Source organism: Pseudomonas sp. LBUM1651 (assembly GCF_059716135.1).
Window position 1 is genome coordinate 6,133,088 of sequence record NZ_CP166805.1, and the last position, 57,671, is coordinate 6,190,758.

50 protein-coding genes and 2 pseudogenes (2 of these 52 running past the window's edge) are annotated in these 57,671 nt (G+C 59.9%); 28 read left to right on the top strand and 24 right to left on the bottom strand.

All coding sequences use genetic code 11. The features are described from left to right. The 3 genes and pseudogenes from ACA066_RS28775 to ACA066_RS28785 all read left to right on the top strand — a co-directional run. Positions 1-649, top strand: partial view of an AraC family transcriptional regulator gene (locus ACA066_RS28775; RefSeq protein ID WP_497697555.1) — the 3' portion only. Its footprint begins 344 nt before the window's first position; the window shows 649 of its 993 coding nt (coding positions 345-993); its start codon lies off the left edge, out of view; the stop codon is at positions 647-649. Between the two features lie 247 nt (positions 650-896). Then, a complete protein-coding gene (locus tag ACA066_RS28780; protein ID WP_497697556.1) occupies positions 897-1,928 on the top strand; it encodes a histone deacetylase family protein in 1,032 nt (343 codons plus the stop codon). Positions 1,929-1,941: 13 nt separating this feature from the next. Beyond that, positions 1,942-2,103: pseudogene (locus ACA066_RS28785) on the top strand (polyamine ABC transporter substrate-binding protein); the annotation flags it as partial. A gap of 210 nt (positions 2,104-2,313) precedes the next feature. Here ACA066_RS28785 and pdxR read toward each other — a convergent pair. Beyond that, positions 2,314-3,864: a MocR-like pyridoxine biosynthesis transcription factor PdxR gene (pdxR, locus tag ACA066_RS28790; RefSeq protein WP_497697557.1), complete on the bottom strand. Its 1,551-nt coding sequence runs from the start codon at positions 3,862-3,864 to the stop codon at positions 2,314-2,316. A gap of 90 nt (positions 3,865-3,954) precedes the next feature. Here pdxR and ACA066_RS28795 point away from each other — a divergent pair, with 90 nt between their 5' ends. From ACA066_RS28795 to ACA066_RS28805, 3 genes are read left to right on the top strand one after another with little or no spacing between them, the layout of a single operon-like run. After that, positions 3,955-4,578, top strand: coding sequence for an FMN-binding negative transcriptional regulator (locus tag ACA066_RS28795; protein ID WP_497697558.1), 624 nt, complete (start codon positions 3,955-3,957; stop codon positions 4,576-4,578). A gap of 9 nt (positions 4,579-4,587) precedes the next feature. Next, entirely contained in the window at positions 4,588-5,034 is a 447-nt protein-coding gene (locus ACA066_RS28800) for a GNAT family N-acetyltransferase (protein ID WP_497697559.1), read from the top strand. A 17-nt stretch (positions 5,035-5,051) separates the two neighbouring features. Further along, positions 5,052-5,723, top strand: a complete 672-nt coding sequence (locus tag ACA066_RS28805) for a GNAT family N-acetyltransferase (RefSeq protein ID WP_497697560.1) — start codon at positions 5,052-5,054, stop codon at positions 5,721-5,723. A gap of 107 nt (positions 5,724-5,830) precedes the next feature. On the opposite strand, the gene ACA066_RS28810 is transcribed toward ACA066_RS28805, so the two are convergent. Continuing rightward, positions 5,831-6,730, bottom strand: coding sequence for a homocysteine S-methyltransferase family protein (locus tag ACA066_RS28810; protein WP_497697561.1), 900 nt, complete (start codon positions 6,728-6,730; stop codon positions 5,831-5,833). A 113-nt stretch (positions 6,731-6,843) separates the two neighbouring features. Here ACA066_RS28810 and ACA066_RS28815 point away from each other — a divergent pair, with 113 nt between their 5' ends. The 3 genes from ACA066_RS28815 (at position 6,844) to ACA066_RS28825 (ending at position 10,844) form a co-directional block, all read left to right on the top strand. Beyond that, the gene (locus ACA066_RS28815) at positions 6,844-7,665 is read left to right on the top strand and encodes an ABC transporter substrate-binding protein (protein WP_497697562.1); all 822 of its coding nucleotides are present in this window, start codon (positions 6,844-6,846) and stop codon (positions 7,663-7,665) included. Continuing rightward, a complete protein-coding gene (locus ACA066_RS28820; protein ID WP_497697563.1) occupies positions 7,662-8,495 on the top strand; it encodes an amino acid ABC transporter permease in 834 nt (277 codons plus the stop codon). Before ACA066_RS28815 ends, ACA066_RS28820 begins: the two co-directional genes overlap by 4 nt. Positions 8,496-8,795: 300 nt before the next feature. Continuing rightward, a complete protein-coding gene (locus ACA066_RS28825; protein WP_497697564.1) occupies positions 8,796-10,844 on the top strand; it encodes an autotransporter outer membrane beta-barrel domain-containing protein in 2,049 nt (682 codons plus the stop codon). A 77-nt stretch (positions 10,845-10,921) separates the two neighbouring features. Here ACA066_RS28825 and oadA read toward each other — a convergent pair whose 3' ends face one another. Both oadA and ACA066_RS28835 read right to left on the bottom strand, forming a co-directional pair. After that, entirely contained in the window at positions 10,922-12,730 is a 1,809-nt protein-coding gene (gene oadA / locus ACA066_RS28830) for a sodium-extruding oxaloacetate decarboxylase subunit alpha (protein WP_497697565.1), read from the bottom strand. 100 nt (positions 12,731-12,830) lie between these two features. After that, the gene (locus ACA066_RS28835) at positions 12,831-14,246 is read right to left on the bottom strand and encodes an acetyl-CoA carboxylase biotin carboxylase subunit (protein ID WP_447891256.1); all 1,416 of its coding nucleotides are present in this window, start codon (positions 14,244-14,246) and stop codon (positions 12,831-12,833) included. 190 nt (positions 14,247-14,436) lie between these two features. Between ACA066_RS28835 and ACA066_RS28840 the strand changes: the two genes are divergently transcribed. Then, positions 14,437-15,399 (top strand): LysR family transcriptional regulator, encoded by a 963-nt coding sequence (locus ACA066_RS28840; protein WP_497697566.1) that lies wholly within the window; start codon positions 14,437-14,439, stop codon positions 15,397-15,399. Here the strand turns inward: ACA066_RS28840 and ACA066_RS28845 are convergent. Together ACA066_RS28845 and hexR are read right to left on the bottom strand one after the other, a co-directional pair. Beyond that, positions 15,341-15,550, bottom strand: coding sequence for a PA3496 family putative envelope integrity protein (locus ACA066_RS28845; RefSeq protein ID WP_017341588.1), 210 nt, complete (start codon positions 15,548-15,550; stop codon positions 15,341-15,343). The genes ACA066_RS28840 and ACA066_RS28845 overlap by 59 nt on opposite strands. A gap of 199 nt (positions 15,551-15,749) precedes the next feature. Then, positions 15,750-16,616 (bottom strand): transcriptional regulator HexR, encoded by an 867-nt coding sequence (hexR, locus tag ACA066_RS28850; RefSeq protein ID WP_008027445.1) that lies wholly within the window; start codon positions 16,614-16,616, stop codon positions 15,750-15,752. A 352-nt stretch (positions 16,617-16,968) separates the two neighbouring features. Here hexR and ACA066_RS28855 point away from each other — a divergent pair, with 352 nt between their 5' ends. Then, positions 16,969-17,283: a hypothetical protein gene (locus ACA066_RS28855; protein ID WP_497697567.1), complete on the top strand. Its 315-nt coding sequence runs from the start codon at positions 16,969-16,971 to the stop codon at positions 17,281-17,283. A 24-nt stretch (positions 17,284-17,307) separates the two neighbouring features. Here the strand turns inward: ACA066_RS28855 and ACA066_RS28860 are convergent, their stop codons facing one another. Beyond that, positions 17,308-20,202: an EAL domain-containing protein gene (locus tag ACA066_RS28860; protein WP_497697568.1), complete on the bottom strand. Its 2,895-nt coding sequence runs from the start codon at positions 20,200-20,202 to the stop codon at positions 17,308-17,310. A gap of 258 nt (positions 20,203-20,460) precedes the next feature. Between ACA066_RS28860 and uvrD the strand changes: the two genes are divergently transcribed. From uvrD to ACA066_RS28875, 3 genes are all read left to right on the top strand, one after another. Continuing rightward, a complete protein-coding gene (gene uvrD / locus ACA066_RS28865; RefSeq protein ID WP_497697569.1) occupies positions 20,461-22,644 on the top strand; it encodes a DNA helicase II in 2,184 nt (727 codons plus the stop codon). 297 nt (positions 22,645-22,941) lie between these two features. Continuing rightward, positions 22,942-23,814: a Tim44 domain-containing protein gene (locus tag ACA066_RS28870; protein ID WP_497697570.1), complete on the top strand. Its 873-nt coding sequence runs from the start codon at positions 22,942-22,944 to the stop codon at positions 23,812-23,814. 135 nt (positions 23,815-23,949) lie between these two features. After that, positions 23,950-24,357: an SMI1/KNR4 family protein gene (locus tag ACA066_RS28875; RefSeq protein WP_077430996.1), complete on the top strand. Its 408-nt coding sequence runs from the start codon at positions 23,950-23,952 to the stop codon at positions 24,355-24,357. Between the two features lie 21 nt (positions 24,358-24,378). On the opposite strand, the gene ACA066_RS28880 is transcribed toward ACA066_RS28875, so the two are convergent. Further along, positions 24,379-26,142 carry a cation:proton antiporter gene (locus ACA066_RS28880; RefSeq protein ID WP_497697571.1) on the bottom strand — a complete coding sequence of 588 codons (1,764 nt, stop codon included), beginning with the start codon at positions 26,140-26,142 and terminating at the stop codon, positions 24,379-24,381. A gap of 284 nt (positions 26,143-26,426) precedes the next feature. On the opposite strand from ACA066_RS28880, the gene ACA066_RS28885 reads away from it, so the two are divergent. Then, positions 26,427-26,909 carry an acyl-CoA thioesterase gene (locus ACA066_RS28885; RefSeq protein WP_010465381.1) on the top strand — a complete coding sequence of 161 codons (483 nt, stop codon included), beginning with the start codon at positions 26,427-26,429 and terminating at the stop codon, positions 26,907-26,909. A 114-nt stretch (positions 26,910-27,023) separates the two neighbouring features. Here the strand turns inward: ACA066_RS28885 and pdxY are convergent, their stop codons facing one another. Then, positions 27,024-27,896, bottom strand: coding sequence for a pyridoxal kinase PdxY (gene pdxY / locus ACA066_RS28890; RefSeq protein WP_497697572.1), 873 nt, complete (start codon positions 27,894-27,896; stop codon positions 27,024-27,026). Positions 27,897-28,014: 118 nt separating this feature from the next. On the opposite strand from pdxY, the gene ACA066_RS28895 reads away from it, so the two are divergent. Next, positions 28,015-28,428, top strand: coding sequence for a DUF3301 domain-containing protein (locus ACA066_RS28895; RefSeq protein WP_017341595.1), 414 nt, complete (start codon positions 28,015-28,017; stop codon positions 28,426-28,428). A gap of 108 nt (positions 28,429-28,536) precedes the next feature. Here the strand turns inward: ACA066_RS28895 and ACA066_RS28900 are convergent, their stop codons facing one another. After that, positions 28,537-29,511, bottom strand: coding sequence for a CobW family GTP-binding protein (locus ACA066_RS28900; protein ID WP_497697573.1), 975 nt, complete (start codon positions 29,509-29,511; stop codon positions 28,537-28,539). A gap of 27 nt (positions 29,512-29,538) precedes the next feature. Between ACA066_RS28900 and ACA066_RS28905 the strand changes: the two genes are divergently transcribed. Beyond that, positions 29,539-29,895, top strand: a complete 357-nt coding sequence (locus ACA066_RS28905) for an NADH:ubiquinone oxidoreductase (RefSeq protein ID WP_414880347.1) — start codon at positions 29,539-29,541, stop codon at positions 29,893-29,895. A 4-nt stretch (positions 29,896-29,899) separates the two neighbouring features. Here the strand turns inward: ACA066_RS28905 and ACA066_RS28910 are convergent, their stop codons facing one another. Together ACA066_RS28910 and zigA are read right to left on the bottom strand one after the other, a co-directional pair. Continuing rightward, positions 29,900-30,550 (bottom strand): DUF1826 domain-containing protein, encoded by a 651-nt coding sequence (locus ACA066_RS28910; RefSeq protein WP_497697574.1) that lies wholly within the window; start codon positions 30,548-30,550, stop codon positions 29,900-29,902. Then, entirely contained in the window at positions 30,550-31,758 is a 1,209-nt protein-coding gene (zigA, locus tag ACA066_RS28915; RefSeq protein ID WP_497697575.1) for a zinc metallochaperone GTPase ZigA, read from the bottom strand. The genes ACA066_RS28910 and zigA overlap by 1 nt, the downstream gene beginning before the upstream one ends. A gap of 143 nt (positions 31,759-31,901) precedes the next feature. On the opposite strand from zigA, the pseudogene ACA066_RS28920 reads away from it, so the two are divergent. From ACA066_RS28920 to ACA066_RS28955, 8 genes and pseudogenes are all read left to right on the top strand, one after another. Next, a pseudogene (locus tag ACA066_RS28920) lies at positions 31,902-32,141 on the top strand (glutamine synthetase); the annotation flags it as partial. Between the two features lie 88 nt (positions 32,142-32,229). Continuing rightward, positions 32,230-33,126, top strand: coding sequence for a GTP cyclohydrolase FolE2 (gene folE2, locus ACA066_RS28925; RefSeq protein ID WP_497697576.1), 897 nt, complete (start codon positions 32,230-32,232; stop codon positions 33,124-33,126). Then, positions 33,123-33,791, top strand: a complete 669-nt coding sequence (locus tag ACA066_RS28930) for a metal ABC transporter ATP-binding protein (RefSeq protein WP_497697577.1) — start codon at positions 33,123-33,125, stop codon at positions 33,789-33,791. The genes folE2 and ACA066_RS28930 overlap by 4 nt, the downstream gene beginning before the upstream one ends. Next, positions 33,791-34,657: a metal ABC transporter permease gene (locus tag ACA066_RS28935; RefSeq protein ID WP_497697578.1), complete on the top strand. Its 867-nt coding sequence runs from the start codon at positions 33,791-33,793 to the stop codon at positions 34,655-34,657. The genes ACA066_RS28930 and ACA066_RS28935 overlap by 1 nt, the downstream gene beginning before the upstream one ends. An 11-nt stretch (positions 34,658-34,668) precedes the next feature. After that, positions 34,669-35,544 (top strand): metal ABC transporter substrate-binding protein, encoded by an 876-nt coding sequence (locus ACA066_RS28940; RefSeq protein ID WP_497697579.1) that lies wholly within the window; start codon positions 34,669-34,671, stop codon positions 35,542-35,544. Next, positions 35,541-36,101 carry a gamma carbonic anhydrase family protein gene (locus ACA066_RS28945; protein ID WP_497697580.1) on the top strand — a complete coding sequence of 187 codons (561 nt, stop codon included), beginning with the start codon at positions 35,541-35,543 and terminating at the stop codon, positions 36,099-36,101. Before ACA066_RS28940 ends, ACA066_RS28945 begins: the two co-directional genes overlap by 4 nt. A 3-nt stretch (positions 36,102-36,104) precedes the next feature. Then, positions 36,105-37,442, top strand: a complete 1,338-nt coding sequence (locus tag ACA066_RS28950) for a dihydroorotase (RefSeq protein WP_497697581.1) — start codon at positions 36,105-36,107, stop codon at positions 37,440-37,442. A gap of 17 nt (positions 37,443-37,459) precedes the next feature. Then, a complete protein-coding gene (locus ACA066_RS28955; protein ID WP_497697582.1) occupies positions 37,460-38,350 on the top strand; it encodes a His/Gly/Thr/Pro-type tRNA ligase C-terminal domain-containing protein in 891 nt (296 codons plus the stop codon). A 79-nt stretch (positions 38,351-38,429) separates the two neighbouring features. On the opposite strand, the gene ACA066_RS28960 is transcribed toward ACA066_RS28955, so the two are convergent. After that, a complete protein-coding gene (locus ACA066_RS28960) occupies positions 38,430-38,951 on the bottom strand; it encodes a DUF3617 domain-containing protein (RefSeq protein WP_017341609.1) in 522 nt (173 codons plus the stop codon). A 132-nt stretch (positions 38,952-39,083) separates the two neighbouring features. Between ACA066_RS28960 and cls the strand changes: the two genes are divergently transcribed. Then, positions 39,084-40,523: a cardiolipin synthase gene (cls, locus tag ACA066_RS28965; protein WP_497697583.1), complete on the top strand. Its 1,440-nt coding sequence runs from the start codon at positions 39,084-39,086 to the stop codon at positions 40,521-40,523. Here cls and cfaB read toward each other — a convergent pair. The 5 genes from cfaB to hflK (ACA066_RS28990) form a co-directional block, all read right to left on the bottom strand. Then, on the bottom strand, positions 40,520-41,704 hold the full coding sequence (cfaB, locus tag ACA066_RS28970) for a C17 cyclopropane fatty acid synthase CfaB (protein ID WP_497697584.1): 1,185 nt from the start codon (positions 41,702-41,704) through the stop codon (positions 40,520-40,522). The genes cls and cfaB overlap by 4 nt on opposite strands. Positions 41,705-41,895: 191 nt before the next feature. Then, positions 41,896-43,806 carry a cation-translocating P-type ATPase gene (locus tag ACA066_RS28975; RefSeq protein ID WP_497697585.1) on the bottom strand — a complete coding sequence of 637 codons (1,911 nt, stop codon included), beginning with the start codon at positions 43,804-43,806 and terminating at the stop codon, positions 41,896-41,898. Then, positions 43,803-44,861 carry a protease modulator HflK gene (hflK, locus tag ACA066_RS28980; protein WP_497697586.1) on the bottom strand — a complete coding sequence of 353 codons (1,059 nt, stop codon included), beginning with the start codon at positions 44,859-44,861 and terminating at the stop codon, positions 43,803-43,805. The genes ACA066_RS28975 and hflK (ACA066_RS28980) overlap by 4 nt, the downstream gene beginning before the upstream one ends. After that, positions 44,858-45,898: a protease modulator HflC gene (gene hflC / locus ACA066_RS28985; RefSeq protein WP_145319132.1), complete on the bottom strand. Its 1,041-nt coding sequence runs from the start codon at positions 45,896-45,898 to the stop codon at positions 44,858-44,860. The genes hflK (ACA066_RS28980) and hflC overlap by 4 nt, the downstream gene beginning before the upstream one ends. Then, complete coding sequence (hflK, locus tag ACA066_RS28990; protein ID WP_497699977.1) at positions 45,895-47,853, bottom strand: protease modulator HflK; 1,959 nt, start codon at positions 47,851-47,853, stop codon at positions 45,895-45,897. The genes hflC and hflK (ACA066_RS28990) overlap by 4 nt, the downstream gene beginning before the upstream one ends. 217 nt (positions 47,854-48,070) lie before the next feature. Between hflK (ACA066_RS28990) and lpdA the strand changes: the two genes are divergently transcribed. Further along, positions 48,071-49,471, top strand: a complete 1,401-nt coding sequence (gene lpdA / locus ACA066_RS28995) for a dihydrolipoyl dehydrogenase (protein ID WP_497697587.1) — start codon at positions 48,071-48,073, stop codon at positions 49,469-49,471. Positions 49,472-49,590: 119 nt separating this feature from the next. Here lpdA and ACA066_RS29000 read toward each other — a convergent pair whose 3' ends face one another. Further along, on the bottom strand, positions 49,591-50,064 hold the full coding sequence (locus tag ACA066_RS29000) for an Lrp/AsnC family transcriptional regulator (protein ID WP_038980472.1): 474 nt from the start codon (positions 50,062-50,064) through the stop codon (positions 49,591-49,593). Between the two features lie 144 nt (positions 50,065-50,208). Between ACA066_RS29000 and ACA066_RS29005 the strand changes: the two genes are divergently transcribed. Further along, entirely contained in the window at positions 50,209-50,838 is a 630-nt protein-coding gene (locus ACA066_RS29005) for a LysE family translocator (protein WP_497697588.1), read from the top strand. Here ACA066_RS29005 and ACA066_RS29010 read toward each other — a convergent pair whose 3' ends face one another. The 5 genes from ACA066_RS29010 to ACA066_RS29030 all read right to left on the bottom strand — a co-directional run. Continuing rightward, the gene (locus tag ACA066_RS29010; protein WP_497697589.1) at positions 50,839-52,962 is read right to left on the bottom strand and encodes a hypothetical protein; all 2,124 of its coding nucleotides are present in this window, start codon (positions 52,960-52,962) and stop codon (positions 50,839-50,841) included. Then, complete coding sequence (locus ACA066_RS29015) at positions 52,949-54,145, bottom strand: DUF3142 domain-containing protein (RefSeq protein ID WP_497697590.1); 1,197 nt, start codon at positions 54,143-54,145, stop codon at positions 52,949-52,951. The genes ACA066_RS29010 and ACA066_RS29015 overlap by 14 nt, the downstream gene beginning before the upstream one ends. A gap of 53 nt (positions 54,146-54,198) precedes the next feature. Next, positions 54,199-56,229, bottom strand: a complete 2,031-nt coding sequence (locus tag ACA066_RS29020) for a pyridoxamine 5'-phosphate oxidase family protein (protein ID WP_497697591.1) — start codon at positions 56,227-56,229, stop codon at positions 54,199-54,201. Positions 56,230-56,291: 62 nt separating this feature from the next. Continuing rightward, on the bottom strand, positions 56,292-56,918 hold the full coding sequence (locus ACA066_RS29025; protein WP_497697592.1) for a glutathione S-transferase family protein: 627 nt from the start codon (positions 56,916-56,918) through the stop codon (positions 56,292-56,294). Positions 56,919-57,048: 130 nt separating this feature from the next. Then, positions 57,049-57,671: the 3' portion of a LysR family transcriptional regulator gene (locus ACA066_RS29030; RefSeq protein WP_497697593.1), read on the bottom strand. The gene runs 280 nt beyond the window's last position; the window shows 623 of its 903 coding nt (coding positions 281-903); its start codon lies beyond the right edge, outside the window; the stop codon is at positions 57,049-57,051.

Sequence of the window (57,671 nt, forward strand, 5' to 3'; positions counted from 1 at the left end):
GGACGACGGCGAACGCATCTGGTTCGTCGCCGCCGACTACCGGGAGAGCCCGGCGATGGCGGTGTTCAATGCCGAATTCTGCCTGGTGTCGTTGAAAGTCATCTGCGACGACCTGCTCGGTCACTCGCTGCCGTTGATCGCCGCGCGCTTCGAACATACTGCGCCGGACTATCAAGCGACCTACGCCGAACACTTCAACTGCCCGCTGCACTTCGAAGCGCGGGACAACGCCTTCGCCTTCGACAAGCGCTGGCTCGACCAACCCCTGCCGCTTGCGGATGTCATCACCCATCAGGCCATGGCCGAACGCTGCCGCAAGCAGAACCTCGAGTTCACCGGACGCCAGGCGTGGCTGGGGCGGATTCGCCAGTTGCTCAGTGCTCAACTCAACGCGGCGCCGGGCCTCGAAGGCCTGGCCGAGCAGATGAATTGCTCGGCGCGGACCCTGCGCCGGCACCTCAAGGATCTGGGGTGCAGTTATCAGGAATTGCTGGATGAGCTGCGGTTCGAGCAGGCCAAGCACATGCTCTGCGAAGACCAGATGCCGATTTACCGGATCGCTGAAGCGCTCGGTTTCAGCGAGACCGCAAGTTTTCGCCATGCGTTTGTGCGCTGGAGTGGTGTGGCGCCGAGCCAGTTCCGCCCTTGAATACGCCCCATCCCCTGTTGGAGCAAAGCTTGCTCGCGATGGCATCACCGCGATTTAACAGATACATCGTGGTGTTCGCATCGCGAGCAAGCTTTGCTCCTACAGAGGGCGAGGTGCATTAATGAGGGGCGAATTTCGGTCAACTATTTTGGCCATATCGATCCCCTTTTGGCCTTTCCTGCCGTTCTCCGAATAGCCGTCCGCCGCAAGACTGTAGCCAACCGAATCAGCCTGCGGAGAACAAGAAATGCTGACGATCTACTCGGACGATCACCACCTGCACCACGGCCGTTGTGAATTGATAGACGGGCAACTCAAGCCCTGCTTTGAAATGCCTTCGCGTGCCGACCACGTGCTGGCGCGGGTGCAAAACCAGAACCTCGGCCCCGTTGAAGTGCCGAAGGATTTCGGCCTCGACCCGATCGCGCGCATCCACAGTCGCGACTACCTCGACTTCTTCAAAGGCGCCTGGTCCCGCTGGACCGAATTCAACACCGACGGCGACTTGCTGCCCTACACCTGGCCGGCCCGCACCTTGCGTGCCATCAAGCCCACCAGCCTGCACGGCCAGCTCGGCTATTACAGCTTCGACGGCGGCGCGCCAATTACCGCCGGCACCTGGCAAGCGGCATACAGCGCAGCACAAGTTGCGCTCACCGCCCAGGCAGAAATCCAGCGCGGCGCACGCAGCGCCTTCGCCTTGTGCCGCCCACCGGGACACCATGCCGCCAGCGATTTGATGGGCGGTTATTGCTACCTCAACAACGCCGCCATCGCCGCTCAAGCCTTCCTCGATCAGGGCCACAAGAAAGTCGCGATCCTCGACGTCGATTACCACCACGGCAACGGCACTCAATCGATTTTCTACGAGCGCAGCGACGTGCTCTTCACCTCGATCCACGGCCATCCGGAAGCCGAATTCCCGTTCTTCCTCGGTTATGAAGACGAGCTGGGCGAAGGCGCGGGCGAAGGCTTCAACTTCAACTACCCTTTGCCCGCCGGCAGCGGTTGGGACACCTGGAGCGCAGCGCTGGAACACGCCTGCAAAGAGATCGAAAAATACGGCGCCGACATCGTTGTCGTGTCCCTGGGCGTCGATACGTTCAAGGACGATCCGATCTCCCAATTCAAACTCGACAGCCCGGATTACCTGGCGATGGGCGAGCGCATTGCGAAGCTCGGCGTACCGACGCTGTTCGTGATGGAAGGCGGTTACGCGGTCGAAGAAATCGGCATCAACGCCGTGAACGTGCTTGAAGGTTTTGAAAGCGCTCAATGAGGAAACAACAATAATGAACAGACTCAAGCGTCTTATCGTCCCCGCCCTGTGCGCCACGGTGCTCAGCGGGGCCGCTCACGCCGAAGAGCGAACGTTGCGCGTCTACAACTGGTTCGACTACATCACCCCCAAAGCGCTGGAAGACTTCAAGGCGCAGAACACCCAGACCAAACTGCACAAACCTTCACCGCGACGCATCTGAAAACTGTGCAGCAACGGCTACTGGGCGACGCGTTCGAAGCTCGCAGTGCGAATGACGATCTCCATGCGATCTCGATCTATCACAGCGAAATCAGCCCACAACTGGCAACAACACTGTTCTTCGCAAAGGTGCCGCCATCAGCCTCAAAATCGTAAGACTTGCGTCGTGTTGAACCGTAACCGCTTAACGGCGCCAGACCTTTTCCAGTCGCCCGAGTGCGGTACTGATGGCCGCCTCGGGCACGGCCGCGAAACCCAGGACCAGCCCGGCACGCTGGTCCACCGGTTGTTGCGAATCCGGCAGCCAATAGCTGCTCAGCGCATTGATTTCGACATCGACACTGGCGGCTTTTTCCACCAGTTCGTACTCGCGGGCCTGTGAGTCGACAGGCACCGTCATATGCAACCCTGCCGCAACACTCGGCAGGCTGCCAATGCCGGGGATGTTCTGCGGCCAGCCGGCCAACAATGTATTGCGTCGACTCAGGGCCGCACGGCGCATGCGGCGGATGTGCCGCTGGAAATGCCCGGCGGCCATGAACTCGGCCATCACCGCTTGGGTGCTGACTTCGGAATGCCGAACGTCCACCGCTCGACGTTGAGAAAACGCCTGCACCAGTGCGGGCGGCAACACCAGATAACCCAGGCGCAACGCCGGGAACGCGACTTTGCCAAAGGTCCCGACGTACAAAACCCGTCCCTGTCGGTCCAGCGCTGCCAACGGCGCCAGCGGTGCGCCGCTGTAACGGTACTCGCCGTCGTAGTCGTCCTCGACGATCCAGCCTTGGTTGCGCTCTGCCCAAGCGAGTAATTCAAGGCGTCGCGCCAGACTCATCACCACCCCGGTCGGGTACTGATGCGAAGGCGTGACATAGGCCAGCCGACAATCACTGAGCCGGGCCAATTCAGTACAGTCGATGCCCTCACTGTCCACCGCCACCCCATGCAATTTCGCACCGGCCACGGCGAACGCATGACCCGCCGCCCGATACCCCGGATTTTCAATCGCCACCCCATCGCCCGGCTCCACCAGCAGCTGTGCACAAAGGCTAATCCCCTGCTGCGCGCCACTGGTGATCACTATTTGCTCAGCCGAGCACTGCATGCCCCGAGAACTGCGCAAATAAGCAGCAATCATTCCGCGCAAGCGCGCATCCCCCGCCGGATCGCCGTAACACAACTGCTGCAAATCCGGTTTACGCCAGAAAGCCGCATTCAGCTTGGCCCACACCTCGAAAGGAAACAGATCAAACGCTGGAACGCCGACCCGAAAAGCGCGGGGCGGACCACTCGGTGGCAGGGCTAAATGGTTCTTTTCAACGCGCCCCAGCGCACCGCTGTGGATAACTTTACTGGATGGAATCACAGGTAAATCCAGCCAATTTGTGGATAAGGCTGTGGGTAACCCTGTTGACAACCCTGTGGATACTTTTGTGGATAGTTTTTTTGCCGGCAGTGCGGTTTGCGGCAATTGTGCGACGTAAGTGCCGTCACCGACTCGCCCTTCGATAAACCCCTCGGCATAGAGCTGATCGTAGGCCCGGACCACGCTGTTGCGGGAAATCGCCAGCGCCGCCGCCAGGTCTCGACTGGCCGGCAATCGCGTGCCACTGGCCAGTCGGCCGTCGAGCACCCGCAGGCGCAATGCCTGGTAGAGCTGCCGACTCAAGCCCTGGCGACGATCGAGGTCGATACCGGCGGGGTTGAACGACAGGGAAAGCGGTGCTTCGCTCATGACAATGGACCTATGAAATTGGTCGTTAATGGCTCTTACAACAGACCAATAGCCTGCCTAGGATGAAGGCATTCGCCAAGGAGTTTTTCCATGTACAACCCCAGCGGCTTCGCCATCAAAGATTTGCACGATCTGCAGCAGCAGATACTCGGCACCCGCCTCGCCATGGTCGTTACCCACGGCGAGCAAGGCCTGCAAGCGAGTCATCTGCCGCTGCTGTTCAGCCCTGACCAGGGCCCGAATGGCACCCTCTACGGTCACTTCGCCCGGGCCAACCCCCAGTGGAAGGAACTGCAAAATGGCGCCGAAGCGCTGGTGATTTTTGCCGGTGCCGACGCTTACGTCAGCCCGGGGTTTTATCCGAGCAAAGCCGAGCACGGCAAAGTGGTGCCAACCTGGAACTACGTCGCCGTCCACGCTTACGGTACGGCTGAAGTATTCACCGACGCCGAGCGCCTGCTCAATCTGGTCAGCGCACTGACCGATCGTCACGAAGCCGGTCGCGCCCAACCATGGAAAGTCGCCGACGCTCCCGCCGACTACATCGACGGCATGCTCAAAGCGATCGTCGGGTTCGCTCTGCCGATCCAGCGCCTGGAAGGCAAACGCAAACTCAGCCAGAACCGCAGCGCCGCAGACATCGCCGGTGTGCGCGAAGGGCTCGCCGCCAGCCCCGATGAGCACGACCAGGCCCTCGCCCACTTGATGCGTTAAGGAATAAACATGAGTCAGATTGAAATCCGCCAGGTCACCGCCGACGATCACGCCGCGTGGCTGCCGTTGTGGCAAGCCTACCTGCGCTTTTACAACACCGAACTGCCCGAGGCGGTCACCGACAGCACCTGGCAGCGCATGCTCGACCCGAGCGAACCGACTCATTCGGCGCTGGCCTGGGCCGATGGCAAAGCAGTTGGCATGGTGAACTTCATCTACCATCGCTCGAACTGGAGCATCGAAAACTCCTGCTACCTGCAAGACTTGCTGGTGACGCCCGAAACCCGTGGCACTGGCGTCGGTCGCCAGTTGATCGAATTCGTTTACGCCACCGCCAAAAATGACGGCTGCTGCAAGGTCCATTGGTTGACCCACGAAACCAACGCCACCGCGATCCAGCTCTACGAGCGCATCGCCGAACGCCCTGGTTTCATCCAGTTTCGCAAAGCCATTTAAGGTTCAAGGAGAACAGCATGTCGACTTCACTCGCCGACTGGAAAGGTGTCCCGGCACCCACTGTGCAAACCCTCGAAGGGCGTTTCATCCGCCTGGAAAAACTCGACCCGGCGCGTCACGCCGACGGCTTGTGGAAAGCCCTGCAAGGCCCCGGCTCCGACCCGAAGCTTTGGGATTACTTGCCTTACGGTCCATTCCCGGAGCGCAGCGCATTCAACGACTGGCTGAACAACCACGCGGCCAACAGCGACCCGTATTTCTTCAGCGTGATCGACCGGGCCAGCGGCGACGTGCAAGGCATTCTCAGTCTGATGTCGATCGTTCCGTCTCAGGGCCGCATCGAGATCGGCCACGTGACCTTCGGTGCGCCGATGCAGCGTTCGCCGAAAAGTACTGAAGCGGTTTATCTGCTGGCCAAGGAATCCTTTGCACTGGGTTATCGACGCCTGGAGTGGAAATGCAATAACGGCAACGCCCGCTCCAAGTACGCGGCGGAGCGTTTGGGGTTCAGTTTTGAAGGGGTGTTCCGCCAGCACATGGTGGTCAAGGGTCAGAACCGGGATACCGCGTGGTATTCGATTCTGGATTCGGAGTGGCCAGCCATTGGCCCGGGGTTCGAGCGGTGGTTGAGCGATGAAAACCAGACCGGGTCGGGGCAGTTGAAAACCCTGGTGGAGTGCCGCGGGTAATCTTCAGCGCCTGGATGGACGCCTTCGCGAGCAGGCTCGCTCCCACATTCGATCAGGTTTGTGGCCAACCCGAAACCCTGTGGGAGCGAGCCTGCTCGCGAAGGGCATCACCCCAATTGCCGGGCGAGCACCGCAATGTGCTCCGGCCCGATCCCGCAGCAACCACCCAAATGGCTCGCCCCACGCTTCTGCCAATCAGCCGCCCAATGCAGATAACCCGGCGGATCAAGGTCCTCGCGCAACGGGTCCAGACCGTCATTGGCCGTCGCCTCTTTCGGTTGCGGCGGGAAGGCATTGGCGTATGCGCCGATGTGAATCTTCACACCCAATCGCTCGAACGTTTCCCGTGCCGCATCAATAGCAGCCCCGATCACTTCCGGCTGACTGCAGTTGAACAGCAACGTCTCGACGCCCAGCTCGGCCGCTACCGCAGCGGCTTCAGCCACAGGTTCACCGGAGCGTAAACGCGGCACTTCGTCCGTGTCCTCATCCTTCAAGGTAAACGACAGCCAGAACGGCTTGCCGTCCTTCGGCAGACCGGCGTGAATCGCTCGCGCCTCAACGATCGAGCTTTGGGTTTCCGCCAGCCACAGGTCGACATACGGCGCCAGACCCGCGACCAGCGGCGTGAGCAGTTCGGTCACCCGGGTCGCGTCGAACAAATCCGGACGATAGGAACCGAACAACGGCGGCAGTGAACCAGCCACACGAACCGGTTTGCCCGCAGCCTCAACTGCACGCCGGGCCAACTCCCCAGCCACCGCCGCGAGGGCCTGGCCTTCGGCAGCAAAGCGCTCCTCGCCAATGTGAAAGGGCACCACCGCGTAACTGTTGCTGGTGATCACGTTCGCGCCGCTCTGGATATAAGCCGCGTGCACCGCTTCCACAGCTTGTGGCGCTTCGCTCAAGGCCAGCGCCGACCATTCGGGCTGTCTGAACGGCGCACCCCGGCGCTGCAACTCCCGACCCATGCCGCCATCCAGAATCACTGTGCTTCCTGCGCCCATATGCTTTTCACTCATATGCTTATGAAAATAACTCACTACCGGAGTCGTTCTTATAACTATTTAATACGCACCATCCGGTTAATAACAACCATTTTTTTATCAGGGACCGAACTGTGAAATTTCAACCGCTATTGGCCTTGGGCCTGACGATTCTGGCCGCCTCCACCCAGGCTTTTGCTGGCGCCACGCTGGACCGCATCGAGCAAAAGAAAGAACTGGTCGGCGTGTTGATGGAAAGCTATCCACCCTTCTCGTTCCTCAATGACCAGAACCAGCTCGACGGTTTCGATGTTGATGTGGCCAAAGCCGTGGCGGACAAACTCGGCGTCAAGTTGCGCCTCGAAACCCCGTCCTGGGACGTGATCGCCGCCGGCCACTGGAGCGGGCGCTACGATATTTGCATTTGCTCCATGACCCCGAGCAAGGCCCGCGCCGAAGTCTTCGACTTCCCGGTCGAGTACTACGCCTCGCCAGCGGTGATCGTGGTCAACGCCAAGGACGACAGCATCCACAGCGCCAAGGACCTGAGCGGCAAGAAAGTCGGCCTTACCAGTGCTTCCAGCTACGAAAGCTACCTGAACAAAAACCTGGTGATCGAAGGCGCCGAAGACACGCAGTTGCAGTACCCGTTTGAAAACGTGCAGATCGCCCCGTACGACACCGACAACGTGGCGTTTCAGGACCTGGGACTGGGCGCGGGCGTGCGACTGGATGCGGTCCTCACCAACCTCGTCACCGCGCAGCCGCGCCTGACTGAAGACAAACGCTTCAAGCTCGCCGGCGAACCGCTGTACTCGGAACCGAACTCGGTGGCCATTGAAAAAGGCGATGCGCAGTGGGACGCCAAGGTGCGCAACGTGTTCGCTCAACTGAAACAGGACGGCACCCTGAGCAAGCTTTCGCAAAAATGGATCGGCGCCGACATCAGCAAATGACCTCTTTCCCGACACCTCCCCAGCCACCGCAGGTGGCTGAGTCCCGACTGCAACGGATCTTCGGTTTTCGCACGCGGCTGTACCTGACCTGGGCATCGATGCTGGTTTTGTTCGCCAGTTTCTTCCTGAGCTTCGACCTGAAGTTCTCGATCATCCTCGACAAACTGCCCAACCTGATCGGCCTGCATCTGGCGCCAAACGGCTTTTTGCAAGGCGCGGCACTGACGCTGTTTTTGTGCCTGTGCTCCATCGTCGCGTCGTCGCTGCTGGGTTTCGTCACCGCCATCGCGCGGCTGTCGAATAGCGCCGTGGCCTTCGGAATTGCGAGTTTCTATGCGTCGTTCTTTCGCGGTACGCCGCTGCTGATCCAGATTTTGCTGATCTACCTCGGCCTGCCACAACTCGGCATCGTGCCCGGCGCCGTTGCTGCCGGCATCATCGCTCTGTCGCTGAACTACGGCGCCTACCTGAGCGAAATCTTCCGCGCCGGCATCCTCGGCGTGCCTCACGGCCAACGCGAAGCCTCGCTGGCGCTGGGCATGCGCGAAACCGTGATCTTCTGGCGCGTCACCCTGCCGCAAGCCATGCGCACCATCATCCCGCCAACGACCAATCAATTCATCTCGATGCTCAAAGACTCATCACTGATCTCGGTGATGGGGGTGTGGGAAGTGATGTTTCTGGCGCAGTCGTATGGGCGGTCGAGCTATCGCTATATCGAAATGCTGACGACCGCTGCGGTGATTTATTGGGTGATGTCGATAGGGTTGGAGCTGATTCAGGCGCGGATGGAGCGGCATTATGGGAAGGCGTATTTGAGTCGGAGCTAGGGAAGGATTGCAGCTTTCGAACATACGCAACCCTTGTAGGAGCCGGCTTGCTGGCGATGGCGATCTCAAGGACGCCATCGCCGGCAAGCCGGACTCCTACATGAGCTCTCTAACATTCACTGCGAATTTCTGTAAGAAAAAGCGCCTCAGCAAAACCGATAAATACAGCCTCCCCCATTCAGCTGTTCTTTTTCCGTGCAACCATCCGACGCCGCCTGCATAGCTGCCGGAAGCAGCCGACATCGGCACTTGTACCCTCCCTTTTAGAGTTTGGTCTCCTGTCAACAGAGGCCAAAATCAATGCCCGTTCAACACAAATACCGACCAAAACATCTCGCCTTAGCCATAGCGCTGGGCTTGGGTTGCGCTGAATTTTCGATTGCCGACGACAGCACTGCCGATGCATCTGCAGCACTGGTAGAAACGCCGGAAGAACTGATTGCCACCCTCGACGCTTTCATTAGCGCTACCGACACTCACCCGTCCTCGATCAAGAAAGTATCTGAATGGAACGACCTGAGCCTGGACGAGCGCAACGATTTGGTCTCGGTACTGACTAGAGGAGCTTTCAGAAAGCCAGTGGATGGAGGCGCGGGCGAAAACGTCCTGCAACTCAATGCAGCAAAAGGCGGCTCAGTGAGCGAAACCCGAAATTTCAAGGGGCTGGAAGTCAAACAGGGTGACTGGACTGTCAGTGGTTCGGGCGACTTCGACATCGGCGCGCTGGTACGTCCCGGTGCAGCACTCATCAACACCGGACATATAAAGGGCCTCGCAATCACACAAGGTACTTTGGTCAACAGCGGCTCGATTGGCGGCGGGGTTGAGGTAGAAACCCTGGGCACCTTCAGCGGCAACGGTCGCGTGGGTGCATTGAACGTACGCGGTGAACTGAACGTCAATCGCCTGCAAGGCGCCCCTGTCGTTGCAGGGAATATGACCCTGTCCAACTCGGCAGTACTGGCCTATGAGGTCAACGCCGACGGTCGCGGCGAAACGATCAAGGTCGATGGCACTGCCAGCCTTGGCGATTCAACCTTGAGAATCGCTGCGGTTGGGGATTTCACGCAAACCAACCAGTACACGGTCATTGAGGCCGGCAAAGTCGAAGGCCGCTTCGGCCAAATCGAAAACAACCTCACATTCATGACCCCTACTTTGCAGTACGACGAAAAGACAGTCGGCCTGACCTATGCTCGTAACGACGTGTCCATCGAGGAGGTCGCGCTCGACGAAAACGGTCGTGAACTCGCTCGCAGTATTGAAAGAATCGCCGCCAGCACTACGGCACGAACACCCTTCACTACTGGAAATGCTGCAATCGATGCCTTGCTCGGTACCGACTTGGAAACAGCCGAAATCGCCATCGAACAATTAACCGGCTACAGCATCGCCAATCTCGCCAAACTAACCCTGAACAGCGACGCTCCGGTCAGCGCCAGTATGCTTTCCGCCATGCGTCAACTGGACAGCGCTTACGGAAAATCCGGCAAGCGAAACAATTCACCTCGCCTGGCTGCCGGCAACGAAGACCACGGCAGGGTCTGGTTGCAAGCACTGGGGCACGGCGGAAAACTGGATCGCGACTTTGACGTCCTGCAGCATTCCACCACTGGCCTGTTAATGGGAGCTGACTGGGGAATCGATGAGGAATGGCGCTTGGGTGTAATGGGCGGTAAATCCCTTACGCGAATGGATGGCAGACTGCTTGACGGTGCTCTCGACAGTTGGCACTTGGGCGCCTATGCCCTGCGTCAAAACGGCCCCATGTCACTTCGCCTGGGCGCAACTCACAGCAGCCACGACGGCAGCACCAAACGTCAGATAGCCTTCAACGGTTTCAGCGATCGCCCCAAAGGCCGGTACGACGCCAATACGCAGCAAGTCTTCGCAGAAGTGGGTTACAACCTGGGCCGTGACGTCTACAGCATCGAACCGTTCGCCAGCCTCGGCTATCAGCGCTACCAGCGTGGCAGCTACACGGAAAAAGGCGGGGATGCATCGCTGCAAGTCCAGGGACAAACCCGGAGCAACCTCAACAGCACGTTCGGTCTGCGCATGGCGAAGCTCAATACACTGAATAACGGCATGCAATTGACCCCACGTTTCAGCGCTGGCTGGAAGCACACTTACGGTGAGCTCGACAGCTTCACTCGCCAGAACCTGGCAACCGAGGACAATCTTTATACCGTTGAAGGTGCCGCGCTGGATCGTAACAGTGTGACGCTGGACGCGGGACTCGATCTGTCTCTATCGAAGCGACAGACACTGGGCGTGGGCCTCACCGGTGAAATGGGCACCGATAGCCGCCATCACGGCATAACAGGCCAGTGGCGAATGACCTTCTAACCTCAAAAACCTCGGGCGAAAAAAAAGGGGAGCACATGCCCCCCCGAGGTTTAAAGCGGTATATCGAGGCTGTTAACTCAGCCTTCGATCTCGATCAGGATTTCGCCCGGGTTCACCCGGTCGCCCTTGGCTACATGGATGGCGGTGACCTTGCCGGCGATCGCGGCCTGGACTTCGGTTTCCATCTTCATCGCTTCGGTGATCAGCACGGCCTGGCCAGCTTTGACGGTGTCGCCTTCCTTGACCAACACCTCGACGATGTTGCCCGGCATGGTGGTGCTGACGTGGCCCGGTGCAGTGGCTTGCTTGCGCTTGCTGCTGCCGCCGCTAACGAATTCGTTGAGCGGTTCGAACACCACTTCTTCCGGCATGCCGTCGATGGACAGGTAGAAGTGACGCTTGCCTTCAGCCTTGACGCCGACACCGGTGATGTCGACGCGGTAGGTTTCACCGTGGACGTCGATGACGAACTCGGTCGGCACGCCTTCGCCGCCGGCCGAGGCCACGCCGCCCGCTTCGGGAATCGGCAACAGCACTTCCGGGGTGAGCGTGCCGGCAGCGCGTTCCTCGAGGAATTTGCGACCGATGTCCGGGAACATGGCGTAGGTCAGCACGTCTTCTTCAGACTTGGCCACGGCACCGATTTCGGCGCGCAGCTTGGTCATTTCCGGCTTGAGCAGGTCGGCAGGACGAACGTCGATCACTTCTTCGCTGCCGATCGCCTGGCGGCGCAATTTCTCGTTCACGGTGCCTGGCGCCTTGCCATAGCCGCCTTGCAGGTAAAGCTTCACTTCGTTGGTGATGGTCTTGTAGCGCTCGCCGGCCAGCACGTTGAAGAACGCCTGGGTGCCGACGATCTGCGAGGTCGGGGTCACCAGCGGCGGGAAGCCGAGGTCTTCACGAACGCGCGGGATTTCCGCCAGCACTTCGCCCATGCGGTTCAGCGCGCCCTGCTCTTTCAGCTGGTTGGCCAGGTTGGAAATCATCCCGCCCGGCACCTGATTGACTTGCACACGGGTATCGACGGCGGTGAATTCGCTTTCGAACTGGTGGTACTTCTTGCGCACGGCGTAGAAGTACAGGCCGATCTCTTGCAGCAGTTCCAGGTTCAGGCCGGTGTCGAATTCGCTGCCTTTAAGGGCAGCGACCATCGACTCGGTACCAGGGTGGCTGGTGCCCGAGGCGAAGCTGGAGATCGCGGTGTCGATGTGATCGGCGCCGTTTTCGATGGCCTTGAGCTGGCACATGGTCGCCATGCCAGCGGTATCGTGGGAGTGAATGAACACGGGCAGCGACTGCTCGGCTTTCAACGCCTTGACCAATTCGCCGGTGGCGTATGGCGTCAGCAGACCCGCCATGTCCTTGATTGCCACCGAGTCGCAACCCATGGCTTCCATTTGCTTGGCTTGCGCAACGAACGCGTCGATGGTGTGCACCGGGCTGGTGGTGTAAGCGATGGTGCCTTGGGCGTGTTTGCCCGCCGCTTTCACCGCTTCGATGGCCACGCGCAGGTTACGTACGTCGTTCATCGCATCGAAGATACGGAACACGTCGATGCCGTTGACCGCTGCCTTGGCGACGAAGGCTTTGACCACGTCGTCGCTGTAGTGGCGGTAGCCCAGCAGGTTCTGGCCACGCAGGAGCATTTGCAGACGTGTGTTAGGCAGCGCGGCGCGCAGTTGGCGCAGACGCTCCCACGGGTCTTCTTTCAGAAAGCGTACGCAGGCGTCGAAGGTTGCGCCGCCCCAGCATTCCAGCGACCAGTAGCCGACTTTGTCGAGCTTGTCGCAGATCGGCAGCATGTCTTCGGTGCGCATGCGGGTCGCGAGCAGCGATTGGTGGGCGTCGCGCAGGATGGTGTCAGTAACGAAGATCTTCTTGGACATTGGTATCTCCTCATAGCGGCAAGTTTCAAGCTACAAGCTGCAAGAAAAAGCCGATCCGCTTTTACTTGAAGCTTGCCGCTTGCCACTTACAGCTGTTTGTTCATAGGCCTGCGTGGGCGGCGATGGCGGCGGCGATGGCCAGGGCCAGCTCTTCGGGTTTGCGCTTGATCGAGTAGTTGGTCAGTTCAGGGTGGCTTTCAACGAAGCTGGTATTGAACTGGCCGCTACGGAATTCCGGGTTGCGCAGGATTTCCTGGTAGTACGCGGCGGTGGTCTTGACCCCTTGCAGACGCATGTCGTCGAGGGCGCGCAAGCCACGGTCCATCGCCTCTTCCCAGGTCAACGCCCACACCACCAGCTTCAGGCACATGGAGTCGTAGAATGGCGGAATGGTGTAGCCGGTGTAGATCGCTGTGTCGGTGCGCACGCCGGGGCCGCCGGGCGCGTAGTAACGGGTGATCTTGCCGAAGCTCGGCAGGAAGTTGTTTTTCGGGTCTTCGGCGTTGATCCGGAACTGCAGCGCGAAACCGCGGTGCTGGATGTCTTCCTGTTTCACCGAAAGCGGCAGGCCGGACGCGATGCGGATCTGCTCACGCACGATGTCGATGCCGGTGATTTCTTCGGTGATGGTGTGTTCCACCTGCACCCGGGTGTTCATCTCCATGAAGTACACCTCGCCCTCGGCGAGCAGGAACTCCACGGTGCCGGCGTTTTCGTAACCCACCGCCTTGGCCGCACGCACCGACAGGTCGCCGATGTAGGCGCGCTGTTCCGGGGTCAGTTGCGGGCTCGGGGCGATCTCGATGAGTTTCTGGTTGCGGCGCTGGATCGAGCAGTCACGCTCGAACAGGTGCACCACGTTGCCAAAGCTGTCGCCGAGGATCTGCGCTTCGATGTGTTTCGGATTGACGATGCATTTTTCCAGGAACACTTCCGCCGAACCGAACGCCTTGGTGGCTTCGGAGATCACGCGGGGGAACGCCTGCTCGAGTTCTTCGCGGCTGTTGCAGCGACGAATGCCGCGGCCGCCACCACCGGAAGTGGCCTTTAGCATCACCGGGTAACCGATGCGGTCGCCTTCGGTCAGCGCTTCGGCGATGTCCGCGACGTTGCCTTCGGTGCCCGGAGTGACTGGCACGCCGGCCTTGATCATGCTGCGGCGGGCTTCAGTCTTGTCGCCCATGCGGCGAATCACTTCAGCCGATGGACCAATGAATTTGATACCGCGTTCTGCACAAATGTCCGCCAGCTCGGCGTTCTCCGAGAGGAAACCGTAGCCAGGGTGCAACGCATCGCAACCGGTTTCCACGGCCAGGTTCACCAGCTTGCGCGGGTTCAGGTAACCGGCCAGCGGGTCGGCACCGATGCTGTGGGCTTCATCCGCACGCTTCACGTGCAAGGCATGGCGGTCGGCGTCGGAATAGACCGCGACCGAGCGAATGCCCATCTCGGCGCAGGCGCGCACGATTCGTACGGCAATCTCACCACGGTTGGCGATCAGGATCTTTGTTATCACTTGGAATTTCCCTTGAGCCGGTGGTACCCACGACCTGCTAGACCAGGTCGACGCGTGACCAAATGTTTCGATTTAGTCGCAGCCCCACACTAGCCCCCGCAAGGGATTAACAAAAATGATTAATTATTGGGTCAGGCATAAGTAAAGACTTATAGTTGAACCATCAGCCTGGTGCGAGAGTGTGTAGAAAATGCGTAAGTCATTGATGCGTATGACATTGCGTCAATTGCAGATCTTCAATGAAGTCTGTGATTTGCGATCCTACAGCCGCGCAGCGGATGAAATGTCGCTCACACAACCTGCCGTGAGCCTGCAGATTCGTCAACTTGAGGAGCTGATTGGTCAGCCGCTGTTCGATTACGTCGGCAAAAAACTCTACATGACGGAGGCCGCCGAAGCCCTTCAGCGTGCCAGTCGGGACATTTTCGGGCGCCTGGAAAACCTCGACATGCAGCTCTCGGACATGCAGGGATCATTGCAAGGCCAGTTGAAACTGGCGGTGGAATCCAGCGCCAAGTATTTCGTGCCGCACCTGTTTGCCGCGTTCAAACGCCAACATCCTGAGGTAAACCTGCAACTGACCGTGGTCAACCGTGGGCAGGTGATTCGGCGCCTTTCCGACAACCGTGACGACCTGGTCATCATGTCGATGGTGCCGCAGGACATGGGGCTGGAGTTTCTGCCGTTCCTCAACAATCCGATCGTGGCCGTGGCGCCACCGGATCATCCGCTGTGCCACATGGGGCAGCTGCGCTTGCAGGACCTCGAACCCTACACGCTGCTGCTGCGCGAACCCGGTTCGGGAACCCGACTGGCGTGCGAAGAGTATTTCAAGGAAAAACGCGTGCACTTCAACCAGACCCAGGAGGTCGCATCGGCCGAAGCCCAGCGTGAATGTGTGTTGGCGGGTCTGGGCGTCGCGCTGTTAACGCGCCACGCCCTGAACCTGGAGTTGGCGACCGGTGGATTGATCGAGCTACCGGTAGAGGAACTGCCGCTGTTTCGCAGCTGGTGCCTGGTGCAGGCCAAGGCCAAACGGCTGTCGCCGGTGGCCCACGCATTCCTTGCGTTTATCCGCAGCGAACGGTTGCAGATCAGCGCCCTGGTTGAGCGTTTCGACGGGAAGTTGCGGGCGCTGCCTGCCAGTAATTGAGTTCCAGATCAGGAAAATCGCCGATCTCGGCCAGCAACTGGCGGCGCTCGCAGCGATCTTCGATGGCGCGGCGAAATTCCATGCGGCGCTGGTCTTCTTGCTGACGACGGGTTTTGACGGCGCTGTTGCGTTCTTCGTAGGGCTGGGCCATTTCGAGTCTCCCAAGGCGATTACGGGAGTTACAGGATGGGCGCGAGGGATGACGGTTTGGCGGCGGGCGGGTTACAGGCAGATGAAAGTTGTCGTATTTGAGGACGCCATCGCGAGCAGGCTCGCTCCCACAGGGGAACGCGATCAAATGTGGGAGCGAGCCTGCTCGCGATTAAGGTCGGAACGACCTTACGACGACGTCAGTCGTCGAGGGCTTTCACCGACTTGGGCGACAGCCGCAAGCTGCGCAGGCTGCGCTTGACGCTCTTGAGGTGGTTGACCAGGCTCGGCCCGCGCGCCATGGCCACGCCCATCGCCAACACGTCGATCACCACCAGGTGGGCGATGCGCGAGGTCAGCGGTGTATAGATTTCGGTGTCTTCGTGCACGTCGATCGCGAGATTGACGGTCGACAGTTCGGCCAACGGTGTCTGGCTCGGGCACAAGGTGATCAGCGAGGCGCCGCTTTCGCGCACTAGATTCGCGGTGATCAACAAATCCTTGGAACGCCCGGACTGGGAAATGCAGATCGCCACGTCGGTCGGCTTCAACGTGACCGCCGACATCGCCTGCATGTGCGGGTCGGAATACGCCGCGGCCGTCAGCAGCAAACGGAAGAACTTGTGCTGGGCATCGGCCGCCACGGCACCCGAGGCGCCAAAGCCATAAAACTCGACACGCTGAGCCTGGGACATCAGCGACACCGCCCTCTGCAACTCCACCGGGTCGAGCTTCTCGCGAACCTCCATCAGGGTATGCAGGGTCGTGTCGAAAATTTTCAGGCTGTAGTCGGCGACCGAATCGTCTTCATGGATCGCGAACTGGCCGAAACTCGCACCGGCCGCCAGGCTTTGCGCCAGCTTCAGCTTCAGATCCTGAAACCCGGAACAACCGATGGCGCGGCAGAACCGCACGATGGTCGGCTCGCTGATGCCCACGCTGTGGGCCAGGTCGGCCATGGAGCTGTGCATCACCGCCGCTGGATCAAGCAGCACGTGGTCGGCGACCTTCAGCTCCGACTTGCGTAACAGGTGGCGTGACTGGGCGATGTGTTGCAGCAGATTCAAGGGGCTGGACTCTTTGTTATTGGCAGGCGCCGGGGATGTAGCAAGCTTGTAGTTATACTACATGAATTGGCTTTTTGCCTGCTCAATGCGTAACCGAATCCCTCGTTTTCAGGCGTGCGCACCTCATGTAGCACTCATTGTCAGAGCTCCAGCGCAACCGAAGCACACCCTTGAGGCTGACAACCACCCCTGATCGACCTAATCAAAGTTCCAGAGCTTAGTTGTTAAAAGAACAAAAAATGAAACACTCAAACTTACAAATACAACTAAGAAAGCTCTTCCAAAAACAACTCCCACTAGTTACTTTGATCGTGCAGGACGCAATCAAACTTAATTACAGGAGTTACACACTATGAGCATTAAAACCAAAAACTGGACCGCACAAATTGACCGCATGCCTGGCGCAGCTTCTTTCCGCGCCTTCGGCACCATAACCGTTGCACACACAGGCATTACCCCTAAACTGGTGATGACTGCGATGCAGGATAAATCCTTTGATCTGCGACTGGAGTTGCTTCTCGAAAACTCCAACGAAGTTTCTTTGCAAGTTGAAACGGACAAAGTTGTCGAATATAAAGCGCTGGGTAATTCTAATGTTTCCGGCGTCAGCATCTTCTATAAAGGCGAACTAATTCACCATATCGATGATGTTCTGATTACACACTAAGCCTATAAACGCCTTCCCGTCACTTTACGTGGCGGGAAGGTCTGATTGTGCGACGTGGGCGGATTGCGCTCGCAGAAGGTCCGCCAACCCACCCGCTTCTATCGGGCGACTGATCAGATACCCCTGCACTTCATCACAGCGTTCAACCTTCAAAAACTCAAGCTGCTCAGCCCGCTCCACGCCTTCAGCCACCACCTTCAACGATAACCCGTGAGCCATGGCGATGATCGCCCGGGTGATCGCGGCATCCACACTGCCCTCCCCCAGACCGCGGATAAACGCCTGATCGATCTTCACGTAATCCACCGGAATACGCTTGAGGTAGCTCAGGGACGAATACCCGGTGCCAAAATCGTCGATGGCCAGTTTCACCCCAAGATCACGCAACTGCTGGAACGTCGCGATGATGTGTTCGACGCTGTCCAGCAACTGGCTCTCAGTAAGCTCCAGTTCGAGGTAGTGCGGCGCCAGGCCGGTTTCCTCCAACACCTGGCGCACCAGGCTAACCAGCTTGCCCTGCCGCAACTGATGCACCGACAAATTGACCGACACCCGAATCGGTTCCAGCCCCTGACGCTGCCATTCGCAGGCCTGCCAGCACGCCTGACGCAACACGAACTCGCCGATCGGGCCGATCAGTCCGGTTTCCTCGGCCAGGCCGATAAAGTCTCCTGGCGGCACGCTGCCCATGGTCGGATGATCCCAGCGCACCAAAGCCTCGGCGGCATTCAGCCGGCCCGTGGCGAGGCATAGCTTGGGTTGATAAAACACCTTCAGCTGCTTCTCTTCGATGGCTTTACGCAATTGGTTTTCCAGCTGCAAGCGCTCGAGCGTGCTGGCTTGCAGGCTATCGGTGTAGAACTGGAAATTGTTGCCGCCCAGGTGTTTGGCATGTTGCATGGCCATGTTCGACTGACTCACCAGGGCGGAAATTTCCCGGGCGTTATCCGGCAACATGCTGATGCCCATGGAGGCACTGACGACCAGCTCATGCCCTTCGACAGTCACCGGCACACGCAATTTGGTCGATAGGCGTGTCGCCACCCGCGCCAGGCTTGAGAGGCTGCCGTAAGTATCGAACAGCACCGCGAACTCATCGCCGGACAATCGCGCAATGGTGTCCGCTTCCGGCAGCGCATTGACCAGCCGCCGGGCCATCTTTTGCAACAGCTGGTCAGCAATTTCATGGCCAAGGCTGTCGTTGAGTAACTTGAAGCGGTCCAGGTTGATGTGCAACAACGCCAGACTACGCCCGCCCTGGCGCACGCGCTGATGGGCCTCACGCAACCGTTCGCGGAACAACGAACGATTGGCCAGGCCGGTCAGTTCATCGTAGTGCGTCAGGTAACGCATGCGCTCTTCGGATTCGCGCCGTGCCGAGAGATCGGCGAAGAAACCGACGATATGGCTGACATTCCCCCGCACATCGCGCACGGTATTCAGTTGCAGCCATTGCGGATACAGCTCGCCGTTCTTGCGGGTTTCCACCAGTTCGCCCTGCCAGCTGCCGTGTTGCTCCAGCGCCTGATGAATCGTCCCGTAGTGGCGACGGGCGTCGCGACTGCACGGCAACTCCACCACATTGCGTCCGAGCATGTCGTCGATGTCATAGCCGGTTAAGCGGCTGAACGCCTGGTTGACCGCGATGAGTGCGTAATTCGGATCGAAAATCATGATGCCTTCGCTGGCCGCCTCGAACACCGTCGCCGCCAGTTGCTGCTGGGCTTCCAGGCTCTTGCTGGCACTGATGTCGCGCCGGGTGCCGACCATGCGGATCACCCGGCCGCTTTCGCTGCGCTCAACCGCTCGACCGCGGTCCTCGATCCAGACCCAATGGCCATCGCCATGGCGCACGCGGTACTCAATCTGATAGTCCTCGCTGCGCCCCTTCAAATGCTCGACCAGCGCGCGCTTCAGCGACGGTAAATCCTCGGGATGCAGGCGCGGCTTGAGGTGACGCAGCATGGCCGTCACGAACTCCGGCTCCAGGCCGAACAATTCCTGAATATGGGTGTGATGGACTTCGTCGGTTTGCAGGTTCCAGTCCCATAGCCCCAATTCACTGGCCTTCAAGGCCAATGCCAGGCGCGCTTCACTTTTGCTCAAGGCCTGGTTGGCCGCATCCAGCTCCAGGCTGCGCTGGGCGACGCGGCTTTCCAGTCCAATCTGAATTTCTCGCAACTCGTCTTCGGCACGACGGCGCTGATCGATTTCTTTGGCCAGATCGTGGTTCAGCTGGTCGCTACGGCTCTGGGCCTGCTGCAAGTGTTCGATCAGTGCCTGATTCTGGAAACGTCGCAGCAACCCGCGATCAATCAGCCGATTGACCTGCCAGGCGACCACGCTCAAAGCCCCCAGCAAGATCAGCCCGAACCAGCCCCAGCCCTGCTCCTGCTGGTCGCCGCCCCAGAATAAATAGGCGATGGCCGGCAACAGACATGGCAAGGTAAAGGATAGAAAGGCCGGCAGACTGACTGCGTAGGCCACGCTGGCCGAGAGGGCTGCCGCGCCGATCAGGCCGAACACCCAGGCTTGCTGGATGAAATTGTCCGCCGGCACCAGGGCGATGCCGGCACCGGCCAGGGTCAGGCCGGTCATCGCTGAGCCGAGCAAAAACATACGACGCCAGACCGGATGGGCCTGGCGGTTGGGAATGGCCGAATCGAACGCCGCGACCTGAATCACCCGCAATGCCACCAGCGACAGCAGCCATACCAGCCAGACGCTGACCAGGAAGTAGCGCTGCGGACTCCAGAGCAATCCCGCGCACACCAGGCCATTGATCAGCATGAACAGCGTAGGCAGCAGCGAGCCCTGGTAAAGCAGGCGCGTGCGCTCGACCGCCATTTCCATGGCGTACTGTTTGCGGATAACCCGGGGCTCCACAGAGGGGCCCGACAGGTCGGAGCTGAGGGTCATAGGCAATGTTCTTGTTCTTATAATGATGAGCATGAGCCCGAAACGTGGACCGAGCATACACAAGCCAATGCCCTTACCAAACTGCTCCAGATCATAAATTCGACAAAAGCCCGGAGGCCCTTTGCGCCCCGAAAACGCTGGAAGCGAGCCCAGCCAACGCTTGCAGCCAGTGACCGACCGGTCGTCCTGCGCGTATCTTTCATCGGCTAAAGCAAAGCGGGGTTTGCCCGGTGTGACGCGGCCCCCTAGAATGCCCCGATGCGCGATGATCTCTCCCTTCTGCTGAACTCTCTCAACGATGCCCAACGCCAGGCCGTAGCTGCCTCCGTGGGTCGTCAGTTGGTCCTGGCCGGTGCTGGTTCCGGTAAAACCCGAGTGCTGGTGCACCGTATCGCCTGGTTGATCCAGGTCGAGAACGCCTCGCCCCACTCAATCCTGTCGGTGACCTTCACCAACAAGGCCGCTGCCGAGATGCGTCATCGCATCGAGCAGCTGATGGGTATCAACCCGGCCGGCATGTGGGTCGGCACCTTCCACGGCCTGGCGCACCGCTTGCTGCGCGCGCACTGGCAGGAAGCCGGCTTGAGCCAGACCTTCCAGATTCTCGACAGCGACGACCAGCAACGACTGGTCAAGCGGGTGATCCGCGAGCTGGGCCTGGACGAGCAACGCTGGCCGGCCCGTCAGGCCCAGTGGTTCATCAACGGGCAGAAAGACGAAGGCCTGCGCCCGCAACATATTCAAGCCAGCGGCGATCTGTTCCTGGCGACCATGCGCAGCATTTATGAAGCCTATGAGGCCGCGTGCCTGCGCGCCGGCGTCATCGACTTCTCCGAACTGCTGCTGCGTGCCCTCGATCTGTGGCGCGATCACCCAGGCCTGCTGTCGCACTATCAGAAGCGCTTCCGGCACATTCTGGTGGACGAGTTCCAGGACACCAACGCCGTGCAGTACGCCTGGTTGCGTCTACTGGCCAAGGGCGGCGACAGCCTGATGGTGGTCGGCGACGACGATCAGTCGATCTACGGCTGGCGCGGCGCGAAAATCGAGAACATCTATCAGTACTCCGATGATTTCCCGGACGCCGAGACCATTCGCCTGGAGCAGAACTACCGTTCCACTGCCGGCATCCTCAAGGCCGCCAACGCCCTGATTGCCAACAACACCGGGCGCATGGGCAAAGAGCTGTGGACAGATGGCGGCGAAGGCGAAGCGATCAACCTGTACGCCGCGTTCAACGAACACGACGAAGCACGCTATGTGGTGGAAACCATTGAAAGCGCGCTGAAAACCGGCTTGGCCCGCAGCGATATCGCGATTTTGTACCGCTCCAACGCCCAATCGCGCGTTTTGGAAGAAGCCTTGCTGCGCGAGCGTATTCCGTACCGCATCTATGGCGGTCAGCGCTTCTTCGAACGGGCTGAAATCAAGAACGCCATGGCTTACCTGCGTTTGCTGGAAGGCCGTGGCAACGATGCAGCGCTGGAGCGGGTGATCAACGTTCCGGCCCGTGGCATCGGCGAGAAAACCGTTGAAGCGATTCGCGACCATGCGCGCCACAGCGACGTGTCGATGTGGGAAGCGATGCGCCTGCTGGTCGCCAATAAAGGCCTTACCGGTCGCGCAGCGGGTGCGCTCGGCGCGTTTATCGAGTTGATCGAGAACCTTGCCGCCAAGTGCATGGAGATGCCGCTGCACCTGATGACTCAGACCGTCATCGAGCAGTCCGGACTGATTGCCTATCACGAAGCGGAAAAAGGCGAGAAAGGCCAGGCACGGGTAGAAAACCTTGAGGAACTGGTCAGCGCCGCACGCAACTTCGAAAACTCGGAAGAGGATGAAGACCTGACGCCACTGGCGGCATTCCTCGGTCACGCGTCGCTGGAGGCTGGCGATACTCAGGCCGACGAGCACGAAGACAGCATTCAGTTGATGACCTTGCACAGCGCCAAGGGCCTGGAATTCCCTTACGTGTTCCTGGTGGGCATGGAAGAAGGGCTGTTCCCGCACAAGATGAGCCTGGAAGAGCCGGGACGACTTGAAGAGGAACGTCGTTTGGCCTATGTCGGCATTACCCGCGCCATGCAGAACCTGGTGATGACCTATGCTGAAACCCGACGCCTGTATGGCAGCGAGACCTACAACAAGGTGTCGCGTTTCGTACGTGAAGTACCGAAAGGCCTGATCCAGGAAGTACGGCTTTCCAACAGTGTCAGCCGTCCGTTTGGCGGCGGTCAGCAGCAGAGTTCCAGCAGCCTGTTTGGTGGCAGCGAGATCCCCGACACCGGTTTCAGTCTCGGCCAGGCCGTTCGGCATTCGGTGTTTGGCGATGGCGTGATCCTGAACTTCGAAGGCGCCGGGGCTCAGGCGCGGGTGCAGGTGAACTTCAGCGAAGGCAGCAAGTGGCTGATGCTGGGTTACGCGAAGCTGGAAGCGATCTAAAGCCCGCGTTCGCCTTTCTGTAGGAGCGAGCTTGCTCGCGAAGGTCGTCAACGGTGAAGCGTTCATTCTGGATGAATGCGTTGTCCTGACGTTTTTCGCGAGCAAGCTCGCTCCTACAGGATTCATTCCTACCGAACTAAATCACAACTCCTACAGACCAAAGTACACAGGCCTATTGCGCTAACTGAAGCTGAACGCAACCTGTCAGGCAAAAGCCCGAAACACTCTGCCGCTAGCCAGTAACACTTCAGCTGTGCAACATGGCGCGCGTGCCATCCACAAATGGGAATTCCCTTTATGAAACGTTTTCTTAGCATCGCCATGGCGTTGTGCATCGGCCTGACGATGAGCCTCGACGCCAACGCCAAGCGCTTTGGTGGCGGCAAGAGCTCCGGCGCTGCGCCGACTCACCAGACCAGCCAAATGGCTCCTTCTTCTGCTGCAGGTGGCGCTGCTGCCACTGCGGGCGCGGCCGGTGCCGCTGGCGCTGCCGCCAAGGCCGGCGGTGCTTCGCGCTGGCTCGGCCCTCTGGCCGGCATCGCTGCCGGTGGCCTGCTGGCCTCCATGTTCATGGGCGGCGGCTTCCAGGGCATGCAGATCTTCGACATCCTGATCATGGCGGTCATCGCCTTCCTGGTCTTCCGTTTCATCGCCGCTCGTCGTCGCAAGCAGCAGGAGCACATGGCTCCGGCTGGCGCACCGATGCAGCGTGAAGTGTTTGAGCAGAAGCCAACTGCCATGGGTTCGATCTTCGGTGGTTCGGCCGCTCCGGCTGCCGCTCGTCCGGTCATCAATGCGCCAGCCTGGTTCAATGAAAAGAACTTCATTGAAGCGGCCCGCAACCACTTCCAGTCCCTGCAGCAACACTGGGACGCCAACGAAATGGACAAGATCGTCGAGTTCGTGACCCCGCAACTGCTCGAGTTCCTCAAGCGCGAACGTGCTGACCTGGGTGACGGTTTCCAGTCCACCTACATTGATAACCTCAATGTTCAACTGGACGGCGTCGATGATCGTGCCGACAAGACCATCGCCACCCTGACCTTCAGCGGTGTGTCGAAAACTTCGCGTTTCGACCAGGGCGAAGTGTTCAGCGAAAGCTGGAACATGGAACGTGCACAGGGCGAAAACCAGCCTTGGCTGGTTGCCGGTATCCGCCAGAACGGCTGAACCGACCCGCGTTAAATGTGTCGCAACAAAACCCCGGCCTCGGCCGGGGTTTTCTATTTCGCGGTTGCATCTATAGCGAGCTACTGTATAAACCGCCCCAACTAAACCGCGCCATCAAGCAAGAGGATCCCGGACGTGGAAGAAATCATCGAACAACTGCGTGAAGCCAACGAACCGGTACCGGTCCCCTTGGAGTTGCCCGACGAAGATCTGCTGGTCGAAATCGAAGAACAACTGTTCATCGACATCCCGTTTGTCTTCAGAGAATTTTTGCTGACCGTCAGCGACGTGGTCTACGGCAGCCTGGAGCCGGTGACCGTCACCGACCCGCAATCCCACACCTACCTGCCGGACGTTGCCGCCAACGCCTGGGATGCCGGCGTTGACCGCAGCATGATCCCGATCTGCCAGGACGGTGACGACTACTATCTGGTCGAAGAAGACGGCACCGTGGTGCTGTGGCAGGCCGAAGAAGAACTGATCGCCGAAGAAACCTGGGAATCGGTGTGGCACTGGGCACGGGACGTCTGGCTGGAAAGCTGAGCCGTCTGACGCGCCGCGTGGTCAATGCCCGGACGATTCCTTGTGGTTGTCCAGGGTTTCCAGCAAGGCCACCTGCATCCGCGTGTGCACGCGGATAAACCAGCGCCAGAGCAGCGCTGCCACAGCGGCCGCGACCACGACAATCAGCACCAGCAACTTGTTGGTCGGCAGAATACTGGCCGACAAGGCTGCCAACAGCAGGAAGATCACCAGCAGCGACAGGATCGGGATCACTTCGGCGATCACCCGACGCACTCGCTGCGTGTGGCGGCCGGCCATCTCCGGTTTCACGCCCATCTCCGCCAACAGCATCGACAGCGCCTTGAGCTTGCGATAGGCCGCGATCAGGAACGGTAGCGACAACAGCAACGCCCCGCCCCAGATCAACGCTTTCTGCCAGCTCGGGTCGCTGATCCAGTCTTGCAGGTAAGCGGACATTCGCTCGGCGAAGTAAGCACCCGAGAAGAAGATCGCAATCACCAGTGCCAGATTGACCCCCACCTGTAACAGAATCCGCCGGATCATCGACGCCAGCAGCGCGCCTTCGCCCTGAGGCTGGATGCTGCGCAGCCATTCGCCGTACATTCCCAGCACGCGGCCCAGCCGCTGCGGCATCACGCCGGCCAGTTTGATCGACAGCGGATCAGCGGCACGGATCAGATAAGGCGTCAGCAGCGTGGTGATCACCGACACCGCCACGGCGACCGGATAGAGGAAGTTGCTGGTGACCTGCAGGGTCATGCCCAACGCCGCAATGATGAAAGAAAATTCGCCAATCTGTGAAAGCCCCATTCCCACGCGCAGTGAGGTGCGTCCGTCATTGCCGGCGATAAAGGCGCCAAGACCGCAGGACAGCATCTTTCCGAGTACGACGGCCACGGTGATGACTGCAATCGGCCACGCGTACTGCAGCAAAATCATCGGGTCGAGCATCAGCCCGATGGCCACAAAGAAGATCGCACTGAACAGATCGCGAACCGGCTCGATCAAGCGTTCGATCTTCAGCAGCTGCCGGGATTCAGCCATGATCGCGCCGATCAGGAACGCGCCAAGCACCATGCTGTATTCGAGCTTGACCACCAGCAGACAGAAGCCGAAACACAGGCCCAGCACGGTGATCAACAGCATCTCGTTGCTTTCGAATTTGGCCACGTAGGCCAGCAGCCGCGGCACCAGCAGAATCCCTATCACCAGCGCGACGATCATGAACAACGACAGCTTGCCGACGGTGGAAAACACTTCGCCGGAACTGACCGTGCCGCTGACCGCGATACTCGACAGCAAGGCGATGATGCCGATGCCGAGAATGTCCTCGACGATCAGCACACCGAAGATCAGCTGCGCAAAGCGCTCGTTCTTCATCTTCAGGTCATTGAGTGCCTTGACGATGATGGTGGTCGAGGAGATCGCCAGGATCGCGCCGAGGAACAGCGAGTCCATGGTGTTCCAGTCGAACCAGCGACCGATTTCATAGCCGATCCAGATCATCAGCACGATTTCCAGGAACGCCGCGATAAACGCCGTGGCGCCGACCTTGAACAGCTTGCGCAGGCTGAACTCCAGGCCCAGGCAGAACATCAGGAAAATCACTCCGAGCTCTGCGAGGGTCTTGATGGTTTCTTCGTCGTGGATCAGGCTGAACGGCGGCGTGTGCGGGCCGATGATGAAGCCGGCGACGATATAGCCGAGCACCACCGGTTGCTTGAAGCGATGAAACAGCACGGTCACCACACCCGCGATCAACATGATCACTGCCAGATCCTGAATAAAACTGATGGCATGCATGGTGTGGGGCTCCTTGGGTGACATTGCTCAATCGCCAGACGCGGGAAAGGTCTGATCCAGCAGAGTAAAAATCCGCTTTCCGCGTAGGAATTGCCCTTGGGGTGGGCTTTTGAAGGGTAACACCGCGACTTTCGGCAGAAAGGCGGTGCAATATATGGAAACAGATCGATCCGGCGTGACGACGATCATCCACCCGGCGTCCCGATAACTGTGGTTTGAAAAAACCGGACTGGCGCCCGCAGAGGTGCACTCCTCAGAAACCTGCCTTGAACCGTGAGAACGCTATGGAACCCGGAAACGCCCAGCTGTCGATGACGGTATTGATGACCCCCGACATGGCCAACTTCTCTGGCAATGTCCACGGCGGCACATTGCTCAAATACCTCGACGAAGTCGCCTACGCCTGCGCCAGCCGTTATGCCGGCCGCTACGTGGTGACCCTGTCGGTGGATCAGGTGATTTTTCGCGAGCCGATTCATGTCGGCGAACTGGTGACCTTTCTGGCGTCGGTCAATTACACCGGCAACACCTCCATGGAGGTGGGCATCAAGGTGGTGACCGAAAACATTCGCGAGCGCTCGGTGCGCCACACCAACAGCTGTTTCTTCACCATGGTGGCGGTGGACGATGATCGCAAACCGGCCGCGGTGCCGCCGTTGCAACCGCAGAACAGCGAAGACAAACGCCGTTTCATGCAGGCCCAGCAGCGTCGTCAGATTCGTCAGGAACTGGAAAAGCGGTATCAGGAAATCAAGGGTGATGCCTGACACGTTTGGCCGTTAATCGCATTCGCGGGCAAGCCTCGCTCCTACACGCTCGAGCCGCACACAAAACATGTGAACGACGCTGACTTGTAGGAGCGAGGCTTGCCCGCGAAGCTTTTAAAGGCTGATCGCGGTTGCTTCAAACCGCACCCGCGGATGCGCAATCCGGTCCTGTGCTCGCACCAGTTCCAGCTCATAGCTTGCGCAAGCCTGAGTCTCCAACAGCACTTCATGCACCGCCGACGCCGCGAACTCGAACGCCGCCACCAGGCTATCGCCCAGCAGTACACGCGCCAGAAACAGTCCGGATGTCAGGTCGCCAACACCCACTGGCTGACGCGGAAACGCCAGCATTGGACGTCGCAGGTGCCAACTGCCTTCGCTCGTCACCAGCAACATCTCAAACGCATCCTCCGGTTTGCCGGGATAGGCCAGATGCTTGACCAGCACCGCTTTCGGGCCGCGCGCCAACAACGTTCGCGCCATGGCCAGGCAATCGAACAGCGACTGCGGCTTGCGCCCTGAGAAGCTGTCCAGCTCCAGCTGGTTCGGGCACATGAAGTCCGCCACGGCAGCCGCTTCTTCCAACAGGAAATCGCTGACTTCGGCCGGCACACTGCAGCCCTTCTCCGGATGGCCCATCACCGGGTCGCACAGATACAGCGCCTTGGGATTCATCGACTTGATCCGCGCCACACCCGTCAGAATCGCCCGGCCCTGGGCCGCACTGCCAAGGTAACCGGACAATACGGCATCGCAATTGCCCAACTCGCCAATCGCCGCAATGCCTTCGACCAATTCGGGAATCTGGTGTGGCGACAGCACTTCACCGGCCCACTGGCCATATTGGGTGTGGTTGGAGAACTGCACAGTGTTGAGCGGCCAGACATTCACCCCGGCCCGCTGCATCGGGAAAACCGCGGCACTGTTGCCAGCGTGGCCGAACACCACGTGGGACTGAATGGCGAGCAGATGGGGCGTACGTTTCATGCGGTGAGTTCCGTAAAACGATTGAAATTCGAGCCGCGCAGTATGCGACTAAACGCAGCCTGTACGACAGACCGGCGACGCAGTTAAGCTGGCACTATCTTGTTGGAGCACCCTATTGATGCTGACCCTCGGAAATATCTTCGTGCTGATGCTGCTCGCCACCGCTGGCGCGTGGCTGTGGCACAACCATGGCTTGCGCGAGCGTGCGCTGGAGCGGGTCAAGCAGCATTGCAGCAATCTCGGGATCGAGTTGCTGGATGGCAACGTGGCGCTGAAAAAAATTGCATTCATCAAGGATGCCAATGGTCGGCGACGTCTGGCCCGTGTGTATAACTTTGAATTCACGGTGACCGGCGAAACCCGCCATAACGGCACCATCACCCAGTTTGGCGCTCACAGCGCGCAGATCGAACTGGCCCCCTACCCGATGCCCTTCGACGACACGCCTCCGGTGGTCGACGTGGTGAAACCGCGTGCAGAAGTGATAGAGCTTAGTCAGTGGCGGCAAGAACACACCAAATGGCGTCCGTGAGGACTGATGTCGTCGGTTAGATCCCTTCGCGAGCAGGCTCCTGTTGTACGCAAAATCTGTGACCACTGAAGATCCCATGTGGGAGCGAGCCTGCTCGCGAAGACGGCCTCAATGACTGTGAAAGTACCGGCACCTGGCCAAACCCCTCTGCAATTCATCCACATCCTGTGGCTCAGTGAATATCAGCTCAATCCGCGAATCCCGCCGCCATTCACTCGGACGCCATTCCAATACCGAGTTATCCAGTGCATTCGCTGAAACCCAGCCCTCGACGCTGTGGATAACCAGCTTCGCCCGCCGCCAGGCAAGGCTTTCGAGCCACCGGCCAACGCGCGCAGAATCGAACGTCTGGCTCGGATGCCAGCGCCAGCCGATGCTCCAGCCGTCGTCCTGTTGCTGGCTCAGGCAAATCGGCAACGCGGGATCGGTCCAGACGGCTGGCATCTGCGCCAATCCTTTGGGTGCGACGAAGTTATCCACACCTGCCACAGCCTGCACCTCAAGACCTGGTAACTCTTTCAAGGGAAGGATGGCCTGCTGCGTCCAGTACAAAGGACGTGATGGCAACTGCGCGACGACCCTCTGCCGATCATCCTCCCCGAGATTTTCAGACTTGTTCAACAGCAACAACCCTGCGCTGCTCAACGCTTCCTGCTGCGTCACCGGCAGCGGTTTGCCAGAAGCGAGCGCCTGGGCGTCCAGCACCAGCACGCAGGGCTGAACCGCCAGCACGCCGACCCACGGCGCCTCGGTCAACTGCCTGAGCAACTGTGCCGGGTGGCCGAGCCCTGACGGTTCGATAAACAACCGATCCGGCCGTGCCTTGCGCAGCAAACGCCCGAGGCCGATCTGAAACGGCGCACCATTGACGCAACACAAACAGCCCCCGGCCACTTCACCCAGTGCGATACCATCGGCGTCCCGGGTCAGCAACGCAGCATCGATGCCGATCTGGCCGAACTCGTTGATCAGCACCGCCCAACGCTCATTCGCCGGCCGCTGCGCCAGCAGGTGTTTGATCAAACTGGTCTTGCCTGCGCCCAATGGGCCGGCAATGACGTGAGTGGGAATGTTCTGCAACATGGTCGGTGTTTTCTGAGGAGGTAAAGGATGCGGTTGATTGGCTGGACGTTGCTCTTGGCGCTGGTTTCCGGCGAAGCGCTGGCCCAGGCTTGTGTGGTACATAGCACGGCTGAGCGACTGGACGTGAAAGTCTGTCAGCAGAACCGAAACATCCCGGAAAAACTCTTCGCTGATGGCTTCTGTCAGCCCAACCTTCCTGGCCAGAAAGTCGAAGTGCAGTACGTAGACCAATGCCCCGGCGGCGCATTCGGTGTGTGCAGCAATGCTCAAGTCGCCAATATGCCTTACCGGCAGGATATTCACTATTACGGCGTGGCCACCGACGCGGCGTACCTGAAGCCGTTTTGCGAAGGCCAGAGCCAGGGCAACTGGCTCAAGCCTTGATCCGCTAAGCCAGCCAATCGAGGGTCAGCATCAAACGGCGCTCGCCCGGCGCGAGCTGCGGCGAGCGGTGAATCAGGCCAAAGCCTTCGTTGCCGTGCCATTTCTCGCCCTTGAGTAATGCGACGGCGCCGCTGCCGATTTGCTGGATCAGCGAATTGTCCGTGGGTTCGGCTTCGGCTTGGCTCAACTGGCGACGATCCATCGCACCTTCTTTCAGCCACTGACTGCCAACACCGGCATACGTGGTAATCAAGCGCACCGGTACATGATCGACGTGAAAGCGCGGGCACATGGCTTTATCCAGAACCCGCAAACGCACGCCAATGCGCTTGGCACCCAGCAGGCAGGCGAAGGCGCTGACCAGCCAGGAAACGTCGGTGATGAAACCTTCATGGCCCTCAAGATCGCTGAAGCCCGAGGCCAATCCGCGGAGGTCGGGTTGGGTGTCTTCGTTGGCGATTTCCAGCGATAACGACTCGGCCAGTGGCTCGTTCAAGGACAGCAGCAGTCTGCCAAAATCTACGATGTGTGCCGGGAGTTGGCGCTGCCAGATGGCGAGGTTCACGCCGTCATCGAGAATTCGGGCGAGCGCTTGCGGCGTCTCGCCCTGAACCTGAGACATGACCGGCCGAAGTTTCAAGGTCGGTGCCAACATCACGCCGCTTCCTCTTCATGCCAGGGACCGAACGGATCAGGCAGCAATCGCCAGCCCTCGACGCCAGATACCATCTCATCATCGCTCAGCAAGCAATCGTCCAGCTCTGCGGTGAGTTGAGTGAAGTCGATGTTCTGGCCGATGAACACCAGTTCCTGGCGGCAATCACCGGTGGTGGCGGTCCAGTTTTCCATGATCGCGGCGGTGCTTTCTTCGTCCTGCGGCCATTGGGCTTTCGGCACGAAACGCCACCAGCGTCCGGCAAAACCATGGCGCATCAAACCACCTGCCTGGGACCAGCTACCCGCGTCCATGGGCTTGCTCGCCAGCCAGAAAAACCCTTTGGAGCGCAGCAGTTTGCCATTCACCCATGGCCGGTCGATGAAGCTGAAGAAGCGCTGCGGGTGGAAGGGTCTGCGTGCTCGATAGGCCGTGGAGGCGATGCCGTACTCCTCGGTTTCCGGCACGTGCTCGCCGCGCAGCTCCTGCAACCAGCCGGGTGCCTGCGCAGCCTTCTCGAAGTCGAAGCGACCGGTGTTGAGGATTTTCTCCAGGGGAATTTCACCCATGACCATCGGGATGATGTCGGCTTGCGAGTTCAATCGTTCGAGGATCGCGATCAGCTCCTGACGTTCGCGGCTGCTGATCAAGTCGATCTTGCTGATGAGGATCACGTCGGCGAATTCGATCTGCTCGATCAACAAGTCAGTGATCGAGCGTTCGTCCTCCTCGCCGAGGGTTTCGCCACGAGAAGCGAGGCTTTCGGCGGCCTGATAGTCGAGCAGGAAGTTCATGCCGTCGACCACAGTGACCATGGTGTCGAGCCGTGCGATGTCGGCCAGGCTTTGCCCTTCTTCGTCACGGAAAGTGAAGGTTTCCGCCACGGGCAGTGGCTCGGAGATGCCGGTGGATTCGATCAGCAAGTAATCGAAGCGGCCGTCCCTGGCGAGTTTACTGACTTCTTCAAGCAGGTCTTCGCGCAAGGTGCAGCAGATGCAGCCGTTACTCATTTCCACGAGTTTTTCTTCGGCGCGGTTCAGGGTGACGTCACGTTGAACTTCGCTGCCATCGATGTTGATCTCGCTCATGTCGTTGACGATCACCGCAACTCGCAGGTTTTCGCGGTTACGCAGCACATGGTTCAGCAGCGTGCTTTTGCCGGCGCCGAGAAAGCCCGACAGGACGGTCACGGGGAGACGATGGGGCATCAGGAATTCCTCACGGGGATGCCCGGTCACAGTGTCGGGCTTAATTCAATGTTATAGTATAACAATGCAATCAAGCCACTCTCCTCTTGCCCGCAATGATAAAGGGCACGACGTTGGAGCCCATTCGGTCCGTGAAAAATCCCATGCGCACTGCCCTGAAACTGACGCTGATGAGCGTTTCGCTGCTGCTCACCGTAGACGCCTGGGCGCAAATCCCGAGCCTGGCCAAATGCACCCGAAGCGCCAACCTGCTGGCCTGCGTGGATGCCGACGGCAACGCCTACAGCGTCAACACCGTCGGCAACACGATCTATTTGCGGGGCTTCGAACGGGCGGGCAAGCGCTATTGGGCGCAGACCAACAGTCGCTACGGACAACTGAGCCAGCTGCAAACTCGCTCGTGAAAAAGGCGTAGTCGATTTTAATGTAATAACATAACATGCAAGTCCCACCTCCACGATGGACCTGCTCATGAATGCGCTGACTCTGCCGGATATCGCCGCGCAGGCCTCACGCCAAGCCCTGCCACTTGAATGGGTGGGCATGTGCGGCATTGCTCTTCCAGTGTTGTTCGATGGCCAGCGGTTGAGCGCGAAGGCCGACGCGGGCGTGAGCCTTGACGATGGAGTAGCGCGGGGCATTCATATGTCGCGGCTGTACCTCGCGCTGGAAATGCTCGAGCAGGAAAACCTGACACCAGCCCTATTGCGGCGTGTCTTGCAGCGATTTTTAGATTCGCATGAAGGTCTGTCCAACAGCGCCTACCTGAACATTCACACTGATTTACTGCTCAAACGGCCAGCGCTCATCAGTCCATTGTCTGGTTGGAAAACCTATCCAGTTAGCATAAAAGCGCGTTTGAAAAACGCGATGTTCCACGTGGAACTAAAAATCGACATCCCTTATTCCTCAACCTGTCCCTGTTCAGCCGCACTGTCACGGCAATTGATTCAACAACAGTTCATCGATGACTTCGCGAACAAGTCACTGCAACACGCCGAAGTTTTAGCTTGGCTTGGCTCCACAAAGGGCATCGTTGCGACGCCTCATAGCCAACGCAGCAACGCGCAGCTAAAGCTTCGGCTCGACGACTATCTGGATGACATGCCACTGATTGCATTGATCAACGATGCCGAAGCCGCCCTCGGCACCGCCGTGCAAACCGCCGTAAAGCGCGCTGACGAACAAGCCTTCGCCCTGGCCAATGGGCAAAACCTGATGTTCTGCGAAGACGCCGTTCGACGCTTGAATCTAGCTTTGAAGCGATCTCCCGGCATCAACGCCTTTCACCTGAAAGTCGTCCACGCAGAAAGCCTGCACGCCCACGACGCCGTCGCCGAAAGTCGATGGAACTGGGAGGCTGCATGATTCGCTGCGAGGCTTTACGCTGGGGAGCACCCGGACAACCGCTCACGCCGCCGGTGGATCTCGAATTGCCCAGGGGCAGCCTGACCGCCGTAATCGGTGCCAACGGCTCGGGGAAAAGTAGTCTGCTGAAAGTCATCGTCGGCCTGCAAAAACCACTGACCGGCAAAGTGATCCTTGATGTTCCACGCAAAGGTTCACTCTCATTCCTCCCCCAGCAACAACACCTCGACCGGCAATTCCCGATCAGTCTGCAAGAGTTGGTGGCCGCCGGTTTCTGGGGCAGCAAACAATCACCCGAAGTCCGAAGCCAACGTCTCAAAGCCGCGCTGGAGAAATGGCGCCTGACCGGTCTGGAACAGCGCCCATTGATGGCCCTCTCCGGCGGCGAATTGCAGCGCGCCCTGCTCGCTCGTTTAAGCCTCGCTGAAGCCCCCTTGCTGTTACTCGACGAACCCCACGCCGCCCTCGACGAACTCGGTCAGTCACTGCTGTGGAAACACATCCACGCCTGGCACGCCGAAGGCCGAACACTGGTGGTCGTGTGTCACGACCTGGCCGCCGTTCGCCAACACATTCCTCAAACGCTGCTGATCAAAAGTAGCGGCTGCGTCCTCGGCCCAAGCGTCGACCTGATCCACCAACAACCTCAAACGCAGGTGGCCTGATGCTCGCTGCCGCTCAACTTTGGCAACCCTTCCACGAGTTCGTGTTCATGCGCCGGGCACTGCTCGGTGGATTGGTGTTGGCATGCAGCACGGCACCGCTCGGGGTGTTTCTGATCCTGCGGCGCATGAGCCTGATCGGCGATGCGGTCGCTCACGGAATCCTGCCCGGCGCGGCGCTTGGCTTCTGGTTCGCCGGACTGAGTCTGCCAGCGCTGGCCCTCGGCGGCCTCGGCGCAGGCCTGAGCATGGCCGGGCTCGCCGCGTGGATCACCCGCCGCACCGGGCTGCGAGAAGACGCTAGCCTCGCCGCGATCTACCCGATTTCCCTCGCCAGCGGTGTGCTGATCCTCGGCATCGCCGGCAAACGTCTTGACCTGCTGCACCTGCTCTTTGGCTCGGCGTTGGCAGTCGATGGTCCCACGTTGACCGGCATGTTGTGGGTCTCTGGATTGAGCCTTATTGCCATGGCACTCATCTACAAGCCGCTACTACTGGACACCCTCGACCCACTCTTTCTGCAAACCGTCAGCCGACTCGGTCCATTGGCCCACGGCGTGTTTCTGACGCTAGTGGTGCTGAATCTGGTGATCGGTTTTCAGGCCATCGGCGCGCTGATGGTCGTTGGCCTGATGATGTTGCCCGCCGCCGCATCACGCTTCTGGAGCCGTCGCTTGCCCGTGTTGATGGGCATCGCTGCCCTGCTCGGCTGCCTCTCGGTGTGGCTGGGATTATTGCTGTCGTTCTACTGCTCGCTGCCCACCGGCCCGGCCATCGTGCTGGTGGCTGGCGGTCTGTATCTGCTGTCCGTGGTGTTTGGTCCGGTGCATGGTTTGCTGCGCCGCCCGCCTTTGCTCACATCCCAATGAGGTGTTGCCCGATGCGCGCTTTACTCGTGCTGTTCAGTTTGATGCTGTCGATGTCGCTGTCCGCTGCGGAAAAACTGCAGGTGGTCACCAGCTTCAGCATCCTCGCCGACATGACTCATCAAGTCGGCGGCGAGCATATCCAGATCACCAACATGGTTGGCCCCGACGCCGATGCCCACACGTACGAGCCGACACCGGACGACGCCAAGGCGCTGCTGAAAGCCAGACTGATCATCAAAAACGGCCTGGGTTTCGAGCCATGGCTGGACCGCCTGGTAAGCAGCACCGAGACCAAAGCTCCGGTCATCAGCGCGAGCCGCGGTGTCATTCCGCGCTCGCTGGATGAAGACGGCGAGACCGTTCCCGACCCTCACGCCTGGCACAACCTGGCGAACACCGAGCTGTACATCAACAACATCACCAAAGCGTTGATCGCCGCCGACCCAGCGAACAAAACCGACTACGAACGCAACAGCCAGGCCTACCTGAAACAGATCTACGCGCTGCTCGCCGAAGCCAAAGCCAAGCTTGGTTCGCTGCCACCGGGCAACCGCAAGATCGTAACGTCGCATGACGCGTTCGGTTATCTCGGTCAGGCTTACGGAATCGACTTCATGGCACCACAAGGTCTGTCCACCGAACGCGAACCGTCGGCTGCGGAAGTGGCGGCGCTGATCACCCAGATTCGTCAGGCCAAGGTCAAAGCAGTGTTCATGGAAAACATCAAGGACGCCCGTCTGCTCAAGCAGATCGCCGATGAAAGCGGCGCGCACATTGGCGGCACCTTGTACTCCGATGCACTCGCCGCAAGCGGTCCGGCCAGCACTTTTGCCGGGCTGTTCGAGTACAACCTCGACACCCTGTACGAGGCGTTGAGCAAACCATGATCCGCAAGAACCCTTCAGGCGATTTACCGCTGATTGCCGAATCTGCGTACGTCGATAAAACCGCGATCATCTGCGGCAAAGTGGTGATCGGCGAGAACGTTTTCGTCGGCCCCTACGCCGTGATTCGCGCCGATGAAGTGGATGATTCTGGAGAGATGGAGCCGATCACCATTGGTGCCAATTCGAACATCCAGGATGGCGTGGTGATTCACTCCAAGTCCGGCGCAGCGGTGACCATCGGCGAGTTCAGTTCGATTGCTCACCGATCAATCGTTCATGGTCCGTGCACGGTCGGCGACCGGGTGTTTATCGGCTTCAACAGTGTGCTGTTCAACTGCGCGGTCGGTGATGGCTGCGTGGTTCGGCACAACTCGGTGGTCGACGGCCGCGACTTGCCCACGGATTTCTACGTGCCCTCCACCACCCGCATCGGGCCCAACACCGACCTGTCGCAGTTCCCGCCGGTCAGCGTCAGCGCCTCGGAATTTTCCGAGGATGTGGCGCGCACCAATGTCGATCTGGTGCGTGGCTACAAAGCCCTGCAAAACGAGTTCTGATCTATGAGCTGCGTGCTGATTCGCAATGCCCGGCTGGTGAATGAAGGTCGTGAATTTGATGGTGATCTGCTGGTCAGCCATGGCCGCATCGTCAAGATCGCCCCCAGTATTGAAGGCGAAAATGCAGCCGTGGAAATCGATGCTGACGGCCAGTGGCTGTTGCCTGGAATGATCGATGATCAGGTGCACTTCCGCGATCCCGGCTCGCCCGACAAGGGCAGTTTCTACACCGAATCACGAGCAGCGGTGGCCGGTGGCATCACCAGTTTCATGGACATGCCCAACACCAATCCGGCGACACTGACCCTTGCCACACTCGCCGACAAGAAGCGTCGGGCGGCGATCAGTTCGGTGGCCAACTACGGCTTCCATTTCGGCGTGAGCAACGACAATCTCGACACCGTCGCCGCACTCAATCCTTGCGAAGTGGCCGGCGTTAAAGTGTTCATGGGTGCGTCCACGGGCAACATGCTGGTGGACGATCCGAGGGTTCTCGAGCGGCTATTCGCCGAGGTGCCGACGATTCTGCTGGCCCACTGCGAACACACGCCCGGCATCGACGCCAACGCGTCGAATCTGCGAGCGCTGTTGGGCGAACACATTCCCGCCGCGGCCCATCCCGTGATCCGCAATGCCGAGGCCTGCTTTCGCTCGTCCTCAATGGCGGTGGAACTGGCCAAGCGTCACGGCACGCGACTTCACGTTCTGCACCTGACCACCGCACGGGAACTGGCGTTGTTCGAAGACAAACCGCTGTCGCAGAAACACATCAGCGCCGAAGTCTGCCTGCACCACTTGCTCTTCGATGATCGCGATTACGCGGACCTCGGCAACCAGATCAAATGCAACCCGGCGATCAAGACTCAGGCTGACCGCGATGCCTTGCGCAAGGCCTTGCTGAGCCATCGACTGGACGTCATCGGCAGCGATCATGCGCCCCACACCTGGGCCGAAAAGCAACGCGCCTACAGTCAGGCGCCGTCCGGTCTGCCGCTGGTGCAACACGCCCTCCCCGCGTTGCTGGAGTTGGTGGCAGATCAATTGCTGCCAATCACTTTGCTCGTGGCCAAGACCAGTCACCGTGTCGCTGATCTGTTTGCTATTCCCGACCGTGGCTATTTGCGCGAAGGTTATTGGGCAGACCTGGTGCTGATCAAACCCGAGCCTGACGGCGTTGCCGTCTCCCAGCAGCCGATTCTGTCTCAATGCGGCTGGACGCCCTTTGCCCGACGACGCTTTCGCCACAGCGTCAGCACCACGCTGGTGTCTGGACAAGTCGCATGGCGCGACAAATGTCTTAATGACAACTGTCAGGGTTTACCACTACGGTTTATGCGCTAGCACTCGAGAGCACCAACATGATTCACATCACCCTGAGCGATGGTTCATTGCGTGAATACGACCAACCGTTGTCGGTGTACGAATTCGCCGCGAGTATCGGCCCCGGGCTGGCCAAGGCGGCTGTCGCGGGGCGGGTCGACGGCGTTCTGGTGGATTGTGAGTTCATCCTCGAAGCCGATGCCCGGGTCAGCATCGTCACGCCGCAAGAGCCCGATGGGCTGGAGATTCTTCGCAAGTCCTGCGCGTTGGTGTTGGCGATGGCCGTGAAACAGCTTTATCCAAAAGCACATTTGCAGACGGGATCTGCGTTGGGTGACGGCTTCTTCCATGAATTCGAGTTTGAGCGTCATTTAAACCTGGTCGACCTTGCCGCCATTGAAGCTCGCATGAAGATACTGGCCGCTACCAATCATTCGATCCGTCGCCGCGCGATGCCTACCGAACAGTTATCGTCCTACCTTCTGGGGGACTTCGAGTGTGTGTCGACGGGGCCGCATGTTCCCGCCACCCGAGTGTTGCAGGCCTTCGCGCTCGAACACATCAGCGGCACATCACCACAGCGGATCTATGGCACCTGCTGGTCCTGCCAGGAGGAACTGGACAACTGGCGGGCACCGCCGCACGTGATGATCGTCAGCATGGATGATCGCCAGGCGGAGTACGCACAGTCGGTGACTGAAGCGCTGCGCCGAAGCGGTGTACGCGCTCGCGCCGATCTGCGTAACGAGAAGGTCCGCCACAAGATTCGCGAACACAGTCGGCAAGTGCCGTATCTGGTGGTGATCGGGGAGAAAGAAAAAGAAGGCGGGTTTGTCAGTGTGCGCAGTCGCACCGGGGAGGATTTTGGCAGGATGGCGGTTGATGCGGTGTGCAATTGGCTGCGATCAATAGGGATTGCGGGTGTTTGAAGTGACGCCTTCGCGAGCAAGCTTTGCTCCTACAGGGACGATGTAAATCCTGTAGGAGCATAGCTTACTCGCGAAGCTTTTAAGCTCTTGGCTTAACAGTCCCGCAATCCTGCCCCAACCAGACCGCGCGAGTATCAAGGCTACCCTTCTGCTGAATGCCGGTAGCATTGAATGTGCCGTTGACCTTGGTGGTGAACTCTCGGTCACTGAGGAATGTAGCCACACCCGCCCCTTGCGCTTTCGGGCAGCTGAAGCGGAATTTCCACTGGTTGCCGGTGCGCTCGGTGATTTCCTGCTTGCAGCCCGATTGCGGGTCCGTCAGCGGGATGTTGTCGCTCTTCACTTGCTCCGGCGTCAGGCAAGCGCGAATCCCCTTGCCGCCCATCGTGATGCCCTGCTTCTCCAGCTGCGCACGCTGTTCAGGGGTGATCTGACTTTGTATCTGGCCGAGGATCAATTGCAGATCCGGCAGGTTCTGGTCATCGACCTTCATGTTGCTCGAGGTCAATTCCCACAGGCCCGGCTGGAGCATCTGCGCCTGAGCAGCCACAGGAAGAGCCAAACCAAAAGCTACGGCCAAACCCAGCAGACGAACGTTCATCGTGTAACTCCTGATCAGTAGTGGCCGTTAGACGTCAGCCACAGGCTTCGGTTCATGGGCCAATTAAATAGCGACATTCTGCACGGAACATGGTCTGTTAAGCATTGAATCTTCAGGAGCAAGGCTGCCCCCATGGATTATTTTGGACCGCATGTTTTCGGTTATCTGATCGCACTGTTGCACTCGTTAGGGCTGATCGCCGCCATCCATGCCGTATTGACCGTTCGGACCGCCCAGGGCTCGATCGCCTGGGCCCTGTCGTTGCTGTTCATTCCCTACCTCACGCTTATCCCGTACCTGGTCTTCGGTCGCAGCACCTTCGATGGTTACATCAAGGCTCGGCGACAGGCCAACGAGGAAATGCGCAAGGCCATCTCCGAGTTGAACTGGCGGCCCTGGGTAGAAGAGGCGCTGACGGCACGCGCCTCCAACGCTTACGCCTCATTAAGGGCAATGCCGAAGCTGGGACGCATGCCGTGCCTGGCGAACAATGAAGTCCGTCTGCTGATCAATGGCCCGGCCACTTTCGAGGCGATTTTCGAAGCCATCAGCCACGCCAAAGAAGCCGTGCTGATACAGTTTTTCATCATCCACGACGACCGCCTCGGCCAGCGCCTGCAAACCTTGCTGTTGAAAAAAGCCGCTGAAGGCGTCGCCGTTTATCTGCTGTACGACCGCATCGGCAGCCACTCCCTGCCCCACAGTTACGTGCAGCCATTGCGGGATGCGGGTGTCGAGGTCAAAGCTTTCGCGACACGCAGCGGCTGGCTCAATCGCTTCCAGGTCAACTTCCGTAACCACCGCAAGATCGTCGTAGTCGACGGCGTGTTGGGCTTCATCGGCGGCCACAACGTCGGCGACGAATACATGGGCGAGAAACCACCTCTGGCGCCGTGGCGCGATACCCACGTTCGCGTGCGTGGGCCGGTGGTGGCCTGCATGCAGGAGTCTTTCGCCGAGGACTGGTTCTGGGCGGCCCGGTCGTTGCCGCCGTTGATACTGCCGGATGTGTATCCGGACGACGGTGTTCTCTGCCAATTGCTTGCCAGCGGCCCGGCAGATTCCTACGAAACCTGTTCACTATTCTTTGTCGAGGCCATCCACGCGGCGACGGAGCGGGTGTGGATCACCAGCCCCTATTTCATCCCGGACGAAGCCGTGTTCGCGGCGTTGCGGCTGGCAGTGCTGCGTGGCGTGGATGTGCGCATTCTGCTGCCGTCGCGGCCCGACCACAGGATCGTCTACGCTGCCTCCAGCCTGTATGCCTTCGAAGCCGTGCGCGCCGACGTGCGAGTGTTCCGCTACGAACCCGGTTTCCTGCATCAGAAAGTGGTGTTGATCGACAGCGAAATCAGCGCCATCGGCAGCGCCAATCTGGACAACCGTTCGTTCCGGCTGAATTTTGAAGTGATGTTGCTGACGGTGGACAGCGTGTTTGCTGGCGAAGTGGAACAGATGCTCAACGACGATTTCGCGCAGGCCCATGAAGTCGCCAAAGAAGAAAGCCGGGAGACCCGCCGCCTTCAACAGGTTGGCATGCGGATCGCCCGGCTTATTTCCCCGATACTTTAAGGGTTGTAGATGTCGTCGCGAGTCCATGGCAGTTCATGGCTGCCATCGGGGTGCGCTTTCACCGCGAGGATCTGGTGGAGGTTGATCCAGCCCTTGGCGAAGGCATAAGCGCATCCCGCCAGGTAAAGCCGCCAGATGCGCAACGCCTGCTCAGGCACCAGCTTGCCGGCGGCTTCCAGATTGTCTTCCAGATGTTCACTCCAGTGGTCCAGGGTGCGCGCGTAATGCAGGCGCAGACTCTCGACATCGACGATCTCCAGACCCGCTTCACTGATCTCGGCAGAAATCATCGACAGGTGCGGCAGCTCGCCATTGGGGAACACATACTTCCCGATGAAATTCCCGGCACCGCGCCCCACGGGACGGCCATCGATGTGCTTGGCGGTGATCCCGTGGTTCATCACCAGACCACCCTCTTTCACCGCGCCGAACAACGTTTTGCAGTACTCGGACAGGTTCTCGTGCCCCACATGTTCGAACATGCCGACGCTGACCACTTTATCGAAGCGCCCATCCTGAGGCAGATCGCGGTAGTCCAGCAGTTGCAACTCGACCAGATCGTCGAGGCCTTCCGCCGTTACCCGTTCACGGGCCAGGGCCAGTTGCTCTTTGCTCAGCGTGATCCCGAACACTTTCGCGCCGAACTCCCGCGCCGCATAGCGCGCCAAACCGCCCCAACCGCAACCGACGTCCAGCAGATACTCACCAGGTTGCAGTCGTAACTTGCGACACAAGTGACGGAATTTGGCTTGCTGGGCCTGCTCCAGCGTTTCGCTGCCGGTCTCGAAATAGGCGCAGGAATACGCCATGTCACTGTCGAGCCACAGCTGATAAAACGCGTTGGAAAGGTCGTAGTGATAGGAAATCGCCTCGGCATCGGTTTCCTTGTCGTGGGCGGTGCGCACGGGATGACTGTCCAGGTCGCCCAGCAATGCCTGGCTCCATTCATCAACGACGCGGATCACGTCGCTGATGGAACCTTCCAGCTCGACTTTGCCCTCGACAAACGCCGCTCCGAGCGCATCCAGGCTTGGATGAGTGAATTGGGTAACCATTTGTGGGTCCTTGACCACAATCGTGACGTTGGGCGTCGGCCCCAGATTGAATTCATGGCCGTCCCAGAGCCGCAGGCGTAACGGTAGCTGCAGATTCTGTAAGGCCGGTGGAATTTGCGCGAGCATGGAATATCCCCCTTGTTTCAGACGTCTGATGTGAGGTTAGACCATCCTTGAAAAATAGCAGGCTATCGATTTCATAGCCCTTTTCTATGACCCGCAGCGTTCAAGCCAACCCGTCGCAAATTCACAGAAATGATTGCCCTTACCCTAGATGACTACGAATCGGGTGCACAGTTCTGAAAAGTTGAAACCCCTCAAATATCGTCCTTCAGCCTGAGCAATGGCTCCTGAAAGCGCAGCAGCCGCCCGGCGTTACCCAGCACCAGCAATGTACTCAGGTTGTGCAGCAACGCCGCGATCATCGCCCCCGCCGCGCCGAGCCAGCCGAATGCGGCGAAGGCCACTATTGCCAGCGTCCAGCCCAGACCGATGATCACGTTGACCTGCAACGTGTTCCGGCACTGGCGACTCAAACGCACGCAGGTGCCGAGCCGACGCAGGTCACTGCCGATCAGCACGATGTCGGCGGACGCCAAGGCAATATCCGCACCGCCCGCCCCCATGGCAACGCCGACCACGCCTGCCTTGAGGGCCAGCGAATCATTGATGCCGTCACCGACCACCATCGGCCGGAAGCCGCTGTCGATCTCCTTGAGCACGCGATTGAGTTTGTCCTCGGGCAAGGCCTGGGCCTCGACATCGACGATCCCGACGTCTCCTGCCAAGGTATTCGCGACGCTTTGGCGATCACCGGTGAGCAACAGTTGCCGGCCCAGCCCGAGTTCACGCAACTCGTTCAAGGCAAACCGCGCTTCGGGTTTGACGCTGTCCGCCAGCAACAGCCAGGCGAGAAACTCTCCATTGAGCGCGAGCCCGGCAATCGGGCCATCGTGTTCGGGAACGGCTGAAGTGGTGATGCCCAATTGAGCAAACAACTCTGGACGGCCGAGCGCCGCTTCGCCCTGCTCCGTCATCGCCACCACGCCCAGACCCTGCCGTTCGTGAATGTTCGAGAGCAGCAGAAAATGTTCCTGGGTGACCAACCCGGCGAGTGCGCGACTGACCGGGTGACTGCTGGCGGAACCGAGGCTGGCGGCGAGTTTCAATACGTGACTGCGATCTTCCAGCGGGCTGTCGATGGATTGCAGGCGCAAGGTGCCGAAGGTCAGCGTCCCGGTCTTGTCGACCACCAGCGAGGTCAGGTCTGCCAGCTCTTCAAGAAACGCCGAACTGCGAATCAGAATCCCGTGGCGAGCGGCAACCGCAACCCCGGCAATCGCCGTGGCCGGTGCCGACAACACCAGCGCACACGGACAGGCCGCCACCAACACCGCGAGCATCGCCTGCGCATCGTTGGTGATGAACCAGGTGACGGCGGCCAGCAGCAACACCAACACCATGTAGCTGCCAGCGTAGCGTTCCAGCAATCGGGTGATCGGCGGTTTGGATCGCTCGGCGCTTTGCATCAGCGCAATGACTTTTCCGAGGGTCGACTCGCTGCCCGTACGCGTCACCTCGATACGCAGCAGGCCGTCGAGGTTGATCGCCCCGCCGAACACGGACATCCCGACACCCGCTTCCACCGGCACCGACTCGCCGGTGATCGAAGCCGTGTCGAGACTCGCCTGACCGGAGAGCACGCGACCATCGGCCGGCACGCGGTCGCCAGCGCGAACTTCCACCCGGTCACCGGCCTTGAGTGTGCCGTTGTCGACTTCGACGATGGAACCGTCTGCCTGAATCTTGCGCGCATGGCTGCGCGTCAGTTTGCCCAGCGCGTGAATCGCTTCCTGGGAACCGATCACGCTGCGCTCCTCCAGCACGTGGCCGAAGATCATGATGATCGGCAGCAACGCAGCGGTCAGCAGATCACCGGTCGCCCAGGCACCGAGCATGGCCAAGGCAATCAATTGGTCCGTGATCCCGTGCAAGCTCGGATAACGCAAGCTGTACCAGGCCGAGCGCATCACCGGTACGGCCACCAGCAATGAGGCAAACCCCAACAGCAATTGACTGACACCGGTCTGCTCCGGCGATACCCAGCGCCAGATCAAACCCAGCGCCAACAAACCCAATGCAAGCATGGCCAGGGTCAATTGGCGGGCGGCGCTGCGTTGTTCGGCCGAGGACAACAGGCTCGGTGCGGCGGCGGTTTGCGCGGTCATTGTGCAGCTCCCTGAATGATCAGGCGGGAATCGTCTTTCGGATTGACCGTAGTCACCGAGCCGGCCTGACCGAGAATTTTCGGCATGCGCTCGCGGTAGAGGCGCAGCAGCATTTGCGGGTCGGTGCCCTGTTGTTGCGCCTTGGCCAAACTCAACACAGTGGCCGTGTCGGCGGAAGCTTTGGCCAGCCGTTCGCTCGCTTGAGCGTGGGCGACCTGCAACGTACGGTCGGCTTGTTCGTTGGCGGTTTGGGTGAGTTTCTCGGCTTCGGTGCGTGCGTTTGCCACGGCTTTATCGGCTTGCTGACTCGCCGTCAGCACCGCGTTGAAGGCGTTGACCGCCGGCCCCGGCAGACTCGATTGCACATCGACCCGCGCCACTTCGATCCCCAGGCCTTGCCCGGTCGCCGTGAGGTCAGCGAGACGCTGATTGATGCCTTGCACCAGATCACCGCGCAGGCGCTCACGTCTTTCGGCCGCCTGGCTACCCGCGCCAATCAGTTCCGGTCGCGCCACCAGGATGGTGTCCAGATCACGAGCAGCCGTCAGTGCCAAGGCACTGCGAGTCACAAGGCGATCCAGTGCCGGCAGCACATGCTCACCTTGAAGCACAAACGCATAGGGTTCGGTGACTTTGTAAAAAACCCGCACATCCAGTTGCACCACGCCGGCGTCACCGGTCAGCAAATAGCCGGACCCCGCGAGGGCATCGCTGAGCGGCGTGGCGAATGTGGCGACTCGGTCGGCCTGCAACGCGGCATCACTGCGCAACAGGTTTACCACCCGCCGCTCGATCACCCGATCGGCCGCCGGCAACAAAACGACCTGCTCGAACGGTCTCGGCCATGCCAACAGCAGACCGGCATTCTGAATGCGATCCAGCGCGCCAAAGTGCAACACCACCGCACGATTCTGCGGATCGATTTGCCGAACATTGGAAAACGCCCACGCCAACGCGGCCAATACCGTCACCGCATACAGCGCGAGAAACGCCAATCTCCCGGCCTGAATCCAGGGGCTGCTCAACTCATTTGTTCCACGTGGAACCAAACTCATGGCTGCGACCCGGACTTGGTATCGAGGGTCGGCGGACCGTCAACCAGTACCCGAAACGGCGCAGCGTCGGTGCGCAGAATCAGTTTGGTTCCAGGCGTAACGATGGTGCCCAAGGTGTCGAGGGAGCGCAGCAAGTTATACAGCTGCGGTGAACCGGCGTAGGCACGTCCGTAAATTTGCGCCGCTTCGACGCGGGACTGGGCTTCAATGTCGGCGGATTTAACAGTGGCATCGGCCTGAACGATTCGCGCATCCCGCTCGGCGGCAGAGCGGATTTGCGCCGCTTCGCGTTTGCCGATCGCCGTGCGTTCGGTGGCGATTGTTTCACGCTCGGCGCGCATGCGATCGACCGTGGCAGTCAGTGTTACCGACGGCAAGGTCAAACGCTCGATGCCAACTTGCAGCACGCGAACGCCATACGTGGTCAGCAACTGCTGATCGATTTGCTGGCGCAGTTGCGCTTCAAAGTCAGCAATGTGCACCTGGTTGGCATCGGTGTTTACCAGATTGGCCAGATCGAAACTGCTGGCCGTGGTTTCCAGCGCCGAGCCGACAAAGGTGCGAATTTGCCGCGCCGCTTCGTCCGGCTGATTCTGCACCGCGCGCATGAAGCGCTGCACATTGTCCGGATCGCCTTGCACCTGCCACGCCACGTAAGCCTGAACGATGATGCGCAAACCGTCGCGCGTGCCGACATCCTGCAAACCACTCGACGTGGTGCGCAGACGCAAATCGACAGGAATCGCCGCTTCAAAAGGTGCGGGCCAACGCCAGCCCAGCCCCGGCTCCAGCAACACCCGCGACGGATTACCGAAGCGCGTGATAACCGTGGCTTCGCCGGAACGCACTTGCACCAGGCTCGCCGCCGCGATGGCAAACGCCACCAGCAACGCCGCCCACCCCATGCGCCGCCACGGGAAGGGACCGGCTTCCTGCGGATCGCCGTGGTGATGATGGTGATGCCCGTGGTGATGCCCGCCATGGTCGTGATCGTGCCCGGCGTGGTCAGCATGATCGTGAGTGTGCGACTGGCTCATTTGGCAGCTCCTGGCTGAGCAGTTTGACGCGACGGCGCGGGGTCAGCCGGCAGCGTGAACGTTCGGAGGTCAATGGTCGGCGCGTTGTTGCTGCCGCCCAAACGATGATCGAGAACCAGCAACCTGGTGTTGGCCAGTCCTTGGGAAAGCTGGCTGAAATACTGCTCCAGCACGAAAGCCTGGCCGGCGCTGGCATAGGCTTTTTGCTCGGCGCTGAATTTCAGATCGGCTGCTTGCGCAGCTGCATTGATTTCACGCGCGTTGGCCGTCGCCTGATCGCGAGCGATGCTGGCCTGCAATTGCGCCTGATTGGTCGCCTCTGCTGCTGCGCCGCGTTCGCGTGAGATCAGCGTCTGCGCACCAATCTGTGCCGCTTGCACGCCGTGATAAGCGTTGGCCGCGCCGGCCGGTGGATGAATCGCCTCGACCACGGTCGCGAGAATTTCCACGCCACTGCCGAGTGTTTGCAAGTCCGCCTGCACCGCGCGGCCAATCTCTTCGGCGAGCCCTACCCTGTCCTCACCGAGCAAACCGTCGAGGGTTCGTGAGGCGAAATCGTGAACCAGAATCCGGCTGGCAGTGCTACGGATCAGCGCCGGTACATCGGCATTGTTGTAGGTCGCAGCCAACGCGGCTTGATCCGACAGGCCGATGCGGTAAACGAACCGCACATCCATGTTGACGATCTGGAAGCTCTGCTTGTCGGCACGGCTGCTGGCGATGACCTGGGATTTGTCATTCACATGGCTGGCGTCCCACAAGCGATTGGCAACTGTTGGCGCCGGACCTTCAGCGGGCGCCGCCGCAATGGGCGCCGCCGCTTCGCCGACACTCGTGGCCAACTCATGGACCACGCCGTTCTCGACACTCAACACTCGACCCAGCGGCCACGGCAAACCCGCGTGCAAGCCGGGACCGAACACCTCCACCGGTTTGCCAAAGCGCTCGTAGATACCCCGCCCTTGCAGCGGTATTTCGTGAATACCGGTCAGTGACCAACCGACAAGGGCGACCACCGCCATCACCGGCACCAACGCGCGACGCATGTAGGTGAACGCCCAGATTTGCCGCAGATCGATGCCGAAGCGGTTATGCAATTCATGCTGCAACGCCAATAGCGGTTGTGGTGGCCAGCGCAGCATGTCGGCGACGAAGCTTCGAGCCAGCAACGCAGGTTCCAGTTGTTCGCGCCGGGGACTGAACAATGACAGCACTGCACGCAGCAACAGTTCGACCGCGACGAGCCCCGGCAGCAGCCCGATCAACACAGCCAGTCGCATCGGCCAGACCGACACCTCGCTGCCGAACAACAGACACAACGCGCTCAACACTAGACTGATGATTGCCACACGAGTCAGCTGGGCCAATTGCCCTGCTTCAGGCCACTGGGCCACGTTTTCCTGGGCAAGCTGCCGCTCCAGAACCAGCAAACCGAAGGCCAGCAGCAACGACAATGCAGCACCGACATTAGCCGAAAAGCCTGGCGCGGCAGGTGGTAGCGCCAGGTTCCAGACCTGGTTGATGCTGAACAGCACCAACAACGCCCAGCCACCGAGCCACAACGTCGGTGCGCCGATCTGCACCAGCATCCGCGTCCATTGTTGACTGATCCGCTCCAGTAGCTGTTCATACCATCCAACCGGGGCATCAGCGACTTCGATTTCCACCGGCAGCGCTGCGGGATTCATCGCCCGTGCGCGCCATTGCGTCACCCACCACGCCGATTGCAGCCCGGCGATCAGCACCAGCAGACCGGCGCTCTGATTGACCAGCAACGCCGGCCAAAATGACTGCGGCAAAAACAACCCGACAAAAAACGCCAGCACCAGCCCTGTCGACGCGAGCGCGCCGAGGCCGATTGCCAACTGCCGCAATCGTCGCCCTTGAAAGACTGCCTGTTGAAAGCGCGGCAACCCGGCTACCGCTGCTCCCTCAACCTCGAGATCGACTTGCATACCACCCCAGTGTTTTTCTTTGCTCAACTCGCAGTTCGTTACGATATAACGAAAGTGGTGAAATTTTTGTATTAAAACGCTCTATCTAAAAACGCTCGACCTGTCGCTTGGCTGAAGCCTTGACCGAAAGACCGAGTAGCGCACATATTACGCTCGTAATTTTCTCCACGGACTACGTTTACCCAGCCCGATTCCCATTCAATCCAGGAGCAAATCCATGAGCAGCTATGACGTCGTGATTCTGGGCGGAGGCCCCGGCGGTTACAACGCAGCGATCCGCGCCGGCCAGTTGGGCCTGAAAGCCGCTTGCGTCGAAGGCCGCGCCACCCTCGGCGGCACCTGCCTGAACGTCGGTTGCATGCCGTCCAAGGCGCTGTTGCATGCTTCCGAACTGTACGACGCAGCCATGGGCTCGGAATTCGCCAACCTGGGGATCGAGGTCAAACCCACGCTCAACCTTGCGCAAATGATGAAGCAGAAGGATGAAAGCGTGACCGGGCTGACCAAGGGCATCGAGTTCTTGTTTCGCAAAAACAAGGTCGACTGGATCAAGGGTTGGGGGCATATCGACGGCCCGGGCAAAGTCACGGTAACGGATAGCCAGGGTGGCAAAACCGAGCTGAGCGCCAAGGACATCATCATTGCCACGGGTTCGGAACCCACTCCCCTGCCCGGCGTAGAGATCGACAATCAACGTATCCTCGATTCCACAGGTGCGCTTTCTTTATCCGAAGTGCCCAAGCATCTGGTGGTGATTGGCGCCGGGGTCATTGGCCTGGAATTGGGTTCGGTGTGGCGGCGCTTGGGTGCACAGGTGACCGTGGTCGAATTTCTCGACCGCATCTGCCCGGGCGTGGACGCTGAAGCAGGCAAAACCCTTCAACGCTCGTTGATCAAGCAAGGCATCAGCTTCAAGTTGAGTTCGAAAGTCACCAGCGCCACCACCTCGGCGAACGGCGTTCAACTCAGCGTTGAACCGGCGGCCGGCGGTACCGCCGAATTGCTGGAAGCCGATTACGTGCTGGTGGCCATCGGGCGCCGGCCTTACACCGAGGGTTTGGGCCTGGAGAACGTCGGACTCACTACGGATAAACGCGGCATGCTCGCCAATAAGGGTCATCGTACTGAAGCGCCAGGCGTGTGGGTCATTGGCGATGTCACATCCGGGCCGATGCTCGCGCACAAGGCTGAAGATGAAGCCATGGCCTGTGTCGAACAGATCGTCGGCAAGGCCGGCGAGGTCAATTACGACCTGATTCCCAACGTCATTTACACCCGACCGGAGCTGGCCAGCGTCGGCAAGACCGAAGAGCAGCTCAAGGCTGAAGGCCGTGCGTACAAGGTCGGCAAATTCCCGTTCACCGCCAACAGCCGGGCGAAGATCAACCACGAGACCGAAGGCTTCGCCAAAGTGCTGGCCGACGAGCGCACCGACGAAATTCTCGGTGTGCACCTGGTGGGCCCGAGTGTCAGCGAAATGATTGGCGAATACTGCGTGGCCATGGAGTTCAGCGCCTCCGCGGAAGACATCGCGCTAACTTGTCACCCCCATCCGACCCGCTCCGAGGCGTTGCGCCAGGCAGCGATGAATGTGGAGGGGATGGCTACGCAGATGTAGGGCTGGAGTTTGGCGGTGGTTGGTCGACCGCCTTCGGGAGCAGGATCGCACACATTGGTTTTGTGTACGCCACAGATCAAATGTGGGAGCGAGCCTGCTCGCGAAGGGGTCGACACGGTCTAAAGCGGCAAATGCTCTAAAGGCAACGCCCCCGGCGTTTTCACCGTGTGAATCGCAAAATTGCTGCGGATGTCGCTCACGCCCGGCAATTTCAGCAATCGCCCGGTGAGAAAGCGGTCGTACGCACGCAGATCCGGCACCACCACCTGCAGCAAAAAATCCGATTCCCCTGACACCAGAAACGCCGAAATCACCTCGGGCAACGCCGTCACGGCCAGACGAAACGCTTCGGCCTGCTCATCGTTGTGGCGCTCAACCTTGACCCCGACAAACACCGTCAGCCCCAGCCCGACTTCGTCGCGATCCAGATTGGCCTGATAGCCGCGAATCACCCCGGCTTCTTCAAGCATTCGTACCCGACGCAAACAGGGTGACGCGGACAGACCGATCTCGTCAGCCAGTTGCACGTTGCTCAACCGACCATCCCGTTGCAGGGCCGCGAGAATCTTTCGGTCGTAGGCGTCCAGTTTCATCTTTGGCAGATCCTGATGGCTTAGTGGTCATTGAATGGCAGATTATGCCAACCAAAGACTATTGAGAAGCAAACTACGCAACCACCTGCCCTGTCCTTCAGCCCTAGACTGACCCTACCGAACCGACAACGAATGGGGTGCATCGTGGCAGGACTCTGGCTGTTTTTCATGGCACTGGCGGTGGTTTACCTGTTGCCGGGCCCGGACATGATCCTGCTGCTGCAGACCGGCGCACGTCAGGGTAAAGGGGCGGCGCTGGCGACGGCCGTGGGTTTGGGCATCGCACGGGGTTGCCACGTGTTACTGGCGGCTTTGGGGTTGGCGGCACTGTTCAAGGCTGCGCCCTGGACCTTCGATGTGGTGCGCCTGGCGGGGGCCGCGTACCTGTTGTGGATCGGCATTCAGTGCCTGCGAACCACAATGCTGCCGAACCTGAACGGTGTAGAGGCAGCCTGTGGAAAACCACGTTGGCGCGAAGCGATCCAGCGCGGATTACTGACCAACCTGCTTAACCCCAAGGCGTTGTTGTTCTGCTCGGTGCTGTTGCCGCAGTTCATCGATCCGCGCGCAGGGCCGGTGCTCGCACAATTCGCGACCCTGGGTGTGGTGCTGGTCGGTGTCGGTTTGTTGTTCGACAGCGCCTACGCCTTGGCCGGCGCCGCGCTGGGCCGCTGGCTGCAACGCAGTCCCTCGGCCCAGCGCTTCCAGCAATGGTTGTTTGGCAGCCTGTTGATCGGTTTTGCGGTGCGACTGACCTTTGTTCAACAAGCCTGATTACTGGCGCGCCTTACGCTTGTGACGATTGATCAGCAACAGCGCGAGCGCCGTAAACACCACGACACCGCCCACTTCCAGCCACTTTTTGTACGGCCGCAGCGTCGCCCGGATCGGACTCAAAGCCTGGGTGACGTAACGTTTGTCTGCGTTCTGGAAGTCCGGATAAGGGCATCGCTCGCCGAAGAACAGTGCCCAATCCACGTAGGGGCCTTCTTTGACGTAGCGTCGATAGAAGGCACTTTTTTCTTCCTGACCCGTGTTCCATCCCGTCGCCGCGCACAACACCGCCGCAAAGGCCTGACTGGTATGAGGCAGGTTATCGGCAGCACGGCTGGCCAGCGCATTGGCGACATAACGGTAGTGGTAACGCTCATCGGGCTGAGCAGCGCTGGCCTGCTGACGCTTGACCTCCTCTTCAGCCACTAGTGGACCGACCTTGAGTTCGGTGCTTTCAAGGCTGTAATTACCACCGAACGTGGCATAGTCCGGCGCCATTTCGTACCCCAGGATATCCATCCCCCACTCGCGGGCGATCCAGGCAGAGTTGAACAAAGCCTCGGCACGACGGGTAGGCCACCAAGCGGACTCAGCTTCCTGGCGCAACTGACCATAAGCCTTTGCCTTATTTTGCAGATCAGCATCGCCGAAATACGCCGGCGCTTCGTCGTAACGCTCTTCTCGCAGCAATCGCCGCCCCAACAAGTTGCGCAACTTCGCTGCCACCGGCAACGGCACATAGTTATCCCGATTCTGCTGAGTCAGCGACGGCGGGGCCGGCACCTGAGTATCGACGTAATGCTTGAGTTCATCGACGGTCAGCACACGCTCGGCGACGGTCGCGGCGTCGAACCAGTAAATGTCGTTGCTGCGATAAAGTTGATCGAATGCCTGCAAATAATCCCCGCGTTGCAACGCCAGGATTGCGCTTTCACCTTCGACCCGGCACTTGGGCTGAAGCGATTCAAAGTCCCAGTCCGGCGTTCGCCGCTCACCCCAGGATTCATTCTGCGCAAAGGCCTGAGCCGCTTTGGCGTACGCCGCGGCGGCGGCGGTTTTATCGCCCTCGCGCATCGCCAGTTTCGCCCGCAGCCACCACGCCAGGCCACCGTCGCCGGCGTGTTCCAGGAAAGCCGTGGCGCTGGCGTAGTCGCCCTGTTGATAATTCACCGCCGCCAGCCGGTCGGCGTTATCCAGACTGCCGCGGGTGCTGGCTTGCAGCAACTTGATCAATTTTTGTTCGTTCGGCGGTTGATCACCAAATGACCAACCCAACCGGCTGATCAGGGACGCCGTGACCAGTTGCTGTACCGGTTTGCCTTTAAGCAATGCGGCCAGTTGCTCGTCAGGCATCGCCGTCAGATCCGCCACCAACAGTTTCAGCGAGGTGTAACCCACCGCTGAACCGTGGAGGTTTTGCGTGGCATAGAGCTCAATGGCACGGTTCCAGTCACCCGCCGTGCGCGCCACGCGTGCTTCTTCGCCGAGGCTGGCGACGCCCAGTTCCAGCGGGTCGCTGAAACCGTCGATGCTCAGTTGCCGAGTCTGCTCGAAGGCTTTGCGCGATTGCGTCAGCAGGTCCGGTGTTGCGTCCACTTCGGCGTTCATGGCAAACAGCGCGCGGCCCAGCGAATACGCGGCCCAGGTGCTGCGCAACGCGCGTTGATCCGCTGGTAGCGCCAGCACTTTCTGGAAGTAGTCGGCGGCCAATCCATGGTCACCCGCGTTGAACGCCACGGCGCCCGCCAGATAGAGCTTGAACTCGGTGGGCAGACTCGCGCCCTGTACTTCAACCTGATGAGCATCGGTCAAACTGCGCAACTGTTTTACCTGCGCTTGCTGCTCCACGGTCAAACCAGCCTGCTCGGCCTTGTCCCGCTGCTCGGCGTAGTCGGGCCCGTCCATGCTGCTGTAGACGACTTCGGTGACGTTCTTCAGACCCGCAATCGCATGCCCGAGACGATTGATCTCGAACTGGAAGTTGCCTTCCGGCAGCTCCGCCAGCGACTGGCCCCGGTTGTCGAGCAGACGCATGGGGAAATCCGGCCCGCAGGCCAATGCCGAACCCAGCGGCAAGCTGAGGCTCAGGCAGAGCAAATGGCGGGGCCAGTTACGGGTGAACATTTGAACCTCCTTGATCAATGTGTGTGCAACGCGCCCAACCGATGGCGCGCTGCCCGCCAGCGGGTATTCGCCCGTCGCGCAGGCGGGTGAAGGTAAGCAGATCCGGGCTCTGTTGCAACGCATAACCGGCCAGGGCATCGGCGCCATTACAGCCTCGCACCGCGAGCGTCAAACGCTCGGGCCAGACGCTGTCGAGGTTGCCTTGATTGCTGATGCTGACGTCATAGAGGCCATCCTGCGCCGAGAGTTTCAGCGTCAAGCGACTGTCGAGGGTGTCGCCGCGGGCCACGGCGCCCAAGGTCGTCAGGCTCAAGGCCCGACGATCTTGGGCCAGGGGCAAGCGAAACCAGATCAGGCCGGCCAGATGCACCGGCGGATCGTTGCGTAATTCAGTGGCCAGCGTGCGCAGTTGCTGCGGATCGGCCAGCAGTTCCCGACGCTCGCCGCCGCGTTCAACCGGTACTTCGCTCTCCACCAGCGGTGCGCCGCCGGTCTGCGGCAACAGCGCTACGCCATAGGCTGGCAGCGCCAGATAAAAAGGTTTCGAAGTGATGCGGCTCCAGGCCTTTGCCCATTTTTGCGCCTGATCCGGGTCAAACAAGCCTCGGCTCGGATCGCTCACCGCATGCACCTGCAACACGCTGCTATCGACTGTGGATAACAACGCCGGCAGTTCGGGGCTGTCGAGCCAGGCGGGTAATGCCGTAATACTCAGCGGCATGGCGGCCGGAAGAACCGCGCGCAAAGCCGTGAGGAATTTCCGATAGGTCGGTAGCCGGGCGCTGCCGGCATCGTGGTCGATTTCCACACCGGCGAGGATCAGCCCCTGCGCTTGCCAATCATCAAGCACCTGCCGGATCTGCGCGGTCACTTCGTCCTGATCCAGCGACTTGAGCTGGCCATCGAGACGAATCACCGGGATCAGCGGCCGACCATCCTGTTTGAGCAGCGCCGCATCGATTCGCGCCCGACTCCAACCCGCCCGGGGGAAGGCCTGTAAGGCCAGCACTCGCAGAGTGGAAAAGTCCGCACGACTGTCTTTGAGTGCGGCTTCGTGGGCCGTCGTCCATTGCCGTTGCCAGACGTAGATCTGTTGATCAAGCCGCGGCGCGTCCTGTTGTTCGCAACCGGCAAGCAGCGCCACCATCACCAGCAAGCCCGACAGGCGAGCGAGAAAAACCATAAAACTCCTAAGGCTGAATCTCATCTTGTAGGAGCGAGCGGCATCGTAAGATGCTACAGGTCGAGCACCAAAGGCTGCGAGCCCTGCGCCGGAATCGCACAACAAATCAGGACGCTTCCTTCGTCCGGCACTTCCGCTGGCGGCTGTGGATAATTCACCTGGCCGCTGACCAGGCGAGTCTTGCAGGTCCCGCAGGAACCGCCGCGGCAACTGAATTCCGGACGCAAGCCACGGCTTTCCGCCAACTCCAGCAAGCTGCCGCCATCGGGTTGCCAGCGGGCTTCTTTGGCCGAGCGCTGAAACACCACCGGCACCGAGGTGGTTGCGGCGGGCGGTTGCTCGATGACCACCGCGTCGGGGTCCGGCTGGCGACGCAAGGTCGACGGGCCGAAGGTCTCGGCGTGAATCCTGCTGTCACGGATGTCCAGTCCCCGAAGGCTGTCGTACAGCCCCTGGGTAAAACTGCCCGGGCCGCAGAGGACAAAGTCCAGCTGATCGTAGTCCTCCACTTCAAGGATGGACTGAAGCAAAGCCGTGTCGATCCGTCCGGTCAAATCAAAGTCTTCGCCCTCGTGAGCATCGGCTTCCGGCTGACTGAGCAGACGCAGCACCCGCACCGCCTCACCCGCACTCTCGAGCAAGCGATCCAGCTCGGGACGAAACGGTTGATCGGCCATCGTGCGTGAACTCTGGAAAAACCATGTAGGCCGAATGTGCCGGGTGCGCAGTCCTTGATACACCACCTCTCGCACCATCGACAGCAGCGGCGTAATTCCGACCCCGGCTGCCAGCAACACCAGCGGCCGCCGTTCATGGGTTGCCACCGTGAAGTGCCCTTGCGGCGCGCGGGCTTCCAGCAGATCACCGACACGAACCTGCTCATGCAGGTGCGAGGACACCAGCCCTTCACGCTTCACGCTGATGCGGAAAAAGTCGTCGGACGGCGCGCTCGACAGGCTGTAAGTGCGGATATGCACCTCACCGCCAATGTTGAACCGCAGCGGCAAATGCTGCCCCGCCTGAAATATCGGCAACCCCGCGCCATCGGCAGGCTCCAGATAGATCGAGCGGATGTTGTGGCTTTCCGCTTCGATCCGCTTCACCCGCAGCGGCCGCCAACGATCACCCAGCGCCTGGGCTTGCAGACGGGCGTCGGCCTGCTCCCAGGTGCCGGTCAGCAGACTGGTGGGTGACACGCCGTCGAAGCGCCAACGCAAAGCCAACGCTGCGGGCCGACGCACCACCTGCTCCACCTCGAATGTCCACAAACGCTCGGCGCCTTGGAAGGCTTCGACCTGCGGGCCTTCAAGGATGACTTCGGCGCGACCGCTGAGGTGCAGCAGGTCGCCCGAGTTGAAATCGATAAACAGCAAACCCGCCCGGGGATTGATCAGCAGGTTTCCCAAGGTATTGAAGAACAGGTTGCCGGCGAAGTCCGGGATGGTCAGGCGATTGCCTTCCACCCGTACGAAACCGGACTGGCCGCCACGGTGTGAAACGTCCACTGAGCGCTGGCCATCAATATCCACATAACTCGCGACGAAGAAGGTGTCGGCGCCGGCGATCATGGCTTTGGCCGCGTCATCCAGGCCATTCAGATGTTGCGCGATGCGCGTCGCAGGATCTGCCAGCGGCACCGAGCGAAACTGCCGCAATTGAATGTATTGCGGACAGTTACCGAAGGACTGTTCGACCGTTACAGCAAAACCCTTTGCCGTTACGGCGCCGACGCGGCCATTGAGGCGGTTGCGCCGCCGGGTATGCAGTTCTATCCCTAACAGACCGATCGCCGCGCCATCGACCAATTGCGCAGGATCATCCGCCCCCGGCAGGCTGTTGAACTGCAACGCACCCGGCTCGGGCGAGTGAGCGAAGCCCGGTGGCCCTTCAAGAATGCTGGCCCAAGGGTTGCCGTCGGCGTCCACTGCGCCGTACAGCATGAACGGCAGTTGCTCATAGAATGTGCGGTGCTGGTCCGGCATCTCGGTGCGAACCACCCTACGACCCAACGTCTCCATTCGCTCGGCAACACCGACGTGTGCCTGCAACTGTTTCTCGCCAGCGTGCCAAGGTGAACGGTCCATAACGGCTTCTCCTCTGCGCGACAGGCGCAGTGTGGACGGCCCGACAATGTCGGGCCGCAGCATCAGGCAGTTTTTTGCAGGCCGACGGCGGTGCGCGGCATGCCGACAAAACCAGGCAAGGCTTCGATACGCGCCAGCCAGGCTCCTACGTTGGCGTAGTTTTCGAGCGACACATTGCCTTCGGGCGCATGGGCGATGTAGCTGTAGGCCGCGACGTCGGCAATGGTCGGTTCGGTCCCAACCAGATAAGGCGAAGCAGCCAGCTCCTGATCGATCTGTTTGAGCCAGATATGAGAGTAAGCAATCACCTCTTCAGCGTTATAAGACGCACCAAACACAGTGATCAGTCTTGCCCTGGCCGGACCAAAGGCAATCGGGCCGGCTGCCACAGACAACCAGCGTTGAACCTTCGCTGCGCCAACCGGGTCGGCCGGCAACCAGCGACCGTTGCCATATTTTTGCGCCAGGTAAACCAGGATCGCGTTGGAGTCGGCCAGCACTACGCCTTGATCATCAATGGCCGGAACCTGCCCGAACGGGTTGATCGCCAGGTAATCCGGCTGTTTGTGCGCACCTTTGGCCAGATCAACCAAGATAAGCTCGGTCGGCAGTTGCAGCAGGGACAACATCAGTTCCACACGGTGCGCATGGCCGGAACGCGGGAAGTTATAGAGTTTGATCGCTTGCATGGTCGACTCCACTGGGTGGTGGCGCCGTTCAGGAATGATCAGCACCGATGGCCGCTATCTTCTACCCGCAACCAAAACAACAGAATAGTCAGCAAACGCAATCCATTATTTCACCCAGTGAAATAAACCATCAGCCCAGCAAGTCCGGGTGTTCCCGCAAGGCTTTCACTGTGAAGTCCACAAAACTGCGAATCCGCACGGGGGCGTTGCGCCCGCCCTGATAAACGACATGGATGGGCAGCGGCGGCAGTTCGAAGTCAGCCAATACGATTTCCAGCTCTGCGGACGCGACTTTGCTGGCGACCTGATAAGACAGGACGCGGGTGAATCCCAGCCCCAGGCTCGCGGCGGTAATGGCCGCCTGATTCGCCGTCACCACCAGCCGTGGTTCCGGTCGAACATTCAGCTGCTCTCCGGCTTCAAGGAAGGGCCAGCTTCTCTGCTGACCGATAGCGGACGTCGCAATAACCGGTGCGTGGGTCAGATCCTGAGGATGTAATGGCCTGCCATGTACCTTCAGAAATTGCGGAGAAGCACAAATCACCCGTCGCACTTCACCGACACGGATCGCATGCTGATTACTGTCGGGCAACTCACCGATGCGCACCGCCACATCGATCCCCTCCTCGACCATGCTCACCACTCGATCAACCAGCAACCCATTGATGCAGACTTCAGGAAACTGTGTCAGATAACTCACCATCACCGGCGTGACAAACAACTCGCCAAACAGTACCGGCGCCGTAATCGTCA

Excerpts from the sequence above, each read along its gene's own strand:
- ACA066_RS28780 (WP_497697556.1), top strand. The coding sequence starts at position 897 with ATGCTGACGATCTACTCGGACGATCACCACCTGCACCACGGCCGTTGT.
- pdxR (WP_497697557.1), bottom strand. The coding sequence starts at position 3,864 with ATGAGCGAAGCACCGCTTTCCCTGTCGTTCAACCCCGCCGGTATCGAC.
- ACA066_RS28795 (WP_497697558.1), top strand. The coding sequence starts at position 3,955 with ATGTACAACCCCAGCGGCTTCGCCATCAAAGATTTGCACGATCTGCAG.
- ACA066_RS28800 (WP_497697559.1), top strand. The coding sequence starts at position 4,588 with ATGAGTCAGATTGAAATCCGCCAGGTCACCGCCGACGATCACGCCGCG.
- ACA066_RS28805 (WP_497697560.1), top strand. The coding sequence starts at position 5,052 with ATGTCGACTTCACTCGCCGACTGGAAAGGTGTCCCGGCACCCACTGTG.
- ACA066_RS28810 (WP_497697561.1), bottom strand. The coding sequence starts at position 6,730 with ATGGGCGCAGGAAGCACAGTGATTCTGGATGGCGGCATGGGTCGGGAG.
- ACA066_RS28820 (WP_497697563.1), top strand. The coding sequence starts at position 7,662 with ATGACCTCTTTCCCGACACCTCCCCAGCCACCGCAGGTGGCTGAGTCC.
- ACA066_RS28825 (WP_497697564.1), top strand. The coding sequence starts at position 8,796 with ATGCCCGTTCAACACAAATACCGACCAAAACATCTCGCCTTAGCCATA.
- oadA (WP_497697565.1), bottom strand. The coding sequence starts at position 12,730 with ATGTCCAAGAAGATCTTCGTTACTGACACCATCCTGCGCGACGCCCAC.
- ACA066_RS28840 (WP_497697566.1), top strand. The coding sequence starts at position 14,437 with ATGCGTAAGTCATTGATGCGTATGACATTGCGTCAATTGCAGATCTTC.
- ACA066_RS28845 (WP_017341588.1), bottom strand. The coding sequence starts at position 15,550 with ATGGCCCAGCCCTACGAAGAACGCAACAGCGCCGTCAAAACCCGTCGT.
- ACA066_RS28855 (WP_497697567.1), top strand. The coding sequence starts at position 16,969 with ATGAGCATTAAAACCAAAAACTGGACCGCACAAATTGACCGCATGCCT.
- ACA066_RS28860 (WP_497697568.1), bottom strand. The coding sequence starts at position 20,202 with ATGACCCTCAGCTCCGACCTGTCGGGCCCCTCTGTGGAGCCCCGGGTT.
- uvrD (WP_497697569.1), top strand. The coding sequence starts at position 20,461 with ATGCGCGATGATCTCTCCCTTCTGCTGAACTCTCTCAACGATGCCCAA.
- ACA066_RS28870 (WP_497697570.1), top strand. The coding sequence starts at position 22,942 with ATGAAACGTTTTCTTAGCATCGCCATGGCGTTGTGCATCGGCCTGACG.
- ACA066_RS28880 (WP_497697571.1), bottom strand. The coding sequence starts at position 26,142 with ATGCATGCCATCAGTTTTATTCAGGATCTGGCAGTGATCATGTTGATC.
- ACA066_RS28885 (WP_010465381.1), top strand. The coding sequence starts at position 26,427 with ATGGAACCCGGAAACGCCCAGCTGTCGATGACGGTATTGATGACCCCC.
- pdxY (WP_497697572.1), bottom strand. The coding sequence starts at position 27,896 with ATGAAACGTACGCCCCATCTGCTCGCCATTCAGTCCCACGTGGTGTTC.
- ACA066_RS28895 (WP_017341595.1), top strand. The coding sequence starts at position 28,015 with ATGCTGACCCTCGGAAATATCTTCGTGCTGATGCTGCTCGCCACCGCT.
- ACA066_RS28900 (WP_497697573.1), bottom strand. The coding sequence starts at position 29,511 with ATGTTGCAGAACATTCCCACTCACGTCATTGCCGGCCCATTGGGCGCA.
- ACA066_RS28905 (WP_414880347.1), top strand. The coding sequence starts at position 29,539 with ATGCGGTTGATTGGCTGGACGTTGCTCTTGGCGCTGGTTTCCGGCGAA.
- ACA066_RS28910 (WP_497697574.1), bottom strand. The coding sequence starts at position 30,550 with ATGTTGGCACCGACCTTGAAACTTCGGCCGGTCATGTCTCAGGTTCAG.
- zigA (WP_497697575.1), bottom strand. The coding sequence starts at position 31,758 with ATGCCCCATCGTCTCCCCGTGACCGTCCTGTCGGGCTTTCTCGGCGCC.
- folE2 (WP_497697576.1), top strand. The coding sequence starts at position 32,230 with ATGAATGCGCTGACTCTGCCGGATATCGCCGCGCAGGCCTCACGCCAA.
- ACA066_RS28930 (WP_497697577.1), top strand. The coding sequence starts at position 33,123 with ATGATTCGCTGCGAGGCTTTACGCTGGGGAGCACCCGGACAACCGCTC.
- ACA066_RS28935 (WP_497697578.1), top strand. The coding sequence starts at position 33,791 with ATGCTCGCTGCCGCTCAACTTTGGCAACCCTTCCACGAGTTCGTGTTC.
- ACA066_RS28940 (WP_497697579.1), top strand. The coding sequence starts at position 34,669 with ATGCGCGCTTTACTCGTGCTGTTCAGTTTGATGCTGTCGATGTCGCTG.
- ACA066_RS28945 (WP_497697580.1), top strand. The coding sequence starts at position 35,541 with ATGATCCGCAAGAACCCTTCAGGCGATTTACCGCTGATTGCCGAATCT.
- ACA066_RS28950 (WP_497697581.1), top strand. The coding sequence starts at position 36,105 with ATGAGCTGCGTGCTGATTCGCAATGCCCGGCTGGTGAATGAAGGTCGT.
- ACA066_RS28955 (WP_497697582.1), top strand. The coding sequence starts at position 37,460 with ATGATTCACATCACCCTGAGCGATGGTTCATTGCGTGAATACGACCAA.
- ACA066_RS28960 (WP_017341609.1), bottom strand. The coding sequence starts at position 38,951 with ATGAACGTTCGTCTGCTGGGTTTGGCCGTAGCTTTTGGTTTGGCTCTT.
- cls (WP_497697583.1), top strand. The coding sequence starts at position 39,084 with ATGGATTATTTTGGACCGCATGTTTTCGGTTATCTGATCGCACTGTTG.
- cfaB (WP_497697584.1), bottom strand. The coding sequence starts at position 41,704 with ATGCTCGCGCAAATTCCACCGGCCTTACAGAATCTGCAGCTACCGTTA.
- ACA066_RS28975 (WP_497697585.1), bottom strand. The coding sequence starts at position 43,806 with ATGACCGCGCAAACCGCCGCCGCACCGAGCCTGTTGTCCTCGGCCGAA.
- hflK (WP_497697586.1), bottom strand. The coding sequence starts at position 44,861 with ATGAGTTTGGTTCCACGTGGAACAAATGAGTTGAGCAGCCCCTGGATT.
- hflC (WP_145319132.1), bottom strand. The coding sequence starts at position 45,898 with ATGAGCCAGTCGCACACTCACGATCATGCTGACCACGCCGGGCACGAT.
- hflK (WP_497699977.1), bottom strand. The coding sequence starts at position 47,853 with ATGCAAGTCGATCTCGAGGTTGAGGGAGCAGCGGTAGCCGGGTTGCCG.
- lpdA (WP_497697587.1), top strand. The coding sequence starts at position 48,071 with ATGAGCAGCTATGACGTCGTGATTCTGGGCGGAGGCCCCGGCGGTTAC.
- ACA066_RS29000 (WP_038980472.1), bottom strand. The coding sequence starts at position 50,064 with ATGAAACTGGACGCCTACGACCGAAAGATTCTCGCGGCCCTGCAACGG.
- ACA066_RS29010 (WP_497697589.1), bottom strand. The coding sequence starts at position 52,962 with ATGTTCACCCGTAACTGGCCCCGCCATTTGCTCTGCCTGAGCCTCAGC.
- ACA066_RS29015 (WP_497697590.1), bottom strand. The coding sequence starts at position 54,145 with ATGGTTTTTCTCGCTCGCCTGTCGGGCTTGCTGGTGATGGTGGCGCTG.
- ACA066_RS29020 (WP_497697591.1), bottom strand. The coding sequence starts at position 56,229 with ATGGACCGTTCACCTTGGCACGCTGGCGAGAAACAGTTGCAGGCACAC.
- ACA066_RS29025 (WP_497697592.1), bottom strand. The coding sequence starts at position 56,918 with ATGCAAGCGATCAAACTCTATAACTTCCCGCGTTCCGGCCATGCGCAC.